This is a genomic window from Streptomyces sp. NPDC046716 (assembly GCF_040645755.1).
Classification (GTDB): Bacteria; Actinomycetota; Actinomycetes; order Streptomycetales; family Streptomycetaceae; genus Streptomyces.
In genome coordinates this window covers 1-56,923 of record NZ_JBEYYU010000025.1, presented here as the reverse complement: position 1 = coordinate 56,923, position 56,923 = coordinate 1, and the positions used below count along the sequence as shown (strand labels likewise).

Sequence of the window (56,923 nt, the reverse complement as noted above, 5' to 3'; positions counted from 1 at the left end):
CGGTGGTGAACGCGGTGAGCCCGGCGGGCCGGTAGCCGAGCACCGTGTCCTTCGACAGGGCCAGGGCGGTGGGCAGTTCGCTGCGGTCGAGCGAGGCGAAGACCTCGGTGACGGCGCCGGTGGAGTAGTCGACGGCGTAGAGGTGCGCCCCGTCGGCGGCGAGGAACCGCAGCACCGCGCCGTGCCGGTCCTGGGCGACCTGACCGGTGATGGTCAGCCCTGGCGGCAGCGCGGTCGTGACCTGGTCGGTGCCGTCCGCCGCGATCAGGTGCACCGCGGTCGTGACGCCCTTGACGGTGTCGTTCTCCACAGTCATGAGGACGGACTCGTTGTACGTGTTCGGCCAGCTCTGCCCGGTCGGCACGGTGAACGGGCGCCTGTCCCCGGTGGCGAGGTCGGTGACGGTCACCGTGCGGGAGGGGGAGGCGGCCCGGATCGCGCCGAGCCCGGCGTTGAGCGTGCCGTTGGCCACCGACCGGCCCGCGTCGGCGGCGCCGTCGGTCCACTGCACACCGCTGGTGCCCTCCTGCATGTGGAGGTACCCGCTCTCACCCGCGGTGTACAGCGCCTCGGACCGCGGCAGGAAGCGCGGCTGCGCGGCGATCACCGACTCGGCGGGCCCGTCGGCGGCGCCGGCCGGAGCCCCGGCGGGCAGCAGCAACGAACCGGCCATGGCGGCCACGGCACCGGCCGCGAGCGCACGCGCGCGTGCCGGTCTCTTCTTCACGACCCTCATCGTGGGCCCTCCCCGAAACAGGCGCGCGGCACGGCGGTGCGGCGCGTCTCCAGTGCTTCGGAGGGTGTGGGGCCCCTCGGAACGCAAGTGATTGCCCGATGCACGGGCCCACGGAGCCTAGCAGCGTGAGCACGACAAAGCGGGCCCACCTCGGAAGGTGGGCCCGCTTCGGTGCGTCAGGGCCGATCGGCGATCAGCGCCGGGCTGTGTCAGCCGTTGCGCTTCCAGCGCGGCTTGTCGTCACGGCGGCCGAAGGACGAACCCGCGCCCGAGCCGGAGCCGGCGCGGTCGTCGCGGCGGCCGTAGGGACGGTGGCCGCCCGTGGAGGGACGGTCGTCGCGGCGGTCGCGGTTGAACGGACGGTCGCTGCCCCGGTGACCGCCGGAGGGGCGGTCGTCGCGGCGGAAGCCGCCACGGTCGTTGTCACGACGCTCGAAGGAACGACCACCACGGTCGCCACCCCGGTCGAAGCCGCCACGGTCGTTGTCGCGGCGCTCGAAGGAACGGCCGCCACGGTCGCCACCGCGGTCGTTGTCACGGCGGTCGTCGCGGCGGAAGCCGCCACGGTCGCCACCGCGGTCGTCACGGCGCTCGAAGGAACGGCCGCCACGGTCGTTGTCGCGACGGAAGCCGCCACGGTCACCGCCCCGGTCGTCACGACGCTCGAAAGAACGGCCGCCACGGTCGTCGCGACGCTCGAAGGAACGGCCGCCACGGTCGTCACGGCGCTCGAAGGAACGGCCACCGCGGTCGTTGTCGCGACGGAAGCCGCCACGGTCGCCGCCCCGGTCGTCACGACGGTCACGACGCTCGAAGTTGCCCCGCTCGTCACGGCGCTGGCGCGGCTCGTACGAGTTCGAGCGCTCGGTGCGCTCCTCCTGACGCGGCACCTCGGCGGCGGCAGCGGCGACGGCCTCGGCGGCGGCCTCGGTCGCGGCGGCCACGGCCGCGGCCACGCCCTCCTCGTCCTCGCCGCGGTCACGGGCGGCGCGGGCGGTGAGGCGGTCGGCCTCCTCGCGCAGCTCGGCGGCGCGCCGGGTGGCGCGCTCCAGCTGCTTGGTGAGGGAGGAGACCTCGCGCTCGGCCTGCTGCGCCGCGTTGCCCGCGGACTCGGCCTGGACCTCGGTCATCGAACGGGCGCCGGTGATCTCGGCGACCTCCGGGTCGAAGGCCGCGCCGCCCTGGATGATGTGACGCCCGGCGTCGACGCCCGCGTCCTCCATGAGGCGGAAGATCTGGCGGCGCTGGTGCGGCAGCGACAGGGAGACGACCGTGCCGGTGCGGCCGGCACGCGCCGTGCGGCCCGCGCGGTGCAGGTAGTCCTTGTGGTCGCCGGCCGGGTCCACGTTCAGGACCAGGTCGATGCCGTCGACGTGGATGCCGCGGGCGGCGACGTCGGTGGCGACCAGCGCGTTGACGTAACCGTCCTTGAAATCGGCGAGGGTGCGGGTGCGCGCGCCCTGCGTCATGCCGCCGTGCAGCGCGTCAGCCTTCACACCGGACTCACGGAGCTGCTCGGCGATGCGGTCGGCGCCCAGCTGGGTGCGGACGAAGATGATCGTGCGGCCCTTGCGGGCGGCGATGGCCGCGGTGACCGGCGCCTTGTCCTTCGGCTTCACGATCAGGATGTGGTGCGACATGGTCGTGACGGCGCCCTGGGCGGCGTCGACCTCGTGGCTGACCGGGTCGTTCAGGTAGCGGGTGACGAGCGTCTTGATCTCGTTCTCCATGGTGGCGGAGAAGAGCATCCGCTGGCCGCCGGCCGGGACCTGGTCGAGCAGCTCGGTGACCTCGGGCAGGAAGCCCAGGTCGGACATCTGGTCGGCCTCGTCGAGGACGGCGACCTCGACGTTGCTGAGGTCGGCGGCGCCGCGGTTGATGAGGTCGCGCAGGCGGCCCGGGGTGGCGACGAGGATGTCGACGCCGCGCTCCAGGGCGTAGATCTGGTTGCCCATCGAGGTACCGCCGCAGACGACCTTCATCTTCAGGCCGACCTGGTCGCCGTAGGGCTGCAGGGCGTCCGCGACCTGCATCGCGAGCTCACGGGTCGGGGTGAGGATGACGGCGCGCGGCTTGTGCTTCTCGCTGCGGCCGCCGGCCAGACGCGACAGCGTCGGCAGACCGAAGGAGAGGGTCTTGCCGGAGCCGGTGCGGCCACGGCCGAGGATGTCCTTGCCGGCCAGGGCGTCCGGGATGGTCGCGGCCTGGATCGGGAAGGGGGTGGTCACACCGTTCTGCGCGAGCTTGCGCACGACGCCCTCGGGCAGACCGAGGTCCGCGAAGGTGATGGTGGGCTCGTCGCTCTCGACGGCCTCGTCGGCGGCGTCGGCCTCATCGGCGGCGTCGGTGATGGTGTCGGTGGTGACCGCGGTGTCCAGGGTCTCGACGGTCTCGGCAGCCTCTACGGACTGCTCGGCCTCGGCCTGCTCGGACACGGTGTTTTCAGTGGAAATGGACATGCGAAATGCGAAACCTTCCGGAGTCTCGGCACGCGCCCGTCAACTCCGTGTAATTGCGCTTTCGCAAGTCGACCGCCTCAATGCGGTCCAGCCACGGCAAGGGAGAGTACGCGCCACGCGGCGCTCTCTTGACGGCGCCGGGCAAATGGGATCAAACGATCTACCACCATACGCACCCCCCACCCCCCAAGGCAAACCGCCTCCCTGAGAGCCCGGTCACAGACCCCCCCTGGCGCACCTATGCGGGGTCCCCCGCCTGGGGCGCGGGCACCCCGTCCGCCGAGGGGCCGGACTGCTCGTGGGCGGACGACGACGGCTCGGCGGTGGTGGGCGACGGGGTCGGCGAAGGCGTCGGCGGCTCCTCGGTGGGCTGCGGCGAGGACGGCGTATCGCGCGGCGACGAGGGCCTGGCCGACGTCGAGGCGCGTGCGGACGTCGCGGTCCCCCGGCTCGGCGGCGCGGTCGCCGGTCCCGACCCGGTCGCCGAGGGCGTCGGGGTGGCGGCGCCCGACGCCTCGTCCGCCGGCGGGGCGGAGGAGTCACCGGCCTGCGTGTCCACCCCGCCCGCGCCGTCGGAGACCACCGTCCCGCCGTCCGGCGCGGTGCCCGCGCTCCGCGGCGAGGAGGACGGCGACGGCGTCGCGGGGCGGCCGTCGTCGGCGACGCTCATGCACCCGGCGGCCGCGGCGACGGCGACCGTGGTCACGGCGAGCCGGCCGACCGACCGGAGCAGGAAGCGGGGGTCGCGGACATCGCGAGGGTCGCGGGAACCACGGGTGACGGACAGCTGGCGCACGGGCGGGCACCTCCGGTGAATCCGGCAGGAGACGAGGTCACCGTCCCCAACTGGCGGGCCCCTCGGGAGGACACGCACGGGCACACGGACGGGACACGGCCGTCACCGGCACCGCACAAACCCCGCACAAAGAACGCCCGTCAGCCGTAACCCAGGGCGTGCAACCGCGCGTCGTCGATCCCGAAGTGGTGCGCGATCTCGTGCACCACGGTGATCTCCGTCTCCGCGACCACGTCCTCCCGCGACGCGCACATGCGCAGCGTCGGACCCCGGTAGACCGTGATCCGGTCCGGGAGCACGCCGGCGTACCACTCGCCCCGGTCGGTCAGGGGAGTGCCCTCGTAGAGCCCGAGCAGTTCGGGATCGTCCGCGGGCGGCTCGTCCTCCACGAACACCGCGACGTTGTCCATCAGCCGCGTCAACTCGGGCGGAATCCGGTCGAGCGCTTCGGCCACCAGTTCCTCGAACTCCTCGCGCGTCATCTCCAGCACCCGTCCATTGTCCGGTACAACCCGCATATCGACCCGTCCACTTGGGCATACGGGAGCAATGGCCCGCTCGCCCTCAGCAGCGACCCGTCGAGCCCTCCGCCGGATCCGGGGGCTCCACCGCCCCGGGCCCGCACGCCTCACCCTGGAACTGGTCCATCAGCCCCACCCGTACGCGCGCGCCCTCGGCCTCGTCGCGGTGGTGCTGCTCGGCGCCTGGCTCGGCCTGCTGATCGTCGGCAGCGTGCGGGCCCCGGTGGGCCCCATGGACACCAAGATGACCCTGCGCCCCTCCCTCACCGGCGGCACCAAGATCAACGTGTCGCCGCTCGGCGCCCTGGAACTCGACTCGCACACCGCCCCCATCCGCCTCGACGTGGACGTGGACCAGCTCGACCCGGCCCGCTCCCAGGAACTGGTCGACCACCCCGAGCGCTTCTCGGGGCTCCAGGACGAGGTGGCCCGCGACGTGGAGCACGGCACCGCCGATCTGGCGATCCGCTCCTGCGTGGCGGTGGTCTCCGGCGCGACGGCGCTCGGCCTCGCGGTCTACCGCCGCCCGCGCCGCGCCCTGGCCGCCGGCGGACTCGCCCTCGCCCTCCTCGCGGCGTCGGGCGCGACCGCGTACGCCACCTGGAACCCGAAGTCGGTCCTGGAGCCGAAGTTCTCCGGACTGCTCTCCTCGGCACCCTCCGTCGTCGGCAACGCGCGCTCGATCGTCACCGAGTTCGACGTCTACCAGCAGGAGTTGGCCCGGCTGGTCACCAACGTCACCCAGCTCTACGACGTGACGTCCACGCTGCCCACGTACCAGCCGGACCCCTCGACCATCCGGGTCCTGCACGTCTCGGACATCCATCTCAACCCGGCGTCCTGGAAGATCATCGCCTCGCTCGTGCGGCAGTACCGGATCTCGGTGATCGTCGACACCGGCGACACGATGGACCACGGCTCGGCCGCCGAGAACGCCTTCCTCGACCCCGTCAAGGACCTGGGCGCGCCCTACGTCTGGATCCGCGGCAACCACGACTCGAAGACCTCGACGCAGAAGTACCTCTCCTCGCGCACCCGCTTCCCGAACGTCCACGTCCTCGACGACGGCCGCGCGGTCACGGTCGCCGGGCTGCGCTTCGCCGGCACCGGCGACCCGCAGTACACGCCGGACCGCTCGACCGTCGCCCAGGGCGATCCGGCCGAACGGATGGCGGGACTGCGGCTCGCCTCGGCCATCCGCGACCAGGAGGCGGCGGGCACCCCGGTCGACGTCGCCCTCGCGCACGAGCCGGCCGCCGCGAAGGAGGTCGACGGCACCGTCCCGCTGGTCCTCGCGGGCCACATCCACCGCGAGCAGATGGACGTCCTCCCGCTCGGCACCCGGCTGCGGGTCGAGGGCTCGACCGGCGGCAGCGGACTGCGCGCCGTCGACAACGCGAACGGCCACCCCGATCCGGTCGAGGCGTCGGTGCTCTACATGGACCGCGCCACCAAGCGTCTCCAGGCCTGGGACGAGATCCGGCTGGGCGGTCTGGGTCTGACGAAGGCCGAGGTCAGCCGCCATCTGCCCAAGGAGAACCAGCCCGGCGCCACGCCCTCGCCGAGCGCGCCGAGCGGGTCCCCGTAAACCGTTTTGGCGATAGCTCCCCGCATCCCATATGCTTCTCACGTCCCCGACGCGCTGCGAAGCGCGCAGGCGGGCCGATAGCCCTCATCGTCTAGCGGCCTAGGACGCCGCCCTTTCAAGGCGGTAGCACGGGTTCGAATCCCGTTGGGGGCACGCAAAACCGTGTGCGACACTGTTGCACGCAACAGCTGGGTCCTGTGGAGCAGTTTGGAGTGCTCGCCACCCTGTCAAGGTGGAGGCCGCGGGTTCAAATCCCGTCAGGACCGCTGCAGTTCCTCGGAACTGCGTGGCTGGGTAGCTCAGTTGGTACGAGCGATCGCCTGAAAAGCGATAGGTCGCCGGTTCGATCCCGGCCCCAGCCACTTCATCGAAGGCCCCGTCTCCGGACGGGGCCTTCGGCGTTCCTCCGTCAGGTGTTCACACCGCCGCCGCGTGCAGCGGCTGGGTGCCCCGGCCGCCCGGGTGCCGGTGCCGCCAGAACCAGAACAGGCCCGACGAGAGCACCGCCCAGCCGGCCAGCACCAGGAACGGGAACGCGTGCTGGTGGCCCTGGAAGTAGACCGCCGTGTGCTGCGCGTTCACGGACGCGCCCGGCGGCAGCCACTGGCCGAGCCGGCCGAGGGCCGTCGGCAGCAGCGGGGGCGCCACCGCGCCGCCCGACGCCGGGTTGCCGACCAGGACCAGCAGGCCCCAGGTCGGGATCATCGCCCAGCGGTGGAAGAACGTGTTGAACATCGTGAAGACCATCCCGCACGTGAACATCGTCAGCGAGAGGATCAGCCACGACTCCACGAACGGCAGATCGAGCGCGCCGAGCCCCCAGTCGACGACCGCCGCCACCGCGAACCCGCCGAGCAGCGCGTACGCGATCGTGGCCACGATCCGCTCCGCCGGGTTCAGGCCGCGCGCGTGGACGCTCAGCTGGATCGCCCCGACGAAGCCGATGATCACGGCCGCCAGCGAGATGTAGAAGATCGCCAGGCCGCGCGGATCGCCGCTCTGCAGCGGGTTCAGGTCCTTCACCGTCACCGGGATCCCGGTCTCCTTGCTGACCTGCGGCGCCGACTCCGTGAAGACCTGGGCGACCGAGACCCCGGACGCGCCGGAGACCTCCAGATCGACCCGGGCGCCGTCGTCCCGCACGTCCAGGACCGCGTAGATCCGCTGCTCGTCGATGGCGTCGCGGGCCGCCTCCCGGGTGGCGTAGTGCTTGAGGTCGAGCTGGGCGTCCAGCGCCTTCTCCATCGCCCCGACGAACGCGCTGCGCCGCGCCGCGTCCCGCTCGCCGGTGACGCCGGTGGGGATGTGGTGCGGGGTCGGGTTCGCCATGGAGTACGTGTAGGAGGCGGCGAACAGGGCCGCCGCCGCGGCCAGGATGAGCGTCAGGACGACCGCGGGCAGGAACGGCGACTTCTTGAAGCCCGCCCAGCGGTCCGCCCGGGTCGGCGGGCGGCCGTGCGCACCGTGCGCGGGGTGGCTCGCGGGCTCGCCGGGCTCACCGGGCTCGCCGTGCGGCGGATGGGGGCGCGGTTGTTCCTCGTCGGGCAGCGGCGACATACCTGCACGCTAATTCAGTCATAAGCCGCATACATCCCGAGAGCGGTGCGCGGCGCCGACCCAGCCAAAACCGTTCGCCACGGATTTCCCCGAGGTGAGATCCTGGAGCACGTATGTCTACGCAGCCTGCTCCCGCCGCCGATCAGTTCGCCGCCCTCGCACGGCGGCTCTCCGAGCTGTCCCTCCGCGACGCGCACCGGCTCGGGCGCAGGCTCGAGGGTGCCCGCAAGATCCGCAAGCCCGAGGCCCGCGCCGCCGTCCTCGCCGAGATCGACGCCGAGGCCGAGAAGGCCGGGGTCCGCACGGCCGTACGCCGCGAGCGCCGCGAGGCCCTCGACGTCACGTACCCCGAGCAGCTTCCGGTCAGCCAGAAGAAGGACGAGATCGCCGACGCGATCCGCGACCACCAGGTCGTGATCGTGGCCGGTGAGACCGGCTCCGGCAAGACCACGCAGATCCCCAAGATCTGCCTGGAGCTCGGCCGGGGCGTGCGCGGCATGATCGGGCACACCCAGCCCCGCCGGATCGCGGCCCGCACGGTCGCCGAGCGCGTCGCCGACGAGCTGCACACACCGCTGGGCGAGGCGGTCGGCTGGAAGGTCCGCTTCACGGACCAGGTCGACCAGGACGGCACGTTCGTCAAGCTGATGACGGACGGCATCCTGCTGGCCGAGATCCAGACCGACCGCGAGCTGCGCGCCTACGACACGATCATCATCGACGAGGCCCACGAGCGGTCGCTCAACATCGACTTCCTGCTGGGCTATCTGGCGCAGCTGCTGCCGAAGCGCCCGGACCTGAAGGTCGTCATCACCTCGGCGACGATCGATCCCGAGCGCTTCTCGCGCCACTTCGGCGAGGCCCCGATCGTCGAGGTCAGCGGCCGCACGTATCCGGTCGAGGTGCGCTATCGCCCGCTCCTCGAAGAGGATTCGGACGACTCCGACCGCGACCAGATCACCGCGATCACGGACGCGTGCGAGGAGCTGATGGCCGAGAGCGCCGACGGCGACATCCTCGTCTTCCTCTCGGGCGAGCGCGAGATCCGCGACACGGCGGACGCGCTGGAGAAGAAGAAGTACCGATTCACCGAGGTACTCCCCCTGTACGCGCGCCTTTCGCACGCCGAGCAGCACCGGGTCTTCCAGCGGCACACGGGCAGACGCATCGTGCTCGCGACGAACGTCGCGGAGACCTCGCTGACCGTCCCCGGCATCAAGTACGTCATCGACCCGGGCACCGCCCGCATCTCGCGGTACAGCCACCGTACGAAGGTGCAGCGGCTGCCCATCGAGCCGGTCAGCCAGGCCAGCGCCAACCAGCGCAAGGGCCGCTGCGGCCGTACGAGCGACGGCATCTGCATCCGCCTGTACAGCGAGGACGACTTCCTCGCGCGCCCGGAGTTCACGGACGCCGAGATCCTGCGCACGAACCTGGCCTCCGTCATCCTCCAGATGACCGCGGCCGGCCTCGGCGACATCGAGAAGTTCCCCTTCATCGACCCGCCGGACCACCGCAACATCCGCGACGGCGTGCAGCTCCTCCAGGAGCTGGGCGCGCTCGACCCCGCCGAGAAGGACCACCGCAAGCGCCTCACGCAGCAGGGCCGCAAGCTCTCCCAGCTGCCCGTCGACCCGCGCCTGGCCCGGATGGTCCTGGAGGCGGACAAGAACGGCTGTGCGCGCGAGGTCATGGTGATCGCGGCCGCGCTCTCCATCCAGGACCCGCGCGAGCGCCCCTCCGACAAGCAGGCGCAGGCCGACCAGCAGCACGCCCGCTTCAAGGACGAGACCAGCGACTTCCTGGCGTTCCTGAACATGTGGCGCTACGTGCGCGAGCAGCAGAAGGAACTGGGCTCCTCGGCGTTCCGCCGCATGTGCAAACGCGAGTTCCTGAACTTCCTGCGCATCCGCGAGTGGCAGGACATCTACACGCAGCTGCGCACGGTCGCCAAGCAGATGGGCATCCACCTCAACGAGGACGACGCCCCCGGCGACTCCATCCACCTCTCCCTCCTGTCCGGTCTGCTCTCGCACATCGGCATGAAGGACGTGAAGGAGTCCAAGGAGTCGCAGGCCAAGGACCCCAAGCAGGCGGGCCGCGACCGCGGGCGGAACGAGTACATCGGCGCGCGCAACGCGAAGTTCGCGATCTTCCCGGGCTCGGCCCTCTTCAAGAAGCCGCCGCGGTTCGTGATGTCGGCCGAGCTGGTCGAGACGTCCCGGCTCTGGGCGCGGGTCAACGCGCGGATCGAGCCCGAATGGGTCGAGCCGCTCGCCGAGCACCTGCTCAAGCGCACGTACAGCGAGCCGCACTGGGAGAAGGACCAGGCCGCCGTGATGGCGTACGAGAAGGTGACGCTGTACGGCGTCCCGCTCGTCGCCCAGCGGAAGATCAACTACGGCCGGATCGACCCCGAGGTCTCCCGCGAACTGTTCATCCGCAACGCCCTGGTGGAGGGCGACTGGCGGACGCACCACAAGTTCTACGCCGACAACCGCAAGCTCCTCACCGAGGTCGAGGAGCTGGAGCACCGGGCGCGGCGGCGCGACATCGTGGTCGACGACGACACCCTGTTCGACTTCTACGAGCAGCGGGTCCCCGAGCACGTCGTCTCGGGCGCCCACTTCGACTCGTGGTGGAAGCACAAGCAGAAGGAGGAGCCCGAGCTCCTCGACTTCGAGCGCTCCATGCTCATCCGCGAGTCCGCGGAGGCGGTCACCAAGGCCGACTATCCGGACAGCTGGCGGCAGGGCGCGCTCAAGTTCCGGGTGACGTACCAGTTCGAGCCGGGCGCGGACGCCGACGGTGTCACCGTCCACATCCCGCTCCAGGTGCTCAACCAGGTGACGGACGAGGGCTTCGACTGGCAGATCCCGGGCCTGCGCGAGGACGTGGTCGTGGAGCTGATCCGCTCCCTGCCCAAGCCGATCCGCCGCAACTACGTGCCCGCGCCGAACTACGCGAAGGCGTTCCTGGAGCGCGCCGTACCGCTCCAGGAGCCGCTGCCGGCCACGCTCGCGCGCGAGTTGCAGCGGATGGTCGGCGTGCCGGTGCAGGCCGGTGACTTCGACCTCACCCGCGTACCGGACCACCTGAAGATCACGTTCCGGATCGTCGACGAGCGGCGTCGCAATCTCGCCGAGGACAAGGACCTGGAGGCGCTGAAGCTCCAGCTGCGCCCGAAGGCCCGCCAGGCCATCTCCAAGGCCGCGGCCGCCACCGCCGAGCGCGCGGGCGGCCCGTCGGTCGAGCAGAAGGGCCTGACGGACTGGACGATCGGCACCCTGTCGAAGGTCTTCGAGACCCGCCGGGCGGGCCAGCCGGTGAAGGCGTACCCGGCACTGGTCGACGACGGGGACACCGTGTCCGTGCGGCTCTTCGACAGCGAGGCCGAGCAGGCGCAGGCGATGTGGAAGGGCACCCGCCGGCTCATCCTGCGCAGCATCCCGGTGAACCCGGCGAAGTTCGCCTCGGACAAGCTGAACAACGCGGCGAAGCTGGCCCTGTCGGCGAACCCGCACGGCTCGGTCCAGGCCCTCTTCGAGGACTGCGCGTCGGCCGCCGCGGACAAGCTCATCGCGGACTTCGGCGGCCCGGCCTGGGACGAGGCGTCGTACCGGGCGCTCTACGAGCAGGTGCGCGCGGAGATCGTCGACACGACCGTGCACACCGTCGACCAGGTGCGGCAGGTGCTCGCCGCCTGGCAGGCCTGCGAGCGCCGGCTGAAGTCCATGCGGAGCCCGACGCTGCTGGCCAACCTCCAGGACGTGCGCGCCCAGCTGGACGCCCTGGTGAAGCCCGGCTTCGTCACGGCCACCGGGACGCGCCGCCTCGGCGACCTGATGCGCTATCTGGTCGCGGCCGACCGGCGCCTTCAGCAGATGCCGACGGGCGCCCAGCGGGACACCTCCCGCATGGAGAAGGTCCACGAGATGCAGGACGAGTACGCGTGGCTGCTGGAGCAGCTGCCGCAGGGCCGGCCGGTGCCGCGGGCTGTCCTGGACATCCGCTGGATGATCGAGGAGCTGCGGGTCAGCTATTTCGCGCACGCCCTGGGCACCGCGTACCCGGTCTCGGACAAGCGGATCGTGAAGGCGATCGACGCCCAAGTGCCGTGACGGAGCAGGCACGCTGGGTGAGTTCGACCGGCGGGCCTGCACTGCTGTAGAGTCCTGTCTCGCAGCGCAACGGAGAAACAAAGCGCCGCAAAGCCTGGTCCTGTGGAGCAGTTTGGAGTGCTCGCCACCCTGTCAAGGTGGAGGCCGCGGGTTCAAATCCCGTCAGGACCGCAGTGGAGAAGCCCCGCACCGATGGTGCGGGGCTTCTCGCGTTCCCGGGGCCGCCCTTGACGCCGCCCCGGCCGCCCGGTAGGCCGGAACGACAACCCGGCCCGAGGCCAGGAGGCGATCCCCGTGGCGGCAGCGAGACACGAAGCCCGGCATGAGACGCGCGCCCTGCTGCGCGCCCACCTCTCCGCCGCGTCCGGCCACCGCCACCTCACCCGCCACTGCCCGGTCTGCAACCGCCTCCTGCGGCTCGCCATGGCCCCGACGGCGGACCCGGCGGGACCTCCGGCCGTGGACACCGCCACAGGGGCCCTGGAGGGCCGCGAGAGCGCCCCGGAGGGCGGTGGGGACGAAAGTCCCCCGAAGGCATGACCAAAGCCGACCCACGGGCCCCTCAACTGGTGGGACTCTGAAGAGAGTCGGGAGGGCGCGGGGGTGACACGGAAGCGCCGGCGCCTCCTCTAGCGCACCTGTGTCATCCTCAACAAGCTGCAGGTCGTGTGACGGGTGTCACCGAACTAGTTTTGGAAACACCGTTTCTTACACCCCTCCTACAACTCCTCAATTTAATATGTGCAATTGCACCACCTTCACAGGCGTCCGCCAGGGACCGATCAAGGTCCGACAAGAGCACGCACAGATCCCCGCCGCAGAGGGGCCCACGCGCACAAAAAAGATCGCGCTGGACCCGGCGGAGTCCAGCGCGATCGACGACGCGCCCGTGCCGCTGTGGAGATGACGCTTCAGCGGGCTCTTCGGAAGAAGGGGGTCTGTTGGGGCAGACCCGCGTCAAGTGGAGCTATGGGGTGGGCGCGGTACGGGTTGGGGGGCCCGAAACGCCCGATAATGCAGCGATATGCGGTGCCTCAGGCCTCGCTGCGCTGCTGGGGGATGCCCGCCAGCAGTGCGCGGACCTCGGCCTCGCGGTAGCGGCGGTGTCCGCCGAGCGTGCGGATCGACGTGAGCTTGCCAGCCTTCGCCCAGCGCGTGACCGTCTTCGGGTCGACGCGGAACATCGTGGCGACCTCAGCCGGGGTCAGCAGCGGCTCGGCATCAGGGGTGCGAGCGGTCATGAGCGGCCTCCTCGGGAGAACCGAACCTTCTCGGTTCTTTCCTTTAAATTCTGCACCTTGACCCGCGTTGCCCGATATGGCGGACACGGGTCGAGTCGGTTATAGGACGAACGGCTTGTCCTCGGCACTACAACTACACCATCCGTCCAGCCGCGTCGGCCAAACCGATGGAATTGCCCTCCCAGGTGTTCATCAGCGACGGAAGCCGATGGACCATGCCATAGCGGACAGTCACGCCACAGTGACGATCAGTCACAGAGCGATCAGGAGTCATCAGACCCCCCACAGACAGTGCAATGCTGAGCAATCCGTCCATGGTTGGACTTAGATGGACGGATGGAGCCCTCCCCGGACTCCTTGTCCTATTTTGGCACGAGGAGGGGTGATGGACGCAAGGGCCCAGTAAGTGCGGTCCGTCACGCTTGGGCTATAAGCCCGGATCGGGACGTAGGTCCTAAGACCGCCGCACAGGACGTCAGTTGGCGTACTGCCGGTCCCGCACCGCGCGCCAGCGCTCCACCAGCCGCGTGTACGCCTCGCCCGCCCCGTCGCCGTCACCCGAGCGCAGCGCCGCGATGCCCTCGGCCACGTCCGCCGCCGAGTGGTCCTCGTCCAGCAGCCCGGCCGGCAGCGCGTGCACCAGTCCGCCGTAGTCCAGTTCGACGTACGAGCGCGGGTGGAACTCCTCCAGCCAGCGCCCCACATCTACCAGGCCGTCGATGAGCGGCCCCTCGTCGATCGCGTCCCGCAGCGCCCGGAGCCCGCGCGCCACCCGCCGCCGGGCCTGCACCATCGGGGTCCGGTAGCGCAGGTACGGGGCGTCCGCGCCGCTCTTCGGCTCGTACTCCCGCTCCTCGTCGGCGACGAGCACGAACCAGTTCAGCGGCACCTGCCAGATCGACGTCCGGATCCAGGGCCGGGCGTCGGGGTTGCGCTCCAGCCAGCGTTCGTAGTCGGCCGCCGCCTGCCGGCGCACCACCGGCGGCAGCACCGCGTCAAGCACCGGGGTGGGCAGCTGCTCCGGCAGCTCGCCCAGCGCCTGCCAGCCGCGCAGCCGGGTCCGCCACGGGCACACGCACAGCACTCCGTCGACCTCGATCACGAACGCGTCGTCGCTCTCGTGCACCGGCACCGCGACCGGCGGCGTGGGCACCAAGTCGGCCAGCGAACGACGGAGTTCGTCCTGGTAGGACGGGCGGCGCTCCCGGCGCGCGTAGCGCTCCCAGTGGCCGCGCTCCGGCTGCGGGAAGGCCGCGAGCGGTTCATAGACGCGCAGATACGCCGCGTACGGGACGGTCACCGACGACACCTTGGGCACGGCTGCTTCCTCCCCCGCCCGAAGGCTGGAAACCCTGAAACCACTGCATATCGTCGCACTCGTCCCGGCACCGGGACGCGGCGGGATTCGACGGTACGTCGGGGGGCCACCGACGCGAGAGAGTGACCCTCGGCACTGCGCCCGTGGCGGGCCCCCGCAAGTCCTAGTCTCTTGCCACGCACCACCACGGACGCCCGCCACCCGTACGGGAATCCGCTCAACCGCCGCTATGTACTTGGGAGTCACCACAGTGACCGATGTGACCGGCGCGCCTGCTGACGTACTCCAGACCCTCTTCCACTCGGATCAAGGGGGCCACGAGCAGGTCGTTCTCTGCCAGGACCGGGCCAGCGGCCTCAAGGCCGTCATCGCCCTCCACTCGACCGCCCTGGGCCCGGCCCTCGGCGGCACGCGCTTCTACCCCTACGCCTCCGAGGCGGAGGCCGTCGCCGACGCGCTCAACCTCGCCCGCGGCATGTCGTACAAGAACGCCATGGCCGGGCTCGACCACGGCGGCGGCAAGGCCGTGATCATCGGCGACCCGGACGTCGTCAAGAGCGAGGAACTGCTGCTCGCCTACGGCCGGTTCGTGGCCTCGCTCGGCGGGCGCTACGTGACCGCGTGCGACGTCGGCACCTATGTGGCCGACATGGACGTCGTCGCGCGCGAGTGCCGCTGGACGACGGGCCGCTCGCCGCAGAACGGCGGGGCCGGCGACTCGTCCGTCCTCACCGCCTTCGGCGTCTTCCAGGGGATGCGGGCCAGCGCCCAGCACCTGTGGGACGGGCCGTCGCTGCGCGGGCGCACGGTCGGCATCGCGGGCGTGGGCAAGGTGGGGCACCACCTGGTCGAGCACCTGCTGGCGGACGGCGCCGAGGTCGTGATCACCGATGTGCGCCCCGAGTCGGTGCGGCGGATCACCGATCAGCACCCCGGGGTGCGGGTCGCGGCGGACACGGACGCCCTGATCCGGGAGCCGGGACTCGACATCTACGCGCCGTGCGCGCTCGGCGCCGCGCTGAACGACGAGACCGTCCCGGTCCTGACCGCGAAGGTGGTGTGCGGCGCGGCCAACAACCAGCTCGCGCACCCGGGCGTCGAGAAGGACCTCGCCGACCGCGGGATCCTCTACGCGCCGGACTACGTGGTGAACGCGGGCGGTGTCATCCAGGTCGCCGACGAGCTGCACGGCTTCGACTTCGACCGGTGCAAGGCGAAGGCCGCGAAGATCTTCGACACCACGCTCGGGATCTTCGCTCGCGCAAAGTCTGACGGGATTCCGCCAGCCGCGGCGGCCGACCGGATCGCCGAACAGCGGATGGCGGAGGCGCGCGGCCGGGGGTGATCGGCCTCCCCGCGTAAGAAGAGTCACGCCGATCGGCGGGTCGCCCGCCAAGAAGAGGTTAAAATCGCAGCTGACCAGCGAGGACAGGGCTCCTTGCTGGTCCTGTGCACAGGCGCGTCCTGCGGGCGACGTACCGTATGGGCGTGGGCTCAGGTACCGTGGAAGCCCTACGGACCGGTCTCTCTGCGGAGAGCCCGTTCCAGATCATGAACGCGTGTCAAGACTCTGGGGCCGTGAAGCCCCATCACCGAGGGGGTCGAGCCATGGGGCGCGGCCGGGCAAAGGCCAAGCAGACGAAGGTCGCCCGCCAGCTGAAGTACAGCAGCGGCGGGACTGACCTGTCGCGTCTGGCCAATGAGCTGGGCGCATCGACGTCGAATCCAGTATCGAATCAGCCGCCGAACGGTGAGCCTTTCGAGGACGACGACGAGGAAGACGACCCGTACGCCCGCTATGCGGATATGTACGACGACGACGAGGAAGACGACTCTGACGAGTCGGGCCCTTCGTCGCAGCGCCGCGGCGCTTGACCTCGTAACACTGAGCGTTTTCAGCGCGTAACCCGCTTCTGACAACCGCTGCACTCACCCGGTCCGGGGTGTCACCACCACGGACCGGGTTTTGTGCTGCTTCGCTCGGGTTACTTGGCGTAGTCGCCCGTGAGCTCGGCGCCCGTCGCACGGTCGCCGCGGTCGGTGATCTCACCGGCCACCCAGGAGTCGACCCCGCGGTCGGCGAGGGTCGCGAGGGCGACGTCCACCGAGTCCTGCGGGACGATCGCCATCATGCCGACGCCCATGTTCAGCGTCTTCTCCAGCTCCAGGCGCTCGACGGAGCCGGTGGTGCCGACGAGGTCGAAGATCGGGTCCGGGGTCCAGGTGGCGCGGTCGACCGTGGCGTGCAGGCCGTCCGGGATCACCCGGGCCAGGTTGGCCGCGAGGCCGCCGCCCGTGATGTGGCTGTAGGCGTGGACCTCGGTGGTGCTGGTCAGCGAGAGGCAGTCCAGCGAGTAGATCTTGGTGGGCTCGAGCAGCTCCTCGCCGAGCGTGCGGCCCAGCTCGTCCACGTGCCGGTCGAGCGTCAGGCCCGCGCGCTCGAGGAGGACGTGGCGGACCAGCGAGTACCCGTTCGAGTGAAGACCGGAGGACGCCATGGCGATCACCGCGTCACCCGTACGGATGCGGTCCGGGCCCAGGAGGTTGTCGTACTCCACGACGCCCGTGCCGGCGCCCGCGACGTCGAAGTCGTCCGCGCCGAGCAGGCCCGGGTGCTCCGCCGTCTCGCCGCCGACCAGGGCGCAGCCGGCGAGGACGCAGCCCTCGGCGATGCCCTTCACGATGGCGGCGACACGCTCGGGGTGGACCTTGCCGACGCAGATGTAGTCGGTCATGAACAGCGGCTCGGCGCCGCAGACGACGATGTCGTCCATGACCATCGCGACGAGGTCGTGGCCGATCGTGTCGTAGACGCCCAGCTGCCGGGCGATGTCGACCTTCGTGCCGACGCCGTCGGTGGCGGAGGCCAGGAGGGGGCGCTCGTACTTCTTCAGGGCGGAGGCGTCGAAGAGGCCGGCGAAGCCGCCGAGGCCGCCGAGGACCTCGGGGCGCTGCGTCTTCTTCACCCACTCCTTCATGAGCTCTACGGCGCGGTCGCCGGCTTCGATGTCCACGCCTGCGGACGCGTAGGAGGCACCACTGGTGGTCTCAGACATTGCCTGGGATCTTTCGGGTTGGAGAAAACGAAGACGGGAGGGTCTACGGGCGACGGATCGCGTCGGCCGCGGCCGTGGCAGCGGGTCCCGCCGCCAGTTCCGTCTCCAGGAGCTGCTTGCCGAGCAGTTCCGGGTCGGGGAGATCCATCGGGTACTCGCCGTCGAAGCAGGCGCGGCAGAGGTTCGGCTTGGCGATGGTGGTCGCCTCGATCATGCCGTCGATGGAGATGTAGGAGAGGGAGTCCGCCCCGAGCGAGGTGCCGATCTCCTCGACCGACATGCCGTTGGCGATCAGCTCGGCGCGGGTCGCGAAGTCGATACCGAAGAAGCAGGGCCACTTGACCGGCGGGGACGAGATCCGGATGTGGACCTCCGCCGCGCCCGCCTCGCGGAGCATGCGGACCAGGGCGCGCTGGGTGTTGCCGCGCACGATCGAGTCGTCGACGACGACCAGCCGCTTGCCCTTGATGACTTCCTTGAGCGGGTTCAGCTTCAGCCGGATGCCGAGCTGGCGGATCGTCTGCGAGGGCTGGATGAAGGTACGGCCCACATAGGCGTTCTTCACCAGACCGGCACCGAACGGGATGCCGGACGCCTCCGCGTATCCGATCGCGGCCGGAGTTCCGGATTCCGGAGTCGCTATGACCAGATCGGCCTCGACCGGGAACTCCTTGGCCAGCTTGCGGCCCATCTCCACACGGGAGAGATAGACGTTCCGGCCGGCGATGTCGGTGTCCGGGCGGGCCAGGTACACGTACTCGAAGACACAGCCCTTGGGCTTTGCTTCGGCGAAGCGGGAGGTTCGCAGGCCGTTCTCGTCGATGGCGACGAACTCGCCCGGCTCGATCTCGCGGACGTACGCCGCGCCGCAGATGTCGAGGGCGGCGGACTCGGAGGCCACCACCCAGCCGCGCTCGAGCCGGCCGAGGACCAGCGGGCGGATGCCCTGCGGGTCACGGGCCGCGTACAGCGTGTGCTCGTCCATGAAGACGAGCGAGAAGGCGCCCTGGACCTGGGGCAGCACCTTGCCGGCTGCCTCCTCGATCGTCAGGGGCTTGCCGTCCTCGTCGACCTGTCCGGCGAGCAGCGCCGTGACCAGGTCCGTGTCGTTGGTGGCCGCCACCTGCGTGGCGCGGCCGTTCTCCTTGGGGAGGTCGGCGACCATCTCGGCGAGCTGCGCCGTGTTGACCAGGTTGCCGTTGTGGCCGAGCGCGATCGAACCGTGCGCGGTGGCGCGGAACGTCGGCTGGGCGTTCTCCCACACGGAGGCTCCGGTGGTCGAGTAGCGGGCGTGACCGACCGCGATATGACCTTGGAGTGAACCTAGGGAAGTCTCGTCGAAGACCTGGGAAACGAGCCCCATGTCCTTGAAGACGAGGATCTGGGAGCCATTGCTGACCGCGATTCCCGCGGATTCCTGACCCCGATGCTGGAGGGCGTAGAGCCCGAAGTACGTGAGCTTTGCGACCTCTTCGCCCGGAGCCCAGACACCGAAGACGCCACACGCGTCCTGGGGGCCTTTCTCGCCGGGGAGCAGATCGTGATTGAGTCGACCGTCACCACGTGGCACGCGACCGAGTGTAGACGTGATCGACCACTGGTCCGAATTGGGGACATGGGGTTTGGTCGTTGACGGGCCGTGGAATCGGGCCGGTGGGCGGGCCCGCGGCGGCGCCGACCGGGCCGCCGGGAGCTGGACAAAGATCCAAGCGCACCCTTCTGACCAGCACAAACTCCGCGACTGCGGCGGCATGCGGGGCGCCGGGCCGAAGTGTGACCCATGTCGCTGCCGCGCTGCCGCCACGGCGGGGTCGCGGTCCGGAGTGCGGACGCCCCGTTGACAGTGGCACGTCACGCTCGGCAAGGTGCTCGATCATGCAGCCCCTCAGTGACCGCACGGTCACCCTCGTGGAGCGCCGCCACGTCGACCTGGTCCGTGTCGCGAGCGCCATCTGTCGCTGCTCCTGAGCTCCGCTCGTTGCCTGATTCCCCCTTGGCCGTGATCTGCGGCTGAGGTTCCTTCGGGGCGGTTTCTTCTGCCCTGTTCTCTTTGTTCGCGGGCTTTCGGTCTTCTTCGGTTGCTCGCGCCGTTCCCCGCGCCCCTGACGGGGCGCCTCCTCACCGGAGTCCTTGCCATGACCCCGCATGCCCTGTCCCGTCGTGCCGCCCTGGGGGGAGCCGCCGTCGCCGCTCTCGGTACCACCGGCGCCGCCGCACCCCGCGAGACCCCGTTCCGCGCCGCCTCCGGCAGACACTCGAAGCGGCCCAACATCCTGTTCATCCTGGGTGACGACCTGGGGTGGGCCGACCTGTCCTCGTACGGCGCGCCCCACATCAAGACCCCGAACCTGGACCGGCTCGCCCGGCAGGGCGTCCGCTTCACCGACGCCTACAGCGGGTCGGCGACCTGCTCGCCGACCCGCTTCAGCCTCTACACGGGCCGCTATCCGGGACGGACGAAGGGAGGGCTCGCCGAACCGATAGCCGACCGGTCCGTCGGGCTCGACCCGAACCACCCCACCCTCGCCTCGCTGCTGCGCGGCGCCGGGTACGCGACCGCGCTGATCGGCAAGTGGCACTGCGGCTATCTGCCGGACTACTCGCCCACCAAGTCGGGCTGGGACGAGTTCTTCGGCAACTTCGGCGGGGCCCTGGAGTACTACTCGAAGCTGGGGCTCGGCGGCGAGTACGACCTGTACGAGGGCGATGTCCGGGAGGGCGACGCCGAGTACAAGGACCTGCGGTACTACACGCGGATCCTCACCGAGCGGGCGAGCGAGTACGTGCGCCGCGACCACGGTGACGAGCCGTGGCTGCTCAACCTGAACTTCACCACCCCGCACTGGCCGTGGATCGCCGACGGGGACGAGGAGGAGAGCGCCGAGGTCGTCCGGAGGATCAGGGCCGGGGACGGGCGGGCGCTCTTCCACACCGACGGCGGGTCCGTGGAGAAGTACACGGAGATGGTCGAGGACCTGGACCGGTCGGTGGGCAAGGTGCTCGCCGCCCTGAAGGAGTCGGGCCAGGAGAAGGACACCCTCGTCTTCTTCGCCTCCGACAACGGCGGTGAGCGCTTCTCGTACAACTGGCCGCTGTCCGGCAACAAGTCGTCCCTCCAGGAGGGCGGCATCCGGGTTCCCACCATCGTGCGCTGGCCGGCCCGGATCGACGGCGGGCAGGTCAGCCACGAGCCGGTCTTCACCCCGGACTGGACGGCGACCCTGCTGGAGATCGGCGGGGCGCGGCCCGACCCGGCCCACCCGCTCGACGGCACGAGCCTCGCCGGATACCTGCTGCGCGGCGCGGAACCGAAGGAGCGCGATCTGTTCTGGCGGGTGCGCGGGGAGCGGGCCCTGCGCCGGGGCGACTGGAAGTACTACCGGGGCAAGGGCGGCGCGGACCAGCTGTTCGACCTCGCCGCCGACCGGCGCGAGCAGGCCGACCGGGCCGCCGACGAGCCCGCGCTGCTGGCCGAGCTGAAGGCGGTGTGGGAGAAGACGGACGGGACGCTGCTGCCGTACCCGTCCTGAGGGCCCTCGCCGGCATCCCTGTCAGGTGCCGGCGGTCAGGGTGATCGCGGTGCCGTCGGTCGCCTTCACGGTCAGGGTGTCGCCCTGGATGTCGTAACTCGTCCTGCCCTTGAGGACGGACCGCATCGTCTGCTCGACGTCGGACGCCTCGCCGACGCAGCCCATCTTGGTGGAGGTCAGCGGGCCGAAGGTGATGTGGCCGTCCCCGACGGTGGCCTTGGCGTCGCCGCTGTTGCAGCCCAGGCGGGCGCTGACCGTGCCCTCCTTGGCGAAGACGAGTCGGGCGCGGCCCTCGGCGGCCTTCGGCAGCGGCTGGACGCCGTCGTCCGCGCCAAGGCCCGTGACGGTCCACTTGGTGCCGACGAGCCGGGCGTCGCGCTGCTTGACCAGCGAGATCGTGGCGCCGTCCGGGCCGGTGAGGGTCAGCCGGCCGTGGTCGTCGCCGGAGGTCTTGACGGTGTTCTCGTCGGCGAGGGCGCGGGCGAGGCTCTTCTCGAAGGCGCGCTGCTTCTTGTCCTCGCAGTACATCTTCGTCGTGTTCGACCGGCCCAGGGCGACACCGCCGTCGGTGACGGTGGCCTTCGCGTCGAAGCGGTTGCAGCCGTAGTTGCCGCGGACCCGCCGGTCCGAGACGAACTCCAGGTATGTGCCGCTCGGCGCCTTGGTCGTCGTCCCGTCCACCGTCATGCTCCGCACGGTCCAGTGGACGCCGGTGACCGGGGCTCCGCCGACCTTCACCGAGCCGGGGGCCTTCTCGTTTCCGCAGGCCGTGACCGTGGCGAGGCCGGCCACGGGCAGGGCCGCGAGGAGCAGGAAGCGGGGGGCGCGGGATGTGCGTTGCGTGAACATGCCGATTCGACGGGACCGCCCCGCCGATCGGTTCCGTCCGCCCGCCGGATCAGGCCATGATCGGCAGCAGGGCCGCCAGATCGGCCCGCTCGCCGCTGGCGCTGACGAGCGCGTCGTCGAGCGCCGTCTTCCACGACGTACGGCCCGTGGCCAGGCGGATCCAGGTGAGCGGGTCGGTCTCCACCACGTTCGGCGGGGTGCCGCGGGTGTGCCGGGGGCCCTCGACGCACTGGACGACCGCGAACGGCGGAATCCGGACCTCGGTGGAGCCGCCGGGTGCCTTGGCGGCGAGCGCGTCGGCGAGGAACCGGGTCGCCGCGGCCAGGAGTTGCCGCTCGACGGGCAGGGCGAGTGCGGGCAGCGCGTCGTTCAGGTCGTCGGTGTGCGCGGCGAGTTCGACGGCGCGGGTGACGAGGACGTCGGTCAGGGTCATCGTCCCGACCCGGTGGGCGACGGGCCGGCCGCCGTCGAGCCCGGCGGGGAGATACGTGTCGAGCCCGGCGGCGACCTGCGCGTACAGCTCGCTCAGCGGCGCGCTGTCGGCCAGCTCCCGTACGCCGACGGCGATGGCGGGGGCGGCCGGCGCGGTCAGGAACGGATAGTCGAGCAGGGCCAGATCGGCCTGGGGCGGGGCCGGCCGGGCGAGGCCGCGCGGCAGCATGCCGACGGCCATGGTGAGGTGCGCGGCGAGCTCCCGCACCGTCCAGTCGCCGAGCCGGGTGGGCGCCGCGAGCTGGTCGGGCGTCAGCGCTCCGACGGCCTCGCGCAGGGCGGCGAACTGGGCCAGGACGGCGGTCCGGAGCTTCTCGGAGTCGTAGGAGCGCGCGCGCTTCCGGGGAGTCTTGGGCGGGGCCATGCCCGAGACCCTACGCCCGCACCGCGAAGCCGCCGAGGCCCTTTTCGACCAGGGCGAACGCCTGCTGGGCGCGCTCGGGGGCGTCCGCCGCGACGGCGTCCGGGGACTCGTCCGCCAGGATCCGCCGGTGGTTGTCGCTCATCAACGCGCCGACCACGCCGGACAGCTGGGCCGCGGCGACGGCGGAGAGCAGGCTGTCGCCGGTCTCCTCGGTGAGCACCTGGGCGGCGGCGCGCTCGCCCCGCACCGACCAGAGCAGGGCGCGGCGGGCCAGCGCCGGGGTGCGCTGGATCAGCTGGATCAGCGCCAGCTCGTTGCCCTCCTCGCTCAGGCCGATCGACGGGTCGCGGTCGGCGATCTTGCGCAGCACCATCGCGCGGGCGGCGTCGGTGGCGGACGCGCCGGGCGCGCGCTCCGCGATGGCCCGTGCGAGGTCCTCGACGTGCTCCTCCATGGGGCCCATCAGGAGGTCTTCCTTGGTCTTGAAGTAGTTGAAGACCGTCATCTTGGAGACGTCCGCGGCCTCGGCGATCTGCGCGACGGAGACCTCGTCGTAGCCGTGCTCCAGGAACAGGTCGGCGGCCGTGCGCCACACCTTGATCGCCGTCTGCTTCTTCTTGCGCTCGCGCAGTCCGAGTCCGTCGTGCCCACCGTCAGCCATGCGGGCACTGTACCAAGATGAAATTTAAGCTGAGCCAAAATATTGACCGAGTATATTTACTCGGGCAGGGTGAGCCGCATGCCTCCTTCCCTGAGCGCGACCCGACGCAAGATCGGCATGGTCGTCTGCCTGTTCACGATCGTGCTGGCCGTCCTCGACCTGCAGATCGTCTCGGCGGCCACGGTGCCGATCGTCCGCGACCTGGACCCGGTGCACGGCATCGACCGGTTCCCCTGGCTGATCAGCGCGTTCGCCCTCGCGTCGGCCGCGATGCTGCCCCTGTACGGCAAGCTCTGCGACACCCTCGGCGCCCGGCGCGTCTTCCTCGGGGCCGTCGCCACGTTCCTGTTCGGCTCCGCGCTGTGCGGCGCGGCGCAGTCGATGGACTGGCTGATCACGGCCCGCGCCGTGCAGGGTCTGGGCGGCGGCGGCCTGATGAGCATCACGATGGTGGTGCTCGCCCACCTCAGGGACCCGGACGCCGGGAACGGCGGCGGACGGGCCGGCGGGGCCGGCGGCATCGTCGCGGGCGGCGGCATGGCGCTCGGCCCCTGGCTGGGCGGCTTCCTCACCGACCACGCGAGCTGGCGCTGGATCTTCTACGTGAACCTGCCGCTCGGCCTCGCCGTCCTCGCCGTCGGCGCGGTCGTCCTGAAGCTGCCCGACCACCCGGTGCGCCGCCCGCTCGACTGGGCGGGCGCGGGCCTGGCCGCCGCCTTCTCCACGGCGCTGCTGCTGGCCACGGACTGGGGCGGCAAGAAATACGCCTGGTCGTCCGTGGAGATCGTCGGGCTGCTCGGCGCGGCGGCGGTGGCGCTCGCCCTGTTCCTGTGGCGGCAGACCCGCGCCGCCGAACCGGTCCTGCCCCTGTCCCTGTTCCGCATCCCCGAACTGCGCTGGGGATTCGCCGTGCAGGGCATCACCGGCGCCGCGATGATGTGCGCGATCTACTACGTCCTCGTCTATCTCCAGGTGGTGCGCGGCCTCAGCAGCTCGGCCGCGGGTCTGTATCTGCTGCCGATGGCGGTCGGCATGACGGCCGTCGGGCTGCTGGTGGGCCGCCTGCGCGCCTCGGCCCGGACCTTCACCCTCTCCGGAACCCTGACCATGACGGCCGTCTTCGTGCTGCTCGCGACGACCGTCCGCCCGGACACCTCGCTGTGGCTGATCCGCGCCGAACTCCTGCTGGCCGGAGCCGGGTTCGGCCAGCTGATCGGGCAGCTGATCCAACTGGTGCAGGACGCGGCGCCGCGCCCGCTGCTCGGGGTGGCGACGACGTCCGTCCGCTTCTTCCAGACCTTCGGCAACGCGCTGGGCGCGGCCCTCTTCGGCACCGTCCTGTTCCGCCTGTTCGACGGCGACGTGAACGCGATCCCCACGCTCGGCCCGGCCCGGCACGCGGCCGCGGTACGGGACTTCGTGCACGCCACGGACGTCGTGTTCTGGTGCGGGGCGGCGGTGATGCTGCTCGGCACCCTCCTGGCGACCCGGCTCCCCACGCGGCGCGGGACCGCAGCGGTGGCCTTCACCGGAGACGGCTCCGGTGCCGCTCAGGCGGTCACTGGCCCTCCCGGAAGGACTCCGCGTCCGGGAAGGTGATGTCGGTGCAGTCGTGGCGGCGGGCCTGGTCGTCGACGTAGGTCCTGAAGATTCGCCCGTACTCGGACGAGGCCACTCTCCCGTACCCGAACGACATGGTCATGGTGTGGACGCGGGGCTTTCCGGCGCAGACCGACGAGGCCCACCAGACCGGCTCCCCGGTGACGCGGCCCGCTTCGCCCGGCTCCGCGTCGACCGCAGCGCGTGAGGCGGCGGATCCGGGCAACTGGACGTTGCCGGCGGCGGCGCCGGAGTAGGTGTGGAAGGACGCGAAGTACTTGCCGGGGCGGTCCGGGGAGTAGACGCTGTCCAGGCCGTCGCCCTCGGCCTCCCACACCGCGTTCGCCCGCTGCGCGGAGAGGACCAGGACGCATCGCTCGTCCCACGCCCTGGAATCGGTGCGGCTCTGCAACGTCTGGTCGGGGGCTCCGCTCCCCTTGACCAGACCCGAGCCGCGGAACCAGGCGCAGGTGCCGGACGCCTCGGCAGCGGGTGTCGGGCCCTCGGTGAGCGCCGGGACGTCGTCCGGGGCGTCGGGCAGCCGGTCGGCGCAGCCCGCGCGCTCGGCGAGGCGGTTGGCGGTGGTCACGGCGATGTCCGCCATCACGGTCCGGTCGTGGCCGGTGAGCTGGCCCTGCTCGGTGAACGGCGAGTCGGACTCCGTGAGGCCGGCCGACGCCCACAGCGTCCCCGCCGGCCGCCCGCTGAGCCGGCCGTCGGCGCACGGCAGTTGAACGGTCACCCCGGTGTCGCTGACGGTGCCCGCGATGCCGCCGCCCAGCGGCTGGTCCGGGTAGACGTGCGAGGTGTAGGGGCCGCCGGGGTCGAGCAGGTCGTCCCAGGGGTCCTCGGGGGTGTACGGCTCCTGCTGGGCCACCGACCCCATCGCCCCGGTGAAGAACCAGCGCTCGCCGGAGCTCGTGCCCGTCTTCTCCCCGGCCTCGGTGCTGAATATCTCGCAGTCCTCACCCGAGAGCAGGCCGCCGAGTTGGACGGTGCCCTCGTCGGCGACGCGGTGCGTGACGGTGCCGCCCGCCGGGGACAGGGCCAGCACCCGTCCGGCCGGCACGAGGCCCCCGCACGCCTCGTCTATCTGATGCCGGGCGCTCAGGACCTGCCAGATCTCCTTGCCGCCCCAGCCGATGCCGAACACGGCGACCAGGCAGAACAGCACATTGACGAACTTCCGCACCCGCTCCGGTACCCGCACCGCTCCCCCGTCCCCCTGCGTCCCCCTGTTTCACGCACCGCCGAAGCTATCAACCGCCACTGACAACTCGATGGCCCCGCCCGGGAAATCCCGGGCGGGGCCATCGACCGCAAAGGAGCGGAGGAGCGGAAGAGCCGTCAGGCGAAGATGCCCGGCAGCGTCTCCTCGTGCGCCGCGCGCAGCTCGGCGAGCGACAGGGCGAACTCGCCCTGCACGTCCACCGCGGCGTCCTCGCCGGCACCGTCCACGACACCGATGCGGGTGACGGGCAGGCCCCGCGCGCCGCACATGTCGTTGAACCGCAGCTCCTCGCTGCGCGGCACGGCCACGACCGCGCGGCCCGCCGACTCGGAGAAGAGGAACGTGAACGCGTCCAGGCCGTCCGGGACGACCAGGCGCGCGCCCTTCCCGCCGAGCAGCGCCGACTCGACCACGGCCTGGACCAGACCGCCGTCGGACAGGTCGTGCGCGGCGTCGATCATGCCGTCGCGCGAGGCGGAGATCAGGATCTCGCCGAGGAGGCGCTCGCGCTCCAGGTCGACCTTCGGGGGCAGCCCGCCGAGGTGGTCGTGGACCACCTGCGACCAGGCCGAACCGCCGAACTCCTCACGGGTGTCGCCCAGCAGGTAGAGGAGCTGGCCCTCTTCCTGGAACGCGACCGGGGTGCGCCGGGCGACATCGTCGATGACACCGAGCACGGCCACGACCGGCGTCGGGTGGATCGCGGCCTCGCCCGTCTGGTTGTAGAGCGAGACGTTGCCACCGGTCACCGGGGTGCCGAGCTGGAGGCAGCCGTCGGCGAGACCACGGATGGCCTCGGCGAACTGCCACATGACGGCCGGGTCCTCGGGCGAACCGAAGTTCAGGCAGTCGGAGACCGCGAGCGGCTTGGCGCCGGTGGTGGCGACGTTGCGGTACGCCTCCGCCAGCGCGAGCTGCGCGCCGGTGTACGGGTCGAGCTTCGCGAAGCGGCCGTTGCCGTCCGTCGCGATGGCGACGCCGAGGCCCGACTCCTCGTCGATGCGGATCATGCCCGAGTCCTCGGGCTGCGCGAGGACGGTGTTGCCCTGCACGAAGTGGTCGTACTGCTGGGTGATCCACTTCTTCGACGCCTGGTTCGGCGACGAGACCAGGGCGAGGACCTGCTGCTTCAGCTCGTCCTTGGAGGACGGCCGGGGCAGCTTGTTCGCGTCGTCGGCCTGGAGCGCGTCCTGCCACTCGGGGCGGGCGTAGGGGCGCTCGTAGACCGGGCCGTCGTGCGCGACCGTGCGCGGGTCGACGTCGACGATCTTCTCGCCGTGCCAGAAGATCTCCAGCCGGTCGCCGTCGGTCACCTCACCGATGACGGTGGCGATGACGTCCCACTTCTCGCAGATCTCCAGGAAGCGGTCGACCTTCGAGGGCTCGACCACGGCGCACATGCGCTCCTGCGACTCGCTCATGAGGATCTCCTCAGGAGAGAGCGTGGAGTCGCGCAGCGGTACGTCGTCCAGCTCGACGCGCATACCGCCCGAGCCGTTCGACGCGAGCTCGCTGGTGGCGCAGGAGATGCCGGCCGCACCGAGGTCCTGGATGCCGACGACGAGCTTCTCGGCGAACGCCTCCAGGGTGCACTCGATGAGGAGCTTCTCCTGGAAGGGGTCACCGACCTGCACGGCCGGGCGCTTCGAGGGCTTGGCGTCGTCGAAGGTCTCGGAGGCCAGGATGGAGGCGCCGCCGATGCCGTCGCCGCCCGTGCGGGCGCCGTACATGATGACCTTGTTGCCCGCGCCGGACGCCTTCGCGAGGTGGATGTCCTCGTGCCGCATGACGCCGATGGCACCGGCGTTGACCAGCGGGTTGCCCTGGTAGCAGGAGTCGAAGACGACCTCGCCGCCGATGTTCGGCAGGCCCAGGCAGTTGCCGTAGCCGCCGATGCCGGCGACGACGCCGGGCAGCACGCGCTTGGTGTCGGGGTGATCGGCCGCGCCGAAGCGCAGCGGGTCCACGACCGCGACCGGGCGGGCGCCCATGGCGATGATGTCGCGCACGATGCCGCCGACGCCGGTGGCCGCGCCCTGGTAGGGCTCGACGTACGACGGGTGGTTGTGCGACTCGACCTTGAAGGTGACCGCGTAGCCCTGGCCGACGTCCACGACACCGGCGTTCTCACCGATGCCGACGAGCATCGCGTCGGACTGCGGGGCCTTCTCGCCGAACTGGCGCAGGTGCACCTTGGACGACTTGTACGAGCAGTGCTCGGACCACATGACCGAGTACATGGCGAGCTCGGCGCCGGTCGGGCGGCGGCCGAGGATCTCCACGACGCGCTCGTACTCGTCCTTCTTCAGGCCGAGTTCGGCCCAGGGGAGCTCGACGTCGGGGGTCTTGCTTGCGTTCTCTACGGTGTCGAGGCTCATGAGGCGGCGACCAGCTTCTTGAGGATCGAGGTGAAGAAGGGGAGACCGTCGGTGCGGCCGGACCCGACGAGGGGCTCGACGGCGTGCTCCGGGTGCGGCATCAGGCCGACGACGTTCCCCGCCGCGTTGGTGATGCCGGCGATGTCGCGCAGCGAGCCGTTCGGATTGACGTCGAGGTACCGGAAGACGACCCGGCCCTCCGCCTCCAGCTCGTCGAGCGTGCGCTCGTCGGCGACGTAGCGGCCGTCCATGTTCTTCAGCGGGATGTGGATCTCCTGGCCCGCTTCGTAGTCGGACGTCCAGGCCGTGCCCGCGTTCTCCACCCGCAGCTTCTGGTCGCGGCAGATGAAGTGCAGGTGGTCGTTGCCCAGCATGGCGCCGGGGAGCAGGTGGGCCTCGGTGAGGACCTGGAAACCGTTGCAGATACCCAGGACGGGCAGGCCCGCCTTCGCCTGTTCGATCAAGGACTCCATGACCGGCGAGAACCGCGAAATGGCGCCCGCGCGCAGGTAATCGCCGTAGCTGAAACCGCCCGGCAGGACCACCGCGTCGACCTGCTTCAGGTCCTTGTCCTTGTGCCAGAGAGCGACCGGCTCCGCGCCCGCGAGGCGGATCGCGCGCTGGGTGTCCCTGTCGTCGAGGGACCCCGGAAAGGTGACGACGCCAATACGAGCGGTCACTTTTCGGCTCCCGCGACAAGCTCCTCGACCTTGACGGTGAAGTTCTCGATCACGGTGTTGGCGAGGAAGGTTTCCGCCAGCTCGTGGATACGGGCGAGCGCGGCGTCGTCGACCGGCCCGTCCACTTCGAGCTCGAAACGCTTTCCCTGGCGGACGTCGGAGATGCCTTCGAAACCGAGGCGCGGCAGTGCACGCTGCACCGCCTGGCCCTGGGGGTCGAGGATCTCCGGCTTGAGCATGACGTCGACTACGACGCGTGCCACTGGCACTCCCGGTGTGTGGTGCTGAGCAGGTCCGTTCAGAGTACCCGCCCAAATCTTCTACTCGCGTAGACAGTAGGAAACTACGAGAGCCGGATCACGTTACGGCAACGACATGAGATCCGCACGGAAAATTAAGGGAAAGACAGCGAAAGACACCGGCATATCTGAGGTGTCAGACACGCGGAGGTTTTTAAATAGTCTTCCCTCCGCAATGCCGGACAAGGTAAAAAGGAATGGGCAGAAACCGGAAACAGACCGGAACAGTCGACATCGCCGCACGTCAAAGCGGGGATGCCGGACGAAGGGACCGATATTCGTGGCGCAGCGTGTCGTAGTCACTCTCTTTGACGACATCGACGGCTCAGAAGCGGCGGAAACGGTCGCCTTCGGTCTCGACGGCAAGTCGTACGAGATCGACCTGAATCAAGCCAATGCGAAACAGCTCCGCAAGGCGCTGGCCCCGTACCTCGAGGCCGGCCGCAAGCGGAACGGCAGGGCGGGCAAGCCCGACAAGGCGGCCAGGGTGTTCAAGCACACAGCCGTGAACCCCGACCCGGCCGCCGTACGCGCGTGGGCCCGCTCGAACCAGCTGGACGTGCCGCCGCGCGGCCGCATCCCCAAGCGGATCTACGAGGAGTTCGCCAAGGCCAACTGAAGGCCGGCGGAGGGAGCGCCCGGGCACGGGACCCCCGGCCCGGCCGCCCCGTCAGATGCCCCTCGCGGCAACCGACTTGCGCTGCACCCCCGGCGGTCGGCTAGAGTCTGGAGCACGCCGAGGGGCAAGGCCGCAGGGCCGGAACCCCGAGGAGTACATGCGGGTGTAGTTCAGTAGTAGAACATCCCCCTTCCAGGGGGAAGGCGCAGTGTGCAATTCCTGTCACCCGCTCTGCATCGCGTACCGACCGCCCTTCGGGGTGCGGTAGGCTGGTGGTCGCGCCGATCGATGAAAGTCGGTCGGAGGCAATGCGAACGTAGCTCAGTTGGTAGAGCGCAACCTTGCCAAGGTTGAGGTCGCCGGTTCGAACCCGGTCGTTCGCTCCAGTTCTGAAGGCCCGGATCCCCCAGGAATCCGGGCCTTCGGCGTGTCCGGGTCTCCGAGGGATCCGGCCCCGCCGTCTGACATTTGTCATGTACGTCGATGACAGCGCGCACTGCCGCCCGGCCCCGGCCGCCGGGAGGCTTGAAGCATGACCAACAACGAGCGCGTGATCGACGTCACTGATCTGCGCCGCGTGTACGGGGACGAACGGGGTTCCTTCGAGGCGGTGCGCGGAGTGAGCTTCTCCGTGGGCCGCGGCGAACTCTTCGCCCTCCTCGGCACCAACGGCGCGGGCAAGACCTCCACCGTCGAACTCCTCGAAGGGCTCGCGGCCCCGGCCGGCGGACAGGTGCGGATCCTCGGGCACGACCCGCACACCGAACGCGACCTGGTGCGGCCGCGGATCGGCGTGATGCTCCAGGAGGGCGGATTCCCCTCCGAACTGAGCGTCACCGAGACCGTCCGCATGTGGGCCGGGTGCACGAGCGGGGCGCGGCCCGTCGGGGAGGCCCTGGAGATGGTCGGGCTCGGCGGACGCGGCAAGGTCCGGGTCAAGCAGCTGTCCGGCGGCGAGAAGCGGCGCCTCGACCTGGCGCTCGCCCTGCTCGGCCGCCCCGAGGTGCTGTTCCTCGACGAGCCCACCACCGGGCTCGACGCCGAGGGCCGCCGGGAGACCTGGGAACTGGTGCGCGGACTGCGCGCCGAGGGCACCACCGTGCTGCTGACCACGCACTACCTCGAAGAGGCCGAGGATCTCGCCGACCGGCTCGCGATCCTGCACGAGGGGCGGATCGCCGCCGAGGGCCGCGTCGACGAGGTCGTCGCCGCCCAGCCCTCGCACATCTCCTTCGAACTGCCCGAGGGCTATCTCCTCGGCGACCTCCCGCCGCTCGCCCCGCTCGGGATCAGCGGGCACGAGACCGAGGGCGGCATCGTCCGGCTGCGCACCGACGAGCTCCAGCGCGCCGCGACCGGGCTGCTGGTCTGGGCCCGGGACGCGGGGATCGAGCTGCGGCGGCTCGATGTCCGCGGCGCCTCCCTAGAGGAGGCGTTCCTGCGGATCGCGCGGAGCGCGAAGGACGGCACGGAACCGGCCAGGGAAAAGGAGATGGCGGCATGAGCACGGTGGCGACGACGACCTCCGCGGGGCGGCTCGCCTCGCTCGCGCGGGCCGAGTTCACCCTCATCGGACGCAGCAAGGGCGTGCTGTTCACCGCGATCTTCGTACCGCTGGTGCTGCCCCTCAGCGTCTCCCGGACGGTCGACAAGGGCTCCCTGAAGGACGCCGGACTGAACCTCGGCACCGTCATGATCTCCTCCGCGATCGCCTTCTCCCTCCTCTTCGCCGTCTACAGCTCACTGGTGAGCGTCTACGCGTCCCGGCGCGAGGAACTCGTCCTCAAGCGGCTGCGCACCGGCGAGCTGCGCGATCTGGAGATCCTCGCCGGGGCCGCGGTGCCGTCCGTGGTGATCGGGCTCGTCCAGTGCGCCGCGGTGGCCGGCGTGTGCGCGGTGGCGCTCGACGCGGGGGCGCCGGACGCGCCCCAACTGGTGCTGCTCGGCGTCCTCCTGGGCATCCCGCTGTGCGTCGCGCTCGCCGCCCTCACCACGGTGTTCAGCCGCAGTGTGGAGAGCGCGCAGGTCGCCGCGATGCCGATGCTGCTGGTGTCGCTGATCGGCTCCGGCGCGACCGTCCCGCTGGAGGTGCTGCCGGACCGGCTGGCGGCCGTGTGCGAGCTGCTGCCGCTGACCTCGGCGCTCACGCTCGTACGGGGCGGCTGGAGCGGAACCCTGTCCGGCGGGGAGTCCCTGAAGGCGATCGTGCTGGCGGTGGCCTGGATCGTGATCGCGGTGTTTGCTGTCCAGAAGCGGTTCCGGTGGGAACCGCGGCGGTGAGACGAGGGGTGCGGTAGTGCGGGCAAGGCAATGGTGGGCGCGCCACCGGCGGATTCCGGGCTGGCACAACCGGAGCGACATCGCCCAGATCGAGCTGTACACCCGCCTCACGCTGTACGTGGTCGTCTGGCTGATGCTGCTGTCGCAGATCGCCCTGTCGCTGACGGAGCCGGTGCGCGCCGCGGCACCCACGGCACTGATCGTGGCGGCCTGCGTCCTCGGGCTGGCCCAGGGGTTCTGGAACACCCGGCTGGCGGCACGTGGCCTCGACGTCTATCTGGGCCGCGTCGCCGTCGACCGGAACGCGTTCGTCATCGGGGCCGTCCTGATGGTGGCCGCGACGGGCACCGTGCTCGCCCTGGCCACGTTCCTCGCCCCCGGCGACTTCCCGATGTTCGTGCTCGCCCTCGGCTCGGCGCTGCTGCCGTACTTCGGGGCGCTGAGCCTGGTCACCGCCCGGCGCCGGACCGCCGTCCTCGGGGCCCTCGCCCTGACCGTGGCCACGGGTGTCGGGCTCGGGCTGTCCGGCCACCGGCGGCTGATCGGCATCGCGGTGTTCGGTGTGCTGTTCGGCGGGCTGTGGGGCGTGTGCACGATGCGGCCCTCGGGGTGGACGCTGAAGGGGATGTGGGACCTGCACGAGGCCCGCGAGACCAAGGCGCTGCTCGCCGTCGCCGAGGAGCGGCTGCGCTTCGGGCGCGATCTGCACGACGTCATGGGCCGCAATCTCTCCGTCGTCGCCCTCAAGAGCGAACTGGCCGTCCAGCTCGCCCGGCGCGGGCGGACCGAGGCGGCCGTCGCGCAGATGGTCGAGGTGCAGCGCATCGCGCGCGAGTCGCAGAAGGAGGTGCGCGATGTCGTACGGGGATATCGCGAGACCGATCTCACGGTCGAACTCGCCGGAGCGCAGGGAGTGTTGGACGCCGCCGGGATCACCTGCACGGTGACCGGGTCGGCGGCCGGACTGTCCGACGAGGTGCAGGCGGCGCTCGGCTGGGTGGTGCGGGAGGCGACGACCAATGTGCTGCGGCACGGAGATGCGAAGACCTGCCGGGTGGAGCTGGAGACCGGAGCGGAGGACGTGGTGCTGACCGTGGAGAACGACGGAGCCGGCGACGGCACGAACCCCGGCTCCGGCTCGGGCCTCGCCGGCCTGCGGGAACGACTCGCCTTCCTGGACGGCGAGTTGACGGCGGGACCGGTCCGCAAGGGGCTGTTCCGGGTACGGGCACGCGTGCCCCTGCCGGGGGTGGGGCGGTCGATGTCCGGGGCGGGGCGGTCGCGGCCCGGGGCGGGATTGGAGGGCGCGCCGGGAACGGAGGGCGGGGCGGTGGACGCGGGGGTGGAAAGCGCGCCGGAAACGGGGCGCGGCCCGGCGGGTGCGGAGCGGGAGAGGGTGTCCGACGCGGGGCGCGGGGCGATGGACGCGGGGCTGGAGAGCGCGCTGGAAACCGGGCGCGGCCCGGCGGGTGCGGAGCGGGAAAGCGCGCCGGAAACCGGGCGCAGCCCGGCGGGTGCGGAGCGGGAAAGCGCGCCGGAAACCGGGCGCAGCCCGGCGGAAGCGGAGCAGAAGAGAGTGTCCGAAACGGGGCGCGGGGCCATGGACGCGGGACTGGAGAGCGCACCGGAAACCGGGCGGAGTCCGGCTGTTGCGGAGCAAAAAGGCGCGCCCGGAGTGGGGCGCGGCCCGGCAGGTGTGGAGCGGGAGGGTGGGCGATGAGTGTGCGGGTTCTGCTCGCCGATGACGAGCACCTCATCCGCGGCGCCCTCGCCGCGCTCCTCGCGCTGGAGGACGACCTGGTCGTCGTCGCCGAGGCAGCCACCGGGCCCGAGGCGCTGGCCATGGCGCGGGCGCACCGGCCGGACGTCGCCGTGCTCGATCTGCAGATGCCCGGCGCCGACGGTGTGAGGGTGGCCACATCGATCAGGGCGGAGCTGCCGGACTGCCGGACGATGATCGTCACCAGTCACGGGCGCCCTGGGCACCTGAAGCGGGCGCTCGCCGCCGGGGTGCGGGCGTTCGTGCCGAAGACGGTGAGCGCCCAGCGGCTCGCCGAGATCATCCGTACCGTGCACGCGGGAAACCGCTATGTGGACCCGGAGTTGGCCGCCGACGCGATCTCCTCGGGCGACTCCCCGCTGACCGCGCGGGAGGCCGAGGTGCTGGAGCTGGCGGCGGACGGGGCGCCGGTCGTCGAGATCGCCGAGCGGGCCGCCCTCTCCCAGGGCACGGTCCGCAACTACCTGTCGTCGGCCGTCTCGAAGCTGGGGGTGGAGAACCGGCACGCGGCCGTGCGTCTCGCACGCATGCGGGGTTGGGTATAGTTGGCGTCGCGCTTCGGCGCACGGAGCACCGCGAAAGCGGCGCTTTGCGAACGTAGCTCAGTTGGTAGAGCGCAACCTTGCCAAGGTTGAGGTCGCCGGTTCGAACCCGGTCGTTCGCTCCACACGAAGAAGGCCCCCGGTCCGCGGACCGGGGGCCTTCTTCGCTACAGGGTCCAGGGCGTCCCGGTCAGCAGCTCGAACGCCTCGATGTACTTGGCGCGGGTCGCGGTGACGACCTCGTCGGGGAGGGCCGGCGGCGGCGTCTCGCTCTTGCGGTCCCAGCCGGACGCCTCCGACGTCAGCCAGTCGCGCACGAACTGCTTGTCGTAGCTGGGCTGCGCACGGCCCGGCTGCCACTGGTCGGCCGGCCAGAAACGGGACGAGTCCGGGGTGAGCACCTCGTCGGCGAGGATCAGCGTGCCGTCCTTGTCGAAGCCGAACTCGAACTTGGTGTCCGCCAGGATGATCCCGCGCTCGCGCGCGATGTCCCGGGCCCGGCTGTACACGGCGAGGGTCGCCTGGCGCAGCTGGGTGGCGGTCTCCGCGCCGACCTGGCGGGCCACTTCCTCGTAACTCACGTTCTCGTCGTGCTCGCCGACCTCGGCCTTGGTGGCGGGTGTGAAGATCGGGGCGGGCAGCTCCGAGCCGTCCTCCAGGCCCTCGGGGAGGGCGAGGCCGCAGACCGTGCGCGACGCGTTGTACTCCACCAGGCCCGAGCCGGTGAGGTAGCCGCGGGCGACCGCCTCGACGGGGACCATGTCCAGGCTCTTGCAGACGAGGGTGCGCCCCGCCCAGTCGGCCGGGGCGCCCTCGGGCAGATCCTCGTCGGCGCAGGACAGGACGTGGTTCGGGATCAGGTCCTTGAGCTGGTCGAACCACCACAGGGAGAGCTGGGTGAGTACCTTGCCCTTGTCCGGGATGGGACTGGGCAGCACCCAGTCGTAGGCGGAGATGCGGTCGGTGGCGACCATCACGAGGTCGCCCGCCTCGTTGCGGTACAGGTCCCGCACCTTGCCGGTGTGGAGATGCACCAGGCCCGGCACCTGAAGCGGCTCGGGCTTTTCGACGAATCCGGACACGGTTCCTCCCCGTGGTTCTGTACGAGTGGTTTTGATTCTCCCGTACGCGGGGGTGGGCTCTGGCCAGGGGTCCGGCTCGGGGAGCCGTTCTCAGTCTCGTTTGCAGATGCGGTCCAGGAGGTTGGCCGTCGCCCGCTGGATACGGGGGTCGACGTGCCCGGGGCGGTCCAGGGCCGGGGACCAGGCGAACGTCCCGGACGCGAAGACGAGCGCCCCGGACGGAGCCCGGTACAGCGAGGTCTCCTGGTGCCTGCGGACCTTGTCGCCGTCCCGGTAGGGGGAGTGGGCCAGGAGGATCCGGTCCTCGTGGTCGGGCAGGGCGGTGCGCGGGAAGTAGCGGTCGGCCTCGCCGGCCACCAGGCCCTCGATCTCGTCGCCCTCGTGCGCGCCCGTCGCCTCCCACAGCCAGTGGTCCGCGTTCCGCACGACCAGCGGGTGCGGCTCGGGGACCCGGCCCGCGTACTGGATGCCCATGAGCTGCTGCTCGGGCCGGTCGATCTCCCGCCACAGCGTCGGCTTCCCCGGGCCGCGGCGCTTGCGGCAGGTCAGCAGGCGGTCCGGGACGCCGGACGCGGACGGGCCCAACTCCACCTGCCAGTACATGGTGTTGGCCGACAGGAAGACCAGGGACGTGCCGTGCTCGCGGGCCTGCTCGGTGGTGCGCCGCATGTTCACCGACCAGTACTCGTCGTGGCCGGGGAAGACCAGGCCGCGGTAGCGCGTCGGATCGACCCGGCCCGCGTGCAGGTCGCGGGCGTCGGCGTACGCCAGGTCGTAGCCGTAGCGCTCGGCCCAGCGGATGAAGTCGTAGGCGTGGCCGACGTGCAGCGGCAGGCCCGCGCCCGCGTACGGGCGGTCGAAGGAGACCGTGATCGCGGCCTCGCTCTCGCCGAGCAGCCGGCCCTCCTCGTCCCACGCGTGGTAGAGGCTGGCGCCGGTGTGGCCGTCCTCCGGGTACAGGTTGTACGCCTGCCAGGTGATGTCCGGCAGCAGCAGGAGCAGATCCGCGGGGCGGGTGTCCCGGACCGTGAAAGGGACGTGCGAGCGGTGGCCACCGGCGGTGGTCAGGACCGCCACGTACGCCCCGACGTTCCAGAACGACGGGATCTGCAGCCGCCAGGACTGCCACCAGTGGTGGCAGGAGACCGTGCGGTCCACCGACAGGGGCGCGGGCTGGACGATGCCGGAGAGCCGGGGGCTCGTGGTGATCTTGGAGGCGCCGTCGCCGCCGTAGTGCCCGATCCGGTAGATGTCCACGCTGAACTGCTGGGGCGGGTCGACCGTGATGTGGAAGTCGATCGCCTCGCCGGGCGCGGCCGCGCCGGTGGAGGTGAAGCCCTTGATCTGGCGGTGCACGTCGTCGGCGGTGCGGGGGCCGCCGGTGCGCGGGCTCGGGATCGCCGCGGAGTTCGTGGAGCCGGGCTGCGCCGCGTGGCCCAGGTCGACGTACCAGGGGACGACCTGGCCCGTGTCGTCGAAGTAGTGCTCACTGCCGCGCAGCCAGGGCAGCGGGCCCTGGCCGAAGGGGTCGCTGACGGCGTGCGCCATCGCGCCGGACTCCCAGCGGGGAGTGCGGGGGCGCGGGGGTGGTGCGGCGTCCTGCCCGGTCTGCTCCTCGGGGTGCTCCGCCCTGTCCGGACCCAGCGCCATGTGTGTTCCCCTCCCTCGCTCCCCCGAGCCGAGCGCGGATGTCGGGTCCGCTCTGCGCGCCGGTCTGGCGCGCCCGCTCGTCGCGTCCTTCTCCGCGGCCGTCTGGCCCGTCCGCCTGTTGTGTCCGCGACCGGTCCCAGCACATCACATTACGCACGCGGTCCGTCACCGTTCGTCGTGAATTGACGGGACAGGAACGATTCCCTCCGGGGCGCGCTTCGGCACGCATGGGGTCATACCAGGCGTACGGGCTTCTCGGGCCGGATCCCGAGGCGGGTCAGCCAGCCCTTCAGCGGCTCGGGGTCGCCGTCCTCCACCAGGCTCAGCACGCGGGGCGCGAGATCGGCCGCCCGCTCGCCGCCGACCAGCAGCGACGGGCCGTCCAGCCAGTCCAGGCCGGGGGTCGCGCCGGCCGTGTCGACGGCGGCGCAGCAGACCATCGCGGTGACGTGGTCGGCCAGCAGCTCGCGGCCGGTGCGCGGGGGCTGGAGCGGGAAGAGCGGGAGGGCGCCCTCGTCCCACAGCGCGCCGTCCGGGCCCTGCCCCGCCGCGGCGACCGGCTGCGCCGGGCGCTCCTGCTCCTCGCGGGCCAGCTCGGCCGTGAGTCCCGCGGAGAGGGACTCCACCTCGGGGCGGGGGGTGACGTCGTCCAGGTCCAGATCCAGGTCCGGGTCCACGTCGAGGTCGAGGTCCGGGTCCGGGTTCAGGTCCATTTCGGGGGTCTGGTCGGGGCGGGGGGCCTCGATGGCGGCGCCCTGATGAGGGGCGGGGGCCCGGCCTGGGCGCTGGTCGAGGTCCGAGGCCTGGCCCGGATCGCCGGTCGGGGATCGGTCGCCGACCGGAACCCCGGGCTCCGCGGGGGCGTGGGCCGGTGTTGCCAGGTGGTCGAGGATGCGGGCCAGGGTCGGGGCCTCGGGGGACGCGGCGGGGGCGGTCCCGGTGTTCACGCCGAGGGTGTCGAGGACGCGGTGCAGGCGGGCGGCGTCGATGCGCCACTTGCGGTCCACGACCTCGTCCGGGTACTCCTGCCAGTCGACCGGCGCCCAGTCCGGGCCGGACTCGGCGGGGCCGCCGTGGAAGAGGCGGGCGGCGAGCAGCGAGGCCGCCTCGTCGACGGTGCCGGGTTCCTCCAGCAGATCGCAGGCGGGGCGCTCGCCGAGCCGGGACGCGAAGGTCCCGTTCTGCGCGGCCAGGCGGTCGCGGCGGGAGAGCTCGGTCAGCGCGGCGACCACGCCCGCGTCCAGCCGGGACGGCCAGCGGCCCATCCGCCAGGCGGGCAGCGCGACCCGGGTGAGGAGACGGTCCCAGCCCGCGTACGCGAGCCCGACCTGCTCCTGGGCGACGATCCGCAGGCCGTAGTCCACGGCCTGCGCGCGCTCGGCGGCGGCCGCGGCGACCCCGCGCTCCATCTCGGCGGCGTGGATCCGGCAGCCGCTCAGCATCTGCCGGGCGACCCAGCCGACGGCGCCCAGCACGGTCCGGGCGAGCGGCCCGCGATCGGGGGCGGCGGCGACCGCCACGGCGGCGTCCAGACCGCGCACGAAGCGCCGGGCGGCGGCTATGTCGGGGTGCGCCGAGGGTCCCGTACCGGCGACGACCGGGGCGAGGACGGCGCGCAGCTCGCCCACCCGCATCCACCACAGAAACGGGGAGCCGATCACGAGGACAGGGGCGACCGGGTCGCCGGAAGCGGTGCGGGCGGTCCCCTGCCCCGTGTCCGCCGGTGTCCCCCGGCGGCCGCGGGGCGGGCCGTGGGCCGGATGCGTCCGGTCCTCCAGCCAGCTGTCGCAGTCCGGGGTGAGCGCTATCGCCGACGGCGCGGGAACGTCGAGCCGGTCGGCCAGGTCGCGCACCAGCCGGTACAGATCGGGGGCGGTGTCCTCGGCGATCGGAACGGTCGGACTGACCGCCGGTCGGGCCCGCGCGACGACGAGCGCGACGCCCGCCGCGGCGAGCAGCACGACCACCGCGACCGCGGAGACCACGATCCGCGCGACGTCCCAACTCCCGCCCGTCAGATGGCCGGTGGCGCCGCCCGCGAGCAGCACCACGGAGGCGGCCGCGGGCAGCAGGGCGAGCGCCGTCGCCCTGCCGCGGATGCGCAGCACGGCGAGGGCCCGGGAGCGCGCCGCGCGCGCACCCACCTCCACACCCATACCGGACACGACCGATGTCACCCCCTGCTGCCTCTGCCTTTTGTCCGGCCGGGGGCCGAGGCCCGCGGCGGAACACTGGTGGCGTTGCTCACTCCCCCACTGTGGCACCCGTCACTGACATCGCAATGCCGGTGGTCCGTCTGGTTCTGTCCCCGGCTCCGCCCCGGGTTCCGCCGGGGCGGGGTCCGGCTCCAGGGGTGCCCGAACTCCGTGCGCCGCACCCTAGTTGGGCTCCGGGGCGTCGTCAGCCGGATGGGCGAGCGGTCACTCGATGGAATGGCTTTGGGTAAAGGTGGCTGACATGAGGACGCCGGGCGGGAGAGGGTGACTCCCGCCCGGCGGCACGTTTTCAGCCCGGCCCGGTCAGCTCTCGGCCGCCGCCTTCGCGGCGATGTCCGTGCGGTGCTGGGAGCCGTCGAGCCCGATGCGGGTCACGGCGGCGTACGCGCGCTCGCGGGCCTGCGTGAGATCGCCGCCCGTCGCTGTGACGGAGAGCACACGGCCGCCCGCGCTCAGGACCGCGCCGCTCTCGCCGTCGCGCCTGGTCCCGGCGTGCAGGACGTACGCGGACGGGGCATCCTGCGCGGCCACCTCGTCGAGCCCGGTGATCGGGTCACCGGTGCGCGGGGTGCCGGGGTAGTTGTGCGAGGCGATGACGACGGTGACGGCCGCGTCGTCGCTCCAGCGCAGCGGCTCCAGGTCGGCGAGCGTGCCGTTCGCCGCGGCGAGCAGGACGCCGGCCAGCGGAGTCGTCAGGCGGGCCAGGACGACCTGGGTCTCGGGGTCGCCGAAGCGGGCGTTGAACTCGATGACGCGGACGCCGCGGCCGGTGATGGCCAGACCGGCGTAGAGCAGGCCGGAGAAGGGCGTCCCGCGCCGCTTCATCTCGTCCACCGTCGGCTGGAGGACGGTGTCGAGGACCTCCTGCACCAGCTTCGGGTCGGCCCACGGCAGCGGCGAGTACGCGCCCATGCCGCCGGTGTTCGGGCCCGCGTCGCCGTCGAGGGCGCGCTTGAAGTCCTGGGCGGGCTGGAGCGGGACGACCGTTTCGCCGTCGGTGATCGCGAAGAGCGAGACCTCGGGGCCGTCGAGGAACTCCTCGATGACGACGCGGTCGCACGCGTTCGCGTGGGCGCGCGCCTGGTCGACGTCGTCGGTCACGACGACGCCCTTGCCGGCCGCGAGACCGTCGTCCTTCACGACATACGGGGCGCCGAACGCGTCCAGCGCCACGTCGATCTCGGCCGGGGTCGTGCAGACGTACGAGCGGGCCGTGGGCACGCCCGCGCCGGCCATGACGTCCTTGGCGAACGCCTTGGAGCCCTCCAGCTGGGCGGCCTCGCCGGACGGGCCGAAGACCGGGATGCCGACGGCCCGGACGGCGTCCGCGACGCCTGCCACCAGCGGGGCTTCGGGGCCTACGACGACGAGGTCGGCCTCCAGACTCTTGGCGAGGGCGGCGACCGCCGCACCGTCGAGGGCGTCGACCGCGTGCAGCTCGGCGACCTCGGCGATGCCTGCGTTGCCGGGAGCGCAGTGCAGGGCGGAGACGTCGGGGTCGAGGGACATTGAGCGGCACAGGGCGTGTTCGCGGGCGCCGCTGCCGATGACGAGGACCTTCACGCCGTCAGCCTATCCGGCGCGGGGCGCGGGGCTTGTAGGGGTGTCCCAGGGTGCGGCGGGGCGGGGCTTGTGGGTTTCTCCAGGGGGCGGTGGTTTGTCGGGGGGCGGGCCGGTGGGGGTTGCTCGCGCAGTTCCCCGCGTTTTTAGGTCGTACGTCGTGCGCGGGCCGGTGGGGGCTGGTCGCGCAGTTCCCCGCGCCCCTTCGGGGGCGCTCGTCGGCTGACGGCCGGTGGGGGGTTGCTCGCGCAGTTCCCCGCGCCCCTGGGTCGTACGACGTGCGCGAGCCGGTGGGGGCTGGTCGCGCAGTTCCCCGCGCCCCTTCGGGCGCGGAGGGCTACTCGTTGGTGAATTCGTCCAGCACCGTCGCGCCGAGTTCGCGGACGATCAGGTCGTGGCCCGAGAGGGCGTTCTCGTCGAGGTCCGGGTCGTCGTCCTCCGGGGTGTCGTCCTCCACCGAGACCGGTCGGCGGGCCGGTGCCGGGGGCGGCGTCGGCGCGGGGGCCGACGGGGCCGGAGCCGGGGTGGGGGACGGTGCGGCCGGCTGGGGTGCGGCGGCCTGCGGGGTCGGCGGGGCAGGGGCGTACCCACCGCCGCCACCGGCACCACCGCCGTAACCGGCGCCTCCGCCTCCGCCGTAACCGCCACCGCCGCCATGGCCACCGGCGGGCCCGGGGGCACCGCCGCCCGAGGCGTCGACGACCGAGTCGATCTTCCACTGGACCTTGAACTGCTCGGTCAGCGCCGCCTTCAGGACCTCCTCGCCACCGCTGCTCGCGAAACGGTCGCGCGCGCCCGCGTTCACGAACCCGAGCTGCAAGGTGGTGCCGTCGAAGCCTGTCACCTGGGCGTTCTGGCTGAGCAGCATCCAGGTGAAGCGGCGCTTGTTCTTGACCGCCTCCAGGATGTTCGGCCAGAGGGTGCGCGGGTCGGGGCCGCCGGCCGGGGCCGCGGCCATGGGCGCGGGGGCCTGGGCCGCGGCGGGCTCCGACGCGGGCTGCTGCGGTGCGGGCGGCTGTCCGGTGCCGGCGGCCGCCGCGGTGGGCCAGCCACCGGGCCTGCGGCCACCCCCGGCGGGTGCCGCGGTGGGCCAGGCGCCCGGGGCCTGCGAGGTCTCGGGGGTCGGGGCGGGGGCCTGCGCCTGGACGGGAGCCGGGGCCTGGACCGGGGCCGGGGCCGGAGCCTGGGCCTGGGCCTGGACCGGAGCCGGGGCCTGCGGCTGGACCGGAGCCGGGGCCTGGGGCTCACCCGGGGCGCCCCCGCGCACCGCCGCCCGGGCCGCCGCCGCGCCGCCGCCGGGCGGGACCGCTGCCGCGGGAGGCACGGCGTGGGCATCGGGACCGGGAACGTAGGCCATCGCCGGGCCGGGTCCCTGCCCGCCCGGCGTGAAGACCCCGCCGCGCTCGATGCGGTCGAGCCGTGCCATGACGGAGCGCTCGTCGTCGTACGCCGCGGGCAGCAGCACGCGCGCGCAGATCAGCTCCAGCTGGAGCCGCGGTGCGTTGGCCCCGCGCATCTCGGTCAGGCCCTCGTTGACCAGGTCGGCGGCGCGGCTCAGCTCGGCGGCGCCGAACGTGCTCGCCTGCGCCTGCATCCGCTCCACGACATCGGCCGGGGCGTCGATCAGCCCCTTCTCGGCGGCGTCGGGCACGGCGGCCAGGATCACCAGGTCGCGCAGCCGCTCCAGCAGGTCGGAGACGAACCGGCGCGGGTCGTTGCCCCCCTCGATGATCCGGTCCACGACCTCGAAGGCGGCCGCGCCGTCCCCGGTCGCGAAGGCCTCGACGACGGAGTCGAGCAGCGACGCCTCCGTGTACCCGAGCAGACCGGTCGCCATGGCGTACGTCACACCGTCCTCGGCGGCGCCGGCGAGGAGCTGGTCCATGACGGACATGGAGTCACGCACGGAACCGGCACCGGCCCGCACGACGAGCGGAAGGACGCCGTCCGCGACGGGGATGTCCTCCTTGCCGCACACCTCACCGAGGTAGTCCCGCAGGGTCCCCGGCGGGACGAGCCGGAACGGATAGTGGTGCGTACGCGACCGGATCGTCCCGATGACCTTCTCGGGCTCCGTCGTCGCGAAGATGAACTTGAGGTGCTCCGGCGGCTCCTCGACGACCTTCAGCAGAGCGTTGAAACCCGCCGACGTGACCATGTGGGCCTCGTCGATGATGTAGATCTTGTAGCGGCTGCTCGCCGGGCCGAAGAACGCCTTCTCGCGCAGGTCACGGGCGTCGTCCACACCACCGTGCGAGGCCGCGTCGATCTCGATGACGTCGATCGACCCCGGTCCGTTGCGCGCGAGGTCCTGGCAGCTCTGGCACTCCCCGCACGGCGTCGGGGTGGGCCCCTGCTCGCAGTTCAGACACCGGGCCAGGATGCGCGCGCTGGTCGTCTTGCCACAGCCACGCGGACCTGAGAACAGGTACGCGTGATTGACCCGGTTGTTCCGCAGCGCCTGCTGCAACGGGTCGGTGACATGCTCCTGCCCGATGACCTCGGCGAACGACTCCGGGCGATAACGGCGGTACAGCGCGAGAGACGACACGCATACGAGGTTATAGGCGCCCACTGACAACACGGCCCGCCCCCGCCCGCCCGGGAACGCAAACGCCCCCCACGCACCCGCCAGAGCCGACCTACCCTTGCTGCCTTCCGGCCCTGGGGGAGTTCAGTCAGATAGCGCCACGTGAGGGGCTGCGCCCAGAGTACATGCTCCGGGCCGGTGGAACGAGTTCCCTCCGGACCAGGGGCAGGCGTTCGCGAGCACCCTCAAACGTCTTGTATTGTTTGCCGCGGAGGATTCGCCTAGTGGCCTAGGGCGCACGCTTGGAAAGCGTGTTGGGGGCAACCCCTCACGAGTTCGAATCTCGTATCCTCCGCCGGCAGAAGGCCCGGACCGTGTCACACGGTCCGGGCCTTCGTCGTTGTCCGGCGGCTGCGGGCCCGCGGTCAAGCCGAAGCCAAGAATCGGGCGTCGTCCCGCGGTGCCGCCCCCGGGGCGGGCCATTCTGGTGGCAGCACATGAGGGGGCACGTCATGGCGTCCACACCAGGCTCGGCGGCAGGGCCGAGCACGTTCATCACGCGGTCCGTGGAGGAAGCGAGCCACGTGCTGTCGGAGGTCTACTACGACATGCGGCTCGAGGTGAGAGGGGCGGACGCGCAGGACTTCGTCACCCGCATCGGCACGGCCGATCTCGGCGCGCTGACCGTGGGCGACGTCAGCTTCGGGACCGGGATCAGGACGAGTTACTGCGAGCCGGGTTTCTACCACGTCTGCGTTCCGCTCAACGGCGGCTTCAGCGTGCGGGAGGGCTCCGCGCCGCCCGTGTGCACCACCACACGCATGGGCGTGATCTACGACCCCACCCGGACCATCAGCGTCTACGACTGGGAACCCGACTGCCGGGTCATCGCCGTGAAGGTCTGCAAGCTGGCCGTGCACCGCCAGCTGGAAACCCTGTTGGGGAAACCACTGGCGCGCCAGCCACGCTTCAAGCCGTACTTCGACCTCACCCGGGGCCCCGGGCTCAGCTGGGCGAACCTGACGCGTTGGAGCCTGCTGGACTGGGAGATACCGCACGGCCTGCTGCGTCAGCCGCTCATCGCGGGCCGGCTGGAACAGACCCTGCTCCAGGGGCTGTTGCTGGCGACCGATCATTCCTACCGCGCCCAGCTGGAGGCCCCGCCGCCGCAGATGCGCCCGGCCGCGGTGAAGCGGGTGACGGACCTCGTCGTGGAGCGCCCGGCGGAGCCGTACGACGCGGCCCGGCTCGCGGCCGTCGCCCAGGTCAGTCTGCGGACCCTGCAAGAGGCGTTCAGCAGGCATGTGGGGATGTCCCCGATGGCGTACGTCACCGAGGTGCGCCTGCAGCGCGTACGGATGCAGCTGCGGACCTCGCCGCCGGGCACGGCGACCGTCACCGATGTCGCCTACCAGTGGGGGTTCGCGCATCTGGGCCGGTTCGCGCAGCGCTACCGGGCCCGGTTCGGGGAGACGCCCTCCCAGACCCTGCGTTCTCCCTGAATCTGCCGATGTCCCGTCCGGCCCGCATATGTCCCGCGCTTACCGGACAGTGCCGCGCAATCCGGAGCGTTGACCGTCGACACCCCGTCGTAGCCTCGTCCCGGCGTCACTGAAGGCCGGGGAGCGATCTCCGGCCGCTTGGCTCAGCAGCGGGGGCCCCGGACCCCGGTCCCCGCTGCCTCAACGGGCACTCGGGGTGAATGACGTTCTGTCAGCGCCGAGGTAATGGCACATGCAATCCGACTCCCACCTTCCCGAACAAGCCGTTCTCGTCACGGAGTTGAACCGCCAGGTAGTCATTCTCCTGGGCGACAACGTGAAGGACGAATGGAGCCTTCGCGGCCTGCTGGCCAGCTTCGAGCTGGGCCGGCGGTCGGGGAAGAAGATCGTGGTCGACCTGTCCGGGGTCGAGTTCTTCAGCGCGGAGGCCCTCTGCGCCCTGCTGCAGCCCGTCCGCAAGGGCGAGGACCCGCTCTGTCTCGCGGGTCCCCTCAGTTCACGAGCGCTGCGGCGCCTGGAGGTGACGGGCACCTCACGGTTCTTCACGATCTTCCCGACTCTCGTGGACGCGCTGGCCCAGACGTCGGTCTCCGTCTCGTTCACCCCCACCGCCTCGCGGGGTCGAGGGTGTCCGGGGGCGGGCGGCGGACGATGAGGTCGCGGGCCGGGTCGGGCGGGGCCCGGTCGTGAGTGGCGTCCGCGCTGTGCCGCCCCCGCTGTCCTGCCGGGCGGATCGCGGTGGGCCCGGGCTCCTATCCTCGCCGGGCTCCTATCCTCGCTCTGATGACAAGCACCCACCGCACCTCCCGCCTCGTGAACACGCTGCGCAGCAGGGCTCTCCTGCCCTCCGGCGACGGGGGCACGGCGGGCAGACCGGTGGCGGCGGCGCCCGTGCCGCGCCCGCCGCTGGTGCCGGCGCGGGCCGTGGACCTGGTGCTGACGGGTGTGGCGCTGGCGCCCGCGGTGGTGACCAGCGTGCAGAACCCGGCCATGGGGCCGGGCGCTCCCTGGGTGAATCTGCTGCTGGCCGCCGTGAGCGCGCTGCCGCTGCTCGCGCGGCGGCGGGCTCCCGAGGCGGCGGTCGCCGTGTCGCTGGTGGCGAAGGTGCTTCAGGTGTCGGCGTTCGCGGCGCCGATCGCGTACTACGCGGAAGGGGCCTATCGGGGCCCGCACGGCCGGCGGACCGTCTGGGCGTCGGCCGGGGTCGGGCTCGTGGCGCTCGCGCCGTGGAGCGCCGGGGCGTGGTCCAGCGCCCGGACCCTGGTGCTCTGGTTCTCGGTGAACTACGTCTTCTCCTGCCTGGTGCCGCTGCTGCTGGGGCTCTACGTGGGTCAGCGGCGGGCCGTCGTCGCCGGGCTCGTCGAACGGGCCGAGCGCGCCGAGCGGGAGCAGCGGCTCGTCGCCGAGGCGGCACGGGAGCAGGAGCGGCGGCGGATCGCGGGCGAGATGCACGACGTGGTCTCGCACCAGGTGAGCCTGATCGTGGTGCACGCCAACGCGCTCAGCGCCGTGGCCCATGATCCGCAGGTGACGGGCGAGGCCGCCGAGATCATCCGGAGCGCCGGGCGGCGGGCGCTCACCGAACTCCGCGAGATGCTGGGGCTGCTCAGGAACGGGCCCGCCGCGGAGGACGGGGAGAGCGCGGTCGGCGAGCGGCGCGCCGCCGTCGACCGGATCCAGGAGCTGGCCGACGGCTCACGGGCCGCCGGGCTTCCCGTCACCGTGCGCGTCGAGGGCGCGCCGCAGCCGCTGGCCGAGCCGGTCGAGCGGGCCGCGCACCGGGTCGTGCAGGAGGCCCTGACCAATGTGCACAAGCACGCCCCGGGCGCCGCGACCCGGATTCGGCTCGCCTATGAGCAGGGCGGTGTGCGGGTGGGGGTCGTCAACGGTCCGGCCGAGGGGCCCGGCACCGTGCAGGATTCCGGGGGCGAGCCGTTGCTGCCCAGCGGCGGGCACGGGCTGATCGGTCTGGCGGAACGGGTACGGCTGGCCGGGGGCACCCTCGAGTCCGGGCCCACAAGGGACGGCGGGTTCCGGATCGACGCCGCGCTGCCGATAGCGGTGCCCGAAGCGGCCTGAACGGGGCACGGTCGGCTAGGTCAGGCCGGCGTCGTGGGCGATGAGGGCGACCTGGGTGCGGTTGGCCGCGTCCAGTTTGGCCATGATGCGGCTGAGGTGGACCTGACCCACCACCGCCCGGCGCGCCCGGCGCCGCCTCAGGCCGTCACCGCCGTCAGCAGCACCACCGCGTCGGTCAGCGCCACCAGGCCGTGGCGTTCCTGGGGGATCGGGCGGAGGTCGCCGGGGCCCAGTTCCACGTCGCCCGAGACGGCGGTGAGGCGGACGCGGCCCGTGAGGATCTGGAGGGCGGCGGCGGGCGGGGCGTTGTGCTCCTCCAGGGCGCTGCCCTCCACCAGGGCGATGACGCTCTGCCGCAACTGGTCCTCGTGCAGGATCAGTTCCGCGCTGCGGCCGTGCGGGGCCGAGCGGGCGGCGGCCAGATGGTCGTCGGCGAGGGTGGCGAGGTGGTGTGTGGTCGTCATGGGTTCAGGGTCGCCGGGCGCACCGCCGGGCGCGAGGGCGCGTCAGCCGTTCGGGCGCACCGCGGCGCCGGGGCAGCTGCCCTCCACCAGGTCCGCGAAGGCGCGGGCGGGCGGCGACAGCGCGGCCCAGCGGCGGACCGCCCAGCCGACCTGGAGCGGCGGCAGGCAGGGGACGGGGACGAGGACGAGCCCGGGGTGTCCCGGCCCGCGCAGGCCGGGCAGGTCGGGGACGACGGCGTGGCCGAGGCCGAGCTGCGCCAGGTGCGCGGCGGTGTCCCAGTCGGCGATGCCGGTCCCGGCGGACGCCGCGTCCGCGATGCCGAGCTCGGCGAAGCGGTCGTTCAGGTGGGAGCGGGACGTGGAGTGCTCGGGCGGCAGGATCAGCTGCGCCGAGCCCGCCAGGTCGGCCGGTTCGACGGACCGCCTGACGGCCAGCGGGTCGTGCTCCTGCACGGCGAGGACCCAGGGCAGCTCGACCACCGGCCGCAGTTCGATGCCGCGCTCGACGGGCCCCATGGTGATCCAGGCGAGGTCCAGGTCGTGCGCGGCCAGCGCCTCGAAGCAGCTCCGGCTGGAGCTGACCGTCTGGAACTCCAGGCTGATCTGCGGGTGTCCGCGCCGGTAGGCGACGATCGCCTCGGCCATGAAGTGCCGTACCGAGGTGGCGCCCGTGGTCACCCGCACCGAGCCGCTCGCGCCGCGCGCCAGGTCGTCCAGGCGGCGCAGCGCGTCGTCGAGGGCGCCGATCCCGTCGGCCGCGGCGGCGCGCAGGATCCGGCCGGCGGGGGTGGGCACGACCCCGCGCGCGTGCCGTTCGAGCAGCTCGATGCCGGTCTCCTTCTCCAGCCGTTTGACGTGCTGGCTGACGGCGGACTGGGTGCAGGACAGGTCGCGTGCGACGGCGCTGAGACTGCCCGCGCGGCAGACGGCGACGAAGACGCGGAGGTCGTCGAGGGTCACGTCGACCGAAGCTACCGCTTGGGTATCTGCAAGAAAACCCGAGGATTGACTTGGGTCGGGCGCGCGGAGCACGATCGTCGGCGGGACGGCCCAGGGCGGCAACCCGTCGCGGAGGTCGCGAACTCCGGGCGGGTGCCGACCCGTTGAGCTACAGGGAGCGGTGAACGGTGGACGTGGTGGAAGCGGTGGCGATCGGTGGCGCCGGGGTCGCGGCGGGCGGCATGAACGCGGTGGTCGGCTCCGGCACCCTGATCACGTTCCCGACCCTGCTCGCCTTCGGCTACCCGCCGGTGCTCGCGAACGTCTCCAACAACGTGGGCCTTGTGCCCGGGGTGCTCTCCGCCGCGTACGGCTACCGGCGCGAACTGCGCGGCCAGCGGCGGCGGTTGCTCCGGTTCGGTGCCGCGTCGCTGCTCGGCGGTCTCGCGGGGGCGCTGCTCCTGCTGCGGCTGCCCGACGCCGCGTTCCGCCGCATCGTGCCGGTGCTGATCCTCACCGCGTGCGTCCTCGTCCTGGTCCAGCCGTGGCTGAACCGGTGGATGAAGGCGCGGCAGGATCGAAGGGGAGCCACCCGGGCCGACGGCGGTGTGCCGATGTGGCTCGGCGTCCTCGGCACGGGCGTCTACGGCGGCTATTTCGGGGCGGCCCAGGGCGTGCTGCTCATGGGCATGTTCGGGGCGGTGCTCCGGGACGACCTGCAACGCCTGAACGCCGCGAAGAACGTGCTCGCGTCCCTGGTGAACGGGATCGCGGCCGTCGTCTTCATCGCGGTCGCCGACGTCGACTGGGCGGTGGCGGGGCTGATCGCGGCGGGCTCCACGGCGGGCGGCCTGCTCGGCGCCCGCCTCGGCCGCAGGCTGCCGCCGGCCGCGATGCGGGGTGTCATCGTCACGGTCGGCGTCACGGCCTCGGTCCTGCTGATCGTCCGCTCATGAACTACCTGGTGTAGACGGCCAGTTGAGCGCGCTTCTGAGGCAGGTACACCTCGGGCAGGTCCACCTCCGGCAGCACGATCTCGCCGACGAGCTCGAACCCGGAGCGGGCGAACAGCGCGATCGCCTTGTCGTTGCGGGCGTCCGGCTCGACGACGATCCGCTTCTTGCCGAGTCCGTCGAGGGCGTACCCGACGAGCACGTCGACCAGCGCCGCGGTGAAGCCGCGCCGCCCGCTCGCGTCCCCGGCCGGCGGCCCGACGAGCAGATGCGCGCCGACGTCCCCGTCCAGCACCTCGTAGCACTCGCTGACCCGGTCGGCCTCCGGCTCGTACGTCTGGAAGAGCGCGACCGGCACCCCGTCGAGGCGGACCAGGAACGCGTGGTGGGTGTCGAGGCCGGCCATGTGCGCGTAGATGTCGCGGACGGTGTCGCGGTCCAGGCCGGTCATGCCCCAGAACGTGGCGCGCTCCTCGCTCACCCAGCCGTGCAGCACGTCGATGTCGGCGCCCGCCGGGTCGACGGGCGTGAGCCGGAAGGTGCCGAAGCCGTCGACGGCGCGCTCGTACACGTCGGTCACTGAGGTCTCCTTGCTGGGGGTCAGCCGGTCGAAGTCGGTGACGACCGGGGCGAGTTCACCGCGCAGCCACAGCGGCAGCTGGTCGCGGTGGTGGGCGGTGCCGGGGACGCCGGAGGCACCGAGCGGCACGATCCAGCGGCTGTTCTCGCGGCGTGCGAGGTCCCACACGTAGCGGGCGGCGGGCCCGCGCGCGGCGAGGTCGGTGATGCCGGGCACGCTCGACGTGGACAGGACGCAGTCGTGGTCGCCGTCGAGGGCGGGCCGCTCGGCGCCGGGGTCGGGCAGCGCCTGCCAGGCGGCGAGCCGGTGCAGCTCGCCCCAGGTCGCCTCCGGCGCGCCCGCGACCTCCTCGACCGCCTCCCGGACGGCGGTGAGCCGTTCCCCGTACGGGATGTGAGGCTCCGTCAGCAGGTTCTCCAGGCCGTACGCGACGCGCGGTACGAGCGCGAGCCAGGGCCGGAAGACCTCGGGGTAGGCGGCGCCCAGGCCGGTCAGCGGCGCGAGGGACGGATGGGCGGCGATGCGGAGCACGACGGCGGACCGCACCCGGGCGTACGCGGCGGCGCGCACGCTGCCCGCCGCCATCCGCCGGTCCCAGTTCAGCAGCGACTCCCGCAGCCGAGCGCCCTCGGGGGAGAGCCCGTCCAGCCGCTCGACGAGGCCGAGGAGGGGCGTGGCTGAGGCGAGCGCGGTGTCGGTGTGCACGGCGGCCATGTCCCCGGCGGCCCAGGTGGCCCGCCCGGCGAGCAGCTCGCCGATGCGCCGGGCGCGGTGCGGCGGCGCGAACTCGGTGCCGAGCGGCGCGGCCAGGGAACGCTCGTTGGCCATGACGGCGACGCCGTCGACGTCGGCGCGCGGCAGCGGGTCGTGGACGCCGCGCCAGGCGTACCGCTCCTCCCACGCGGGCACCACCCGCACCCTGTTCTCGGGGTCGCGCAGCGGCACGGTGCCCGCGACGCGGTGCAGCGTGCCGCCCTCGGTGTCGGCGGCGAGCACGACGTTGACGGGCTCGGCCCAGCCGTCGAGGGCCCGGTCGACGTCGGCGACGGTCCGGGCGCGCAGCAGGGCGGGCAGCGTGGCGAAGCCCAGGTTCCCGAAGACGCGGGCGGGCTGGCGCAGGCTGACGCCCTCACCGGCACCCTCATCGGGCCCGCCGATCACGACGACGCCGCGCTCGGTCTCGATGACCTCGACGCCCTCTTCCAGGTGCGCGTGGGCCGGGCGCCAGCCGTCGGGGCCCAGCGCCTCGACGCCGCCGTCGCCGGTGCGCCGCAGCCGCTCGCGGTACAGGTCCTGGTAGTCGGCCATGGCGTTGGTGATGGCCCAGGCGACGGCGCCCGTGTGCCCGAAGTGCCCGATGCCGGGGACGCCCGGCACGGCGAGGCCCACCACGTCGAACTCCGGGCAGGCGAGCCGGATCTGCTGGTAGACGCCCGGGTCCTCGATGTACCGGTGCGGGTCCCCGGCGATCAGGGCGCCGCCGTCCGCGGCGCGCTCCGCGTCGACCAGCCAGCCGTTGCTGCCCAGCGTGCCGGGGCCGTCGGTCGCGAACAGCTCCACCGCGTCCGCCCCGAGCCGCCGCACGACCTCGTCGCGCCACAGCTTCCCGGGGAACCCGGCGAACAGCACGTGCGTCGACACCCACACCCCGAGCGGCGTCCAGGGCTCCCAGCGGCCAGGCGCCCCGCCGGTCCGGGCGAACTCCGGGGCCCGGGCGCCGTGTTCGCGCAGTCCTTCGTTGACCCCGTCGACGTACGCGCCCACCCACGCGCGGGTCTCCGGGTCGAGGGCGCCGTGGCAGCGCCGGGCGGTGTCCGCCAGCCGGGCCCGCCGCGCGAAGGCGTCCCAGCCGGACTCGCCCGGCCCGAGCAGCCCGGCGGAGGTGCCGAGCATCCGGTGCCGCTCGACCTCGATCTGCCAGCCGCGGTCGACGGCGGTCACGTACCCCTGCGCGTACGCCAGCGCCGAGGCGTCGTCCGCCCGCAGATGCGGTATCCCCCACGCGTCCCGGAAGACCTCGAAGTTCACCGTTCCCCCACTCGACTTCCACATTTATTAGGTGAGCCTAACCTAATCCCCACATGTCGGGACCGCGTCGGTGGGTCATCATCGACGTATGGACGTCACCCTCCACCTCGCCCAGGACCCCGCCGCCGACGAACTGCTGGGCCGCAGCCCGCTCGCCGCGCTGGTCGGGATGCTCCTCGACCAGCAGGTGCCCATGGAGTGGGCCTTCGCGGGGCCGCGCACGATCGCCGACCGGCTCGGCGCCGACGACCTCGACGCGCACGAGATCGCCGCGCGGGATCCCGAGGCGTTCGCCGCGCTGCTCTCCGAGAAGCCGGCCGTGCACCGCTACCCCGGCTCGATGGCCAAGCGGATCCAGCAGCTGTGCCAGTACCTCGTCGAGCACTACGACGGCGACGCCGCCGCCGTCTGGACCGGCGTCGGCACCGGCAAGGAGCTCCTGGCCCGCCTCGTCGAGCTGCCCGGCTTCGGCAAGCAGAAGGCCCAGATCTTCCTCGCCCTGCTCGGCAAGCAGCTCGGCGTGCGCCCCACGGGCTGGCGCGAGGCGGCCGACGCCTACGGCGAGGCGAAGGCGTACCGCTCCGTCGCCGACATCACCGGCCCCGAGTCCCTGGTGAAGGTCCGCGCGCACAAGCAGGAGATGAAGGCGGCGGCGAAGGCCGCGAAGGCGTCAGCCAAGTGACCTCTCCGTAGCCCATGAGAGGGGAAAAGGGCGCCCGGTGATTGCGTCACGGGCGCGTCCGGGGGACAAGTCGACGCATGAGTGTCGCGCCGTTCCCCCTCGCGCCGGGCCCCCGTGCCCGGACGTGGGCGGGCGCGCTCCTGCTGGTCCTGGCCCTGCTGCTCGCCCCGTTCGCCGCGCCGCCCGCCGAGGCGGCGGCCCCGCCCGTGGCCGCGGCGTCCTGCGAGGGCGGTGAGCACCAGGACGCTCCCGAGGCCGCGCTCCGGCTGCCCACCGGGCATCCGACACGGCTGCCGGCGGCCCCGCCGCCGCGCGCCTTCCCCCGGGCGGCCCGTCTCGGGGCCACCCCCGCCGAACATCCCGCCCGCCTGTCCCACCGCGCCCTGCGCACCGTCGTCCTGCGCTGCTGACAGATCCGGTCCTCCCGGATCCCTCATCACCCCTGTCAGCACCGAAAGGACGCTCCACCATGCCCAAGGACCCGTACGCGCTGCTGCGCGCTCTGCTCCGCGCGGAAGCCACGCGTGACGCCCGCGCTCATCAGTCCCCTGAGCCCACGGCTCCCCGCAAGGGCTCCGCTCAGCCTCCCCGGAAGCGCTCCGGAAGCTGAACCACGCCGGGCGGCCACCTCGGCCGCCCGGCCCCCGGGGGTCGTCGTTCGTCTGCGGCCCGGTGGGGGCTGGTCGCGCAGTTCCCCGCGCCCCTGAAAGATCCGCGTCTGCCCCACGCATGTCCCGCCGCGACCTGCGGCCCGGCGGCCGCTTCTCGCGCAGTTCCCCGCGCCCCTTAAGGCATGCGCTTCGCGCGCCTTCCCCGGTGGAGGGATGCCGCACGCAGTGCGCATCTCAGGGGCGCGGGGAACTGCGCGACCAGCCACGACGAGAGGCGCGCGCGAAGAGCCGGGTCAGCGGCGCCGGGTGCCGAAGATCGAGCGGGAGATCTCGCGGCCCAGCTGGGTGCCCATGGAGCGTGCCAGCGACTTGAAGATCCCGCTGCCCACGACCTGGTCCACGACGGACGCGTCCTGGGACGGCTTGGCCCGGGCGGCGGCCCGGGCCGCCTTCTCCGCCTCGGCGGCCTCCGCATCCGCCTGCTTGCGGGCCGCGGTCTCGGCCTCCCGCGCGGTCAGCTTCTCGAACGCCGACTCCCGGTCCACGGCATCCGCGTACCGCGAGTACAGCAGCGACCCCTTCACGGCCGCGTCGAGCGCCCCCGCCTCCACGGGCCCCATCAGCGACTCCGGCGCCCGCAGCCGGGTCGCCGCGACCGGCGTCGGCGCGCCCTTCTCGCTGAGTACGGTGATCACGGCCTCGCCGGTGCCGAGCGAGGTCAGCGTCTCCTCCAGGTCGTACCCGGAGTTCGGGAACGTCTTCACGGTGGCCTTCAGCGCCTTCTGGTCGTCGGGCGTGAAGGCCCGCAGCGCGTGCTGCACCCGGTTGCCGAGCTGCCCGAGGACGTCGGAGGGCACGTCCTTCGGGGTCTGCGTCACGAAGAAGATGCCGACGCCCTTGGAGCGGATCAGCCGCACGGTCTGCGTGATGGCTTCGAGGAACGCCTTGGACGCCCCGTTGAAGAGCAGGTGCGCCTCGTCGAAGAAGAACACCAGCTTCGGCTTCTCCACGTCCCCGACCTCGGGCAGCCGCTGGAACAGATCGGCGAGCAGCCACATCAGGAAGGTCGAGAACAGCTGCGGCTTGTCCTGCACGGCCGGCAGTTCCAGTACGGAGACCAGGCCCCGCCCGTCGGAAGCGGTCCGCAGCAGCTCGCTCGTGTCGAACTCCGGCTCCCCGAAGAAGTCCCCCATGCCCTGCGCCTCGAACGCGGTCAGCGCCCGCAGGATCACCCCGGCCGTGACGCTCGACAGACCGCCGATCGTCTTCAGCTCGGGCTTGCCCTCGTCGGAGGTGAGGAAGGTGACGACGGCCCGGAGATCCTTCAGGTCGTAGAGCTCCAGGCCCTTTTGGTCGGCGTAGTGGAAGATCAGGCCGAGCGACTGCTCCTGCGTCTGGTTGAGCTGGAGCACCTTCGACAGCAGGACCGGGCCGAAGCTGGTGACGGTGGCGCGCAGCGGGATGCCGGTGCCGATCCCGCCCAGCGCGTAGAACTCGCAGGGAAAGCCCGTGGCCCGCCATTCCTGGCCCACCTGCCCGGCCCGCTCGCGCACCTTGTCGCCGTCCTCGCCGGGCGCCGAGATCCCGGAGACGTCGCCCTTGATGTCGGCGAGGAAGACGGGCACGCCCTGCGCGGCCAGCTGCTCCGCGACGAGCTGGAGGGTCTTGGTCTTGCCGGTGCCGGTGGCGCCCGCGACGAGGCCGTGCCGGTTCAGCATCGGCAGCGGGATGCGGATCTGCGCGTCCGGGTGGCACTGCCCGTCCCACAGCAGCGCGCCGAGATCGAGGGCCGGCCCGGTGAACGCGTACCCGGCGGCGATCTCCAGGGCCTCGGCGGGCAGCGCGGGAGCGCCGGTGACGGTCTCGGGGTGCGCACCCTCCGCACCGCCGGCGCCTTCCCCGGGCTCCGTCTCCGTGCGCTCCGCCTCCTGCGTCAAGGAGACGCCCGGTTCTCCCCCGGACGGGTCCGCTCCACTCGCCCGTCCGCCCGCCATCGGCTCGCTGTCACTCATTTCAGGCCCCTGTCCCGGGTTTGAGTGGTCCTGTTTCGCCCCAGTTCAGGGCGTTATTTCACAGGGTCGCACTCCGTCTCCATGGCTGCGCCCGGAGAGCCCGGCCCGGTAGGCTTTCCGTGTGATCTTCAAGCGCATCGGAAACGGCCGGCCGTACCCCGACCACGGCCGGGAAAGCACCCGGCAGTGGGCGGACGTCGCGCCGCGCCCGGTCCGCCTCGATCAGCTCGTGACGACCAAGGGTCAGCTCGACCTGGAAACGCTGCTCGCCGAGGACTCGACGTTCTACGGCGATCTCTTCGCGCACGTCGTGAAGTGGCAGGGCGATCTGTATCTGGAGGACGGCCTGCACCGCGCCGTGCGCGCCGCGCTCCAGCAGCGCCAGGTGCTGCACGCCCGCGTCCTCGAACTCGGCTGACGGTCACCGCGGCGGCCGGGAGTCCCGCACGTCCGTATTGGCCCTTTCGGGTTGGACTGAGCGGCCACCACTGATCATTTAATAGGCATCGCCGTCGGGCGGCACTACGCTGCGCCCATGAGCATGCTCACTCCCCCCGGCATGGGCGGCAAGTACCGCATCACGGGGGACAAGTACCCCCGTATGCGGCGCGGCCGCTCGCGCAGCAGGATCGTGCTCGCCGTCGTCGCGTCCGTCGCGGCGATCGGCCTGATCGGCTGGGGATCGTTCCAGCTCGTCGATGTCTTCACAGGCGGCGGCAAGGCCAGCGCGGCCGGCTCCGGCGCCGCGGACTGCCCGAAGCATCCGAGCGCGAGCCCGACCCCCGCCAAGGCCGCGGCGAAGCTGCCCGCCCCCGCGAAGATCAAGGTCAATGTCCTCAACGCCACGACCCGAGGCGGTCTGGCCAAGGACACCGCCGACGAGCTGAAGAAGCGCGGCTTCGCCATCGGGGACGTAGGAAACGCGACAAAGGTGTACGACAAGAAGGTCCAGGGCGTCGGGATACTGCTCGGCGCGAAGTCGGCCTCCGACGCCGCGCTGCCCGTCCTCGGCACGCAGCTGGCGGGCGCCGAGCTGAAGACGGACGGCCGCGCCAAGCCGGCCGAGGTGGACCTGATCCTCGGCAAGCAGTTCAAGGCCCTGTCCTCCAAGACGGAGGCCGACAAGGCCCTCTCGGCCCTGACCCACCCGGCGCCGGCCCCCTCCTCATCGCCGAGCTGCGCCTCGTAGGGGCGCCACCAGCCACGAACAAAGCCGCAGTCGCGTCCGCTCATGTATCGAGCGGTCCACGGCGTGCCGGAGGCGGCCAGGAACTGTTCGGTGGCGAAATGGTCCCTCCCCGGCGTGAACGGGTTGTCCGGTGCGGCGGCCTGGTGGCT

The 56,923-nt window shown here is 72.0% G+C and carries 46 protein-coding genes, 8 tRNA genes and 1 other RNA gene (1 of these 55 cut by a window edge); 29 read left to right on the top strand and 26 right to left on the bottom strand.

The features are described from left to right. From ABZ930_RS20120 to ABZ930_RS20105, 4 genes are all read right to left on the bottom strand, one after another. A protein-coding gene (locus ABZ930_RS20120) for an FG-GAP-like repeat-containing protein (protein ID WP_361549489.1) crosses the window boundary here: on the bottom strand, positions 1-727 show its start. The gene continues 2,327 nt to the left of window position 1, outside the view; the window shows 727 of its 3,054 coding nt (coding positions 1-727); the start codon lies at positions 725-727; its stop codon lies beyond the left edge, outside the window. 218 nt (positions 728-945) lie between these two features. Next, on the bottom strand, positions 946-3,195 hold the full coding sequence (locus ABZ930_RS20115; RefSeq protein ID WP_361549487.1) for a DEAD/DEAH box helicase: 2,250 nt from the start codon (positions 3,193-3,195) through the stop codon (positions 946-948). Positions 3,196-3,433: 238 nt separating this feature from the next. Then, complete coding sequence (locus tag ABZ930_RS20110; protein WP_361549485.1) at positions 3,434-3,991, bottom strand: hypothetical protein; 558 nt, start codon at positions 3,989-3,991, stop codon at positions 3,434-3,436. Positions 3,992-4,131: 140 nt separating this feature from the next. Next, positions 4,132-4,482 carry a metallopeptidase family protein gene (locus ABZ930_RS20105; RefSeq protein ID WP_181512717.1) on the bottom strand — a complete coding sequence of 117 codons (351 nt, stop codon included), beginning with the start codon at positions 4,480-4,482 and terminating at the stop codon, positions 4,132-4,134. A 58-nt stretch (positions 4,483-4,540) separates the two neighbouring features. Between ABZ930_RS20105 and ABZ930_RS20100 the strand changes: the two genes are divergently transcribed. The 4 genes from ABZ930_RS20100 to ABZ930_RS20085 all read left to right on the top strand — a co-directional run bounded on the left by ABZ930_RS20100 (position 4,541) and on the right by ABZ930_RS20085 (position 6,462). Next, positions 4,541-6,100 carry a metallophosphoesterase gene (locus ABZ930_RS20100; RefSeq protein ID WP_361549482.1) on the top strand — a complete coding sequence of 520 codons (1,560 nt, stop codon included), beginning with the start codon at positions 4,541-4,543 and terminating at the stop codon, positions 6,098-6,100. Between the two features lie 80 nt (positions 6,101-6,180). Continuing rightward, positions 6,181-6,253, top strand: a tRNA-Glu gene (locus tag ABZ930_RS20095). 38 nt (positions 6,254-6,291) lie between these two features. Next, positions 6,292-6,366, top strand: a tRNA-Asp gene (locus ABZ930_RS20090). 22 nt (positions 6,367-6,388) lie between these two features. Next, positions 6,389-6,462: transfer RNA gene (locus tag ABZ930_RS20085), tRNA-Phe, on the top strand. Between the two features lie 55 nt (positions 6,463-6,517). Here the strand turns inward: ABZ930_RS20085 and ABZ930_RS20080 are convergent. Beyond that, on the bottom strand, positions 6,518-7,657 hold the full coding sequence (locus ABZ930_RS20080) for an ABC transporter permease (RefSeq protein ID WP_361549480.1): 1,140 nt from the start codon (positions 7,655-7,657) through the stop codon (positions 6,518-6,520). Between the two features lie 113 nt (positions 7,658-7,770). Here ABZ930_RS20080 and hrpA point away from each other — a divergent pair, with 113 nt between their 5' ends. The 3 genes from hrpA to ABZ930_RS20065 all read left to right on the top strand — a co-directional run bounded on the left by hrpA (position 7,771) and on the right by ABZ930_RS20065 (position 12,318). Continuing rightward, positions 7,771-11,778, top strand: coding sequence for an ATP-dependent RNA helicase HrpA (hrpA, locus tag ABZ930_RS20075; protein WP_361549478.1), 4,008 nt, complete (start codon positions 7,771-7,773; stop codon positions 11,776-11,778). A gap of 96 nt (positions 11,779-11,874) precedes the next feature. Next, positions 11,875-11,949, top strand: a tRNA-Asp gene (locus ABZ930_RS20070). A gap of 123 nt (positions 11,950-12,072) precedes the next feature. After that, a complete protein-coding gene (locus ABZ930_RS20065; RefSeq protein WP_361549476.1) occupies positions 12,073-12,318 on the top strand; it encodes a DUF6274 family protein in 246 nt (81 codons plus the stop codon). A 494-nt stretch (positions 12,319-12,812) separates the two neighbouring features. Here ABZ930_RS20065 and bldC read toward each other — a convergent pair whose 3' ends face one another. Together bldC and ABZ930_RS20055 are read right to left on the bottom strand one after the other, a co-directional pair. Continuing rightward, complete coding sequence (gene bldC / locus ABZ930_RS20060; protein ID WP_003949541.1) at positions 12,813-13,019, bottom strand: developmental transcriptional regulator BldC; 207 nt, start codon at positions 13,017-13,019, stop codon at positions 12,813-12,815. A gap of 475 nt (positions 13,020-13,494) precedes the next feature. After that, complete coding sequence (locus ABZ930_RS20055) at positions 13,495-14,337, bottom strand: hypothetical protein (protein WP_361549474.1); 843 nt, start codon at positions 14,335-14,337, stop codon at positions 13,495-13,497. A gap of 250 nt (positions 14,338-14,587) precedes the next feature. Here ABZ930_RS20055 and ABZ930_RS20050 point away from each other — a divergent pair, with 250 nt between their 5' ends. Both ABZ930_RS20050 and ABZ930_RS20045 read left to right on the top strand, forming a co-directional pair. Next, entirely contained in the window at positions 14,588-15,682 is a 1,095-nt protein-coding gene (locus ABZ930_RS20050; RefSeq protein ID WP_361549472.1) for an amino acid dehydrogenase, read from the top strand. 263 nt (positions 15,683-15,945) lie between these two features. Then, a complete protein-coding gene (locus tag ABZ930_RS20045; RefSeq protein WP_111667558.1) occupies positions 15,946-16,212 on the top strand; it encodes a DUF3073 domain-containing protein in 267 nt (88 codons plus the stop codon). 110 nt (positions 16,213-16,322) lie between these two features. Here ABZ930_RS20045 and purM read toward each other — a convergent pair whose 3' ends face one another. Together purM and purF are read right to left on the bottom strand one after the other, a co-directional pair. Then, the gene (gene purM / locus ABZ930_RS20040; RefSeq protein WP_361549470.1) at positions 16,323-17,393 is read right to left on the bottom strand and encodes a phosphoribosylformylglycinamidine cyclo-ligase; all 1,071 of its coding nucleotides are present in this window, start codon (positions 17,391-17,393) and stop codon (positions 16,323-16,325) included. Positions 17,394-17,436: 43 nt separating this feature from the next. Further along, positions 17,437-18,963 (bottom strand): amidophosphoribosyltransferase, encoded by a 1,527-nt coding sequence (gene purF, locus ABZ930_RS20035; RefSeq protein ID WP_361549468.1) that lies wholly within the window; start codon positions 18,961-18,963, stop codon positions 17,437-17,439. 305 nt (positions 18,964-19,268) lie between these two features. Here purF and ABZ930_RS20030 point away from each other — a divergent pair, with 305 nt between their 5' ends. Both ABZ930_RS20030 and ABZ930_RS20025 read left to right on the top strand, forming a co-directional pair. Further along, entirely contained in the window at positions 19,269-19,361 is a 93-nt protein-coding gene (locus ABZ930_RS20030; RefSeq protein WP_361549466.1) for a putative leader peptide, read from the top strand. Positions 19,362-19,528: 167 nt separating this feature from the next. Further along, on the top strand, positions 19,529-20,923 hold the full coding sequence (locus ABZ930_RS20025) for a sulfatase-like hydrolase/transferase (protein ID WP_361549464.1): 1,395 nt from the start codon (positions 19,529-19,531) through the stop codon (positions 20,921-20,923). Between the two features lie 21 nt (positions 20,924-20,944). Here ABZ930_RS20025 and ABZ930_RS20020 read toward each other — a convergent pair whose 3' ends face one another. The 3 genes from ABZ930_RS20020 to ABZ930_RS20010 are packed head-to-tail and all read right to left on the bottom strand — an operon-like array spanning position 20,945 to position 23,289. Further along, positions 20,945-21,772: an META domain-containing protein gene (locus ABZ930_RS20020; RefSeq protein WP_361549462.1), complete on the bottom strand. Its 828-nt coding sequence runs from the start codon at positions 21,770-21,772 to the stop codon at positions 20,945-20,947. A 49-nt stretch (positions 21,773-21,821) separates the two neighbouring features. Further along, positions 21,822-22,628 (bottom strand): sterol carrier family protein, encoded by an 807-nt coding sequence (locus tag ABZ930_RS20015; protein ID WP_361549460.1) that lies wholly within the window; start codon positions 22,626-22,628, stop codon positions 21,822-21,824. A 10-nt stretch (positions 22,629-22,638) separates the two neighbouring features. Then, entirely contained in the window at positions 22,639-23,289 is a 651-nt protein-coding gene (locus tag ABZ930_RS20010) for a TetR/AcrR family transcriptional regulator (RefSeq protein ID WP_361549458.1), read from the bottom strand. Between the two features lie 78 nt (positions 23,290-23,367). Here ABZ930_RS20010 and ABZ930_RS20005 point away from each other — a divergent pair, with 78 nt between their 5' ends. After that, on the top strand, positions 23,368-24,888 hold the full coding sequence (locus ABZ930_RS20005) for an MFS transporter (protein ID WP_361549456.1): 1,521 nt from the start codon (positions 23,368-23,370) through the stop codon (positions 24,886-24,888). Here ABZ930_RS20005 and ABZ930_RS20000 read toward each other — a convergent pair. From ABZ930_RS20000 to purS, 4 genes are all read right to left on the bottom strand, one after another. After that, entirely contained in the window at positions 24,848-26,098 is a 1,251-nt protein-coding gene (locus ABZ930_RS20000) for a hypothetical protein (protein WP_361549454.1), read from the bottom strand. The genes ABZ930_RS20005 and ABZ930_RS20000 overlap by 41 nt on opposite strands. Positions 26,099-26,235: 137 nt before the next feature. Then, positions 26,236-28,497 (bottom strand): phosphoribosylformylglycinamidine synthase subunit PurL, encoded by a 2,262-nt coding sequence (purL, locus tag ABZ930_RS19995; RefSeq protein WP_361549452.1) that lies wholly within the window; start codon positions 28,495-28,497, stop codon positions 26,236-26,238. Beyond that, on the bottom strand, positions 28,494-29,177 hold the full coding sequence (gene purQ, locus ABZ930_RS19990) for a phosphoribosylformylglycinamidine synthase subunit PurQ (RefSeq protein WP_361549450.1): 684 nt from the start codon (positions 29,175-29,177) through the stop codon (positions 28,494-28,496). The genes purL and purQ overlap by 4 nt, the downstream gene beginning before the upstream one ends. Next, the gene (gene purS, locus ABZ930_RS19985; RefSeq protein WP_361549448.1) at positions 29,174-29,440 is read right to left on the bottom strand and encodes a phosphoribosylformylglycinamidine synthase subunit PurS; all 267 of its coding nucleotides are present in this window, start codon (positions 29,438-29,440) and stop codon (positions 29,174-29,176) included. Before purS ends, purQ begins: the two co-directional genes overlap by 4 nt. Before the next feature lie 316 nt (positions 29,441-29,756). Here purS and ABZ930_RS19980 point away from each other — a divergent pair, with 316 nt between their 5' ends. The 8 genes from ABZ930_RS19980 to ABZ930_RS19945 all read left to right on the top strand — a co-directional run bounded on the left by ABZ930_RS19980 (position 29,757) and on the right by ABZ930_RS19945 (position 34,822). Continuing rightward, complete coding sequence (locus tag ABZ930_RS19980) at positions 29,757-30,095, top strand: Lsr2 family protein (RefSeq protein ID WP_361549446.1); 339 nt, start codon at positions 29,757-29,759, stop codon at positions 30,093-30,095. Positions 30,096-30,254: 159 nt separating this feature from the next. Beyond that, positions 30,255-30,326: transfer RNA gene (locus ABZ930_RS19975), tRNA-Gly, on the top strand. A 79-nt stretch (positions 30,327-30,405) separates the two neighbouring features. Further along, positions 30,406-30,481, top strand: a tRNA-Gly gene (locus tag ABZ930_RS19970). Positions 30,482-30,627: 146 nt separating this feature from the next. Further along, positions 30,628-31,599 (top strand): ABC transporter ATP-binding protein, encoded by a 972-nt coding sequence (locus tag ABZ930_RS19965; RefSeq protein ID WP_361549444.1) that lies wholly within the window; start codon positions 30,628-30,630, stop codon positions 31,597-31,599. Then, the gene (locus ABZ930_RS19960) at positions 31,596-32,375 is read left to right on the top strand and encodes an ABC transporter permease (RefSeq protein ID WP_361549442.1); all 780 of its coding nucleotides are present in this window, start codon (positions 31,596-31,598) and stop codon (positions 32,373-32,375) included. Before ABZ930_RS19965 ends, ABZ930_RS19960 begins: the two co-directional genes overlap by 4 nt. Before the next feature lie 16 nt (positions 32,376-32,391). After that, a complete protein-coding gene (locus tag ABZ930_RS19955; protein ID WP_361549440.1) occupies positions 32,392-34,095 on the top strand; it encodes a histidine kinase in 1,704 nt (567 codons plus the stop codon). Next, positions 34,092-34,700, top strand: a complete 609-nt coding sequence (locus ABZ930_RS19950; RefSeq protein ID WP_361549438.1) for a response regulator transcription factor — start codon at positions 34,092-34,094, stop codon at positions 34,698-34,700. The genes ABZ930_RS19955 and ABZ930_RS19950 overlap by 4 nt, the downstream gene beginning before the upstream one ends. 46 nt (positions 34,701-34,746) lie before the next feature. Further along, positions 34,747-34,822 (top strand) — tRNA-Gly (locus tag ABZ930_RS19945). Between the two features lie 42 nt (positions 34,823-34,864). Here the strand turns inward: ABZ930_RS19945 and ABZ930_RS19940 are convergent. The 6 genes from ABZ930_RS19940 to ffs form a co-directional block, all read right to left on the bottom strand. After that, entirely contained in the window at positions 34,865-35,779 is a 915-nt protein-coding gene (locus ABZ930_RS19940) for a phosphoribosylaminoimidazolesuccinocarboxamide synthase (RefSeq protein WP_361549436.1), read from the bottom strand. A 90-nt stretch (positions 35,780-35,869) separates the two neighbouring features. Next, complete coding sequence (locus tag ABZ930_RS19935; protein ID WP_361549596.1) at positions 35,870-37,327, bottom strand: N,N-dimethylformamidase beta subunit family domain-containing protein; 1,458 nt, start codon at positions 37,325-37,327, stop codon at positions 35,870-35,872. 335 nt (positions 37,328-37,662) lie between these two features. Then, complete coding sequence (locus ABZ930_RS19930) at positions 37,663-39,585, bottom strand: hypothetical protein (RefSeq protein WP_361549594.1); 1,923 nt, start codon at positions 39,583-39,585, stop codon at positions 37,663-37,665. Between the two features lie 363 nt (positions 39,586-39,948). Then, positions 39,949-41,208, bottom strand: coding sequence for a phosphoribosylamine--glycine ligase (purD, locus tag ABZ930_RS19925; RefSeq protein WP_361549434.1), 1,260 nt, complete (start codon positions 41,206-41,208; stop codon positions 39,949-39,951). 334 nt (positions 41,209-41,542) lie between these two features. Beyond that, positions 41,543-43,756, bottom strand: coding sequence for a DNA polymerase III subunit gamma and tau (locus ABZ930_RS19920; RefSeq protein WP_361549432.1), 2,214 nt, complete (start codon positions 43,754-43,756; stop codon positions 41,543-41,545). A gap of 55 nt (positions 43,757-43,811) precedes the next feature. After that, positions 43,812-43,910, bottom strand: an RNA gene (gene ffs, locus ABZ930_RS19915) — signal recognition particle sRNA small type. A gap of 95 nt (positions 43,911-44,005) precedes the next feature. Between ffs and ABZ930_RS19910 the strand changes: the two genes are divergently transcribed. The 4 genes from ABZ930_RS19910 to ABZ930_RS19895 all read left to right on the top strand — a co-directional run bounded on the left by ABZ930_RS19910 (position 44,006) and on the right by ABZ930_RS19895 (position 47,316). Beyond that, positions 44,006-44,090, top strand: a tRNA-Ser gene (locus ABZ930_RS19910). Between the two features lie 157 nt (positions 44,091-44,247). Continuing rightward, positions 44,248-45,237, top strand: coding sequence for an AraC family transcriptional regulator (locus ABZ930_RS19905; protein WP_361549430.1), 990 nt, complete (start codon positions 44,248-44,250; stop codon positions 45,235-45,237). 232 nt (positions 45,238-45,469) lie between these two features. Beyond that, on the top strand, positions 45,470-45,892 hold the full coding sequence (locus tag ABZ930_RS19900; RefSeq protein ID WP_361549428.1) for an STAS domain-containing protein: 423 nt from the start codon (positions 45,470-45,472) through the stop codon (positions 45,890-45,892). A gap of 128 nt (positions 45,893-46,020) precedes the next feature. Beyond that, the gene (locus tag ABZ930_RS19895) at positions 46,021-47,316 is read left to right on the top strand and encodes a histidine kinase (RefSeq protein WP_361549426.1); all 1,296 of its coding nucleotides are present in this window, start codon (positions 46,021-46,023) and stop codon (positions 47,314-47,316) included. Positions 47,317-47,453: 137 nt separating this feature from the next. Here ABZ930_RS19895 and ABZ930_RS19890 read toward each other — a convergent pair whose 3' ends face one another. After that, positions 47,454-47,780 carry a cupin gene (locus tag ABZ930_RS19890; protein WP_361549424.1) on the bottom strand — a complete coding sequence of 109 codons (327 nt, stop codon included), beginning with the start codon at positions 47,778-47,780 and terminating at the stop codon, positions 47,454-47,456. Positions 47,781-47,822: 42 nt separating this feature from the next. Beyond that, positions 47,823-48,740, bottom strand: coding sequence for a LysR family transcriptional regulator (locus ABZ930_RS19885; protein ID WP_361549422.1), 918 nt, complete (start codon positions 48,738-48,740; stop codon positions 47,823-47,825). Between the two features lie 167 nt (positions 48,741-48,907). Between ABZ930_RS19885 and ABZ930_RS19880 the strand changes: the two genes are divergently transcribed. Then, complete coding sequence (locus tag ABZ930_RS19880) at positions 48,908-49,675, top strand: sulfite exporter TauE/SafE family protein (RefSeq protein ID WP_361549420.1); 768 nt, start codon at positions 48,908-48,910, stop codon at positions 49,673-49,675. A gap of 1 nt (position 49,676) precedes the next feature. On the opposite strand, the gene ABZ930_RS19875 is transcribed toward ABZ930_RS19880, so the two are convergent. After that, a complete protein-coding gene (locus ABZ930_RS19875; RefSeq protein WP_361549418.1) occupies positions 49,677-52,304 on the bottom strand; it encodes a GNAT family N-acetyltransferase in 2,628 nt (875 codons plus the stop codon). A gap of 64 nt (positions 52,305-52,368) precedes the next feature. Here ABZ930_RS19875 and ABZ930_RS19870 point away from each other — a divergent pair, with 64 nt between their 5' ends. Beyond that, positions 52,369-52,962, top strand: coding sequence for an HhH-GPD-type base excision DNA repair protein (locus ABZ930_RS19870; RefSeq protein WP_361549416.1), 594 nt, complete (start codon positions 52,369-52,371; stop codon positions 52,960-52,962). Positions 52,963-53,039: 77 nt separating this feature from the next. Then, the gene (locus tag ABZ930_RS19865) at positions 53,040-53,372 is read left to right on the top strand and encodes a hypothetical protein (RefSeq protein WP_361549415.1); all 333 of its coding nucleotides are present in this window, start codon (positions 53,040-53,042) and stop codon (positions 53,370-53,372) included. 494 nt (positions 53,373-53,866) lie between these two features. On the opposite strand, the gene ABZ930_RS19860 is transcribed toward ABZ930_RS19865, so the two are convergent. Beyond that, positions 53,867-55,585 (bottom strand): helicase HerA-like domain-containing protein, encoded by a 1,719-nt coding sequence (locus ABZ930_RS19860; protein ID WP_361549413.1) that lies wholly within the window; start codon positions 55,583-55,585, stop codon positions 53,867-53,869. A gap of 121 nt (positions 55,586-55,706) precedes the next feature. Here ABZ930_RS19860 and ABZ930_RS19855 point away from each other — a divergent pair, with 121 nt between their 5' ends. Continuing rightward, positions 55,707-56,003, top strand: a complete 297-nt coding sequence (locus tag ABZ930_RS19855; RefSeq protein WP_003955420.1) for a type II toxin-antitoxin system VapB family antitoxin — start codon at positions 55,707-55,709, stop codon at positions 56,001-56,003. Between the two features lie 117 nt (positions 56,004-56,120). Continuing rightward, positions 56,121-56,774, top strand: coding sequence for a LytR C-terminal domain-containing protein (locus ABZ930_RS19850; RefSeq protein WP_361549412.1), 654 nt, complete (start codon positions 56,121-56,123; stop codon positions 56,772-56,774). Positions 56,775-56,923: the final 149 nt, after the last annotated feature.

Coding starts and splice junctions, on each gene's coding strand:
- ABZ930_RS20115 (WP_361549487.1), bottom strand. CDS start 3,195: ATGTCCATTTCCACTGAAAACACCGTGTCCGAGCAGGCCGAGGCCGAG.
- ABZ930_RS20100 (WP_361549482.1), top strand. CDS start 4,541: ATGGCCCGCTCGCCCTCAGCAGCGACCCGTCGAGCCCTCCGCCGGATC.
- ABZ930_RS20080 (WP_361549480.1), bottom strand. CDS start 7,657: ATGTCGCCGCTGCCCGACGAGGAACAACCGCGCCCCCATCCGCCGCAC.
- hrpA (WP_361549478.1), top strand. CDS start 7,771: ATGTCTACGCAGCCTGCTCCCGCCGCCGATCAGTTCGCCGCCCTCGCA.
- bldC (WP_003949541.1), bottom strand. CDS start 13,019: ATGACCGCTCGCACCCCTGATGCCGAGCCGCTGCTGACCCCGGCTGAG.
- ABZ930_RS20045 (WP_111667558.1), top strand. CDS start 15,946: ATGGGGCGCGGCCGGGCAAAGGCCAAGCAGACGAAGGTCGCCCGCCAG.
- purM (WP_361549470.1), bottom strand. CDS start 17,393: ATGTCTGAGACCACCAGTGGTGCCTCCTACGCGTCCGCAGGCGTGGAC.
- ABZ930_RS20030 (WP_361549466.1), top strand. CDS start 19,269: ATGCAGCCCCTCAGTGACCGCACGGTCACCCTCGTGGAGCGCCGCCAC.
- ABZ930_RS20025 (WP_361549464.1), top strand. CDS start 19,529: ATGACCCCGCATGCCCTGTCCCGTCGTGCCGCCCTGGGGGGAGCCGCC.
- ABZ930_RS20020 (WP_361549462.1), bottom strand. CDS start 21,772: ATGTTCACGCAACGCACATCCCGCGCCCCCCGCTTCCTGCTCCTCGCG.
- ABZ930_RS20015 (WP_361549460.1), bottom strand. CDS start 22,628: ATGGCCCCGCCCAAGACTCCCCGGAAGCGCGCGCGCTCCTACGACTCC.
- ABZ930_RS20010 (WP_361549458.1), bottom strand. CDS start 23,289: ATGGCTGACGGTGGGCACGACGGACTCGGACTGCGCGAGCGCAAGAAG.
- ABZ930_RS20005 (WP_361549456.1), top strand. CDS start 23,368: ATGCCTCCTTCCCTGAGCGCGACCCGACGCAAGATCGGCATGGTCGTC.
- purL (WP_361549452.1), bottom strand. CDS start 28,497: ATGAGCCTCGACACCGTAGAGAACGCAAGCAAGACCCCCGACGTCGAG.
- ABZ930_RS19965 (WP_361549444.1), top strand. CDS start 30,628: ATGACCAACAACGAGCGCGTGATCGACGTCACTGATCTGCGCCGCGTG.
- ABZ930_RS19960 (WP_361549442.1), top strand. CDS start 31,596: ATGAGCACGGTGGCGACGACGACCTCCGCGGGGCGGCTCGCCTCGCTC.
- ABZ930_RS19950 (WP_361549438.1), top strand. CDS start 34,092: ATGAGTGTGCGGGTTCTGCTCGCCGATGACGAGCACCTCATCCGCGGC.
- ABZ930_RS19935 (WP_361549596.1), bottom strand. CDS start 37,327: ATGGCGCACGCCGTCAGCGACCCCTTCGGCCAGGGCCCGCTGCCCTGG.
- ABZ930_RS19930 (WP_361549594.1), bottom strand. CDS start 39,585: ATGGGTGTGGAGGTGGGTGCGCGCGCGGCGCGCTCCCGGGCCCTCGCC.
- ABZ930_RS19905 (WP_361549430.1), top strand. CDS start 44,248: ATGGCGTCCACACCAGGCTCGGCGGCAGGGCCGAGCACGTTCATCACG.
- ABZ930_RS19900 (WP_361549428.1), top strand. CDS start 45,470: ATGCAATCCGACTCCCACCTTCCCGAACAAGCCGTTCTCGTCACGGAG.
- ABZ930_RS19895 (WP_361549426.1), top strand. CDS start 46,021: ATGACAAGCACCCACCGCACCTCCCGCCTCGTGAACACGCTGCGCAGC.
- ABZ930_RS19890 (WP_361549424.1), bottom strand. CDS start 47,780: ATGACGACCACACACCACCTCGCCACCCTCGCCGACGACCATCTGGCC.
- ABZ930_RS19875 (WP_361549418.1), bottom strand. CDS start 52,304: ATGTGGAAGTCGAGTGGGGGAACGGTGAACTTCGAGGTCTTCCGGGAC.
- ABZ930_RS19870 (WP_361549416.1), top strand. CDS start 52,369: ATGGACGTCACCCTCCACCTCGCCCAGGACCCCGCCGCCGACGAACTG.
- ABZ930_RS19865 (WP_361549415.1), top strand. CDS start 53,040: ATGAGTGTCGCGCCGTTCCCCCTCGCGCCGGGCCCCCGTGCCCGGACG.
- ABZ930_RS19860 (WP_361549413.1), bottom strand. CDS start 55,585: ATGAGTGACAGCGAGCCGATGGCGGGCGGACGGGCGAGTGGAGCGGAC.
- ABZ930_RS19850 (WP_361549412.1), top strand. CDS start 56,121: ATGAGCATGCTCACTCCCCCCGGCATGGGCGGCAAGTACCGCATCACG.